The sequence below is a fragment of the Microcoleus sp. MON1_C5 genome (genome assembly GCF_036701875.1).
Classification (GTDB): Bacteria; Cyanobacteriota; Cyanobacteriia; order Cyanobacteriales; family Microcoleaceae; genus Microcoleus.
Genome location: NZ_JAUBRN010000030.1, coordinates 1 through 57,671, shown reverse-complemented (window position 1 = coordinate 57,671; position 57,671 = coordinate 1). Strand labels below are relative to the sequence as shown.

The 57,671-nt window shown below is 46.4% G+C and carries 50 protein-coding genes, 1 tRNA gene and 1 pseudogene (1 of these 52 running past the window's edge); 26 read left to right on the top strand and 26 right to left on the bottom strand.

What is annotated here, in order from left to right; genetic code table 11:
• A protein-coding gene (locus tag QUA71_RS16230) for a flavin-dependent dehydrogenase (RefSeq protein WP_333286456.1) crosses the window boundary here: on the bottom strand, nucleotides 1-709 show its beginning. 1,433 nt of this gene lie to the left of the window's left edge; only the first 709 of its 2,142 coding nucleotides appear in the window; the start codon lies at nucleotides 707-709; its stop codon lies off the left edge, out of view.
• Nucleotides 710-902: 193 nt separating this feature from the next.
• On the opposite strand from QUA71_RS16230, the gene QUA71_RS16225 reads away from it, so the two are divergent.
• Nucleotides 903-1,136 carry a hypothetical protein gene (locus QUA71_RS16225; RefSeq protein ID WP_190662685.1) on the top strand — a complete coding sequence of 78 codons (234 nt, stop codon included), beginning with the start codon at nucleotides 903-905 and terminating at the stop codon, nucleotides 1,134-1,136.
• A 187-nt stretch (nucleotides 1,137-1,323) separates the two neighbouring features.
• Here QUA71_RS16225 and QUA71_RS16220 read toward each other — a convergent pair whose 3' ends face one another.
• Complete coding sequence (locus tag QUA71_RS16220) at nucleotides 1,324-1,905, bottom strand: hypothetical protein (RefSeq protein ID WP_333286454.1); 582 nt, start codon at nucleotides 1,903-1,905, stop codon at nucleotides 1,324-1,326.
• 141 nt (nucleotides 1,906-2,046) lie between these two features.
• Nucleotides 2,047-3,126 (bottom strand): M23 family metallopeptidase, encoded by a 1,080-nt coding sequence (locus QUA71_RS16215; RefSeq protein WP_333286452.1) that lies wholly within the window; start codon nucleotides 3,124-3,126, stop codon nucleotides 2,047-2,049.
• 160 nt (nucleotides 3,127-3,286) lie between these two features.
• Between QUA71_RS16215 and QUA71_RS16210 the strand changes: the two genes are divergently transcribed.
• Nucleotides 3,287-3,988: a phosphatase PAP2 family protein gene (locus tag QUA71_RS16210; protein ID WP_333286450.1), complete on the top strand. Its 702-nt coding sequence runs from the start codon at nucleotides 3,287-3,289 to the stop codon at nucleotides 3,986-3,988.
• Between the two features lie 11 nt (nucleotides 3,989-3,999).
• Here the strand turns inward: QUA71_RS16210 and QUA71_RS16205 are convergent, their stop codons facing one another.
• Nucleotides 4,000-4,884, bottom strand: a complete 885-nt coding sequence (locus tag QUA71_RS16205) for an aspartoacylase (protein WP_333286448.1) — start codon at nucleotides 4,882-4,884, stop codon at nucleotides 4,000-4,002.
• A 193-nt stretch (nucleotides 4,885-5,077) separates the two neighbouring features.
• Here QUA71_RS16205 and QUA71_RS16200 point away from each other — a divergent pair, with 193 nt between their 5' ends.
• Both QUA71_RS16200 and QUA71_RS16195 read left to right on the top strand, forming a co-directional pair.
• On the top strand, nucleotides 5,078-5,233 hold the full coding sequence (locus QUA71_RS16200) for a hypothetical protein (RefSeq protein WP_333286445.1): 156 nt from the start codon (nucleotides 5,078-5,080) through the stop codon (nucleotides 5,231-5,233).
• 37 nt (nucleotides 5,234-5,270) lie between these two features.
• On the top strand, nucleotides 5,271-5,591 hold the full coding sequence (locus QUA71_RS16195; RefSeq protein ID WP_333286443.1) for a DUF433 domain-containing protein: 321 nt from the start codon (nucleotides 5,271-5,273) through the stop codon (nucleotides 5,589-5,591).
• Between the two features lie 120 nt (nucleotides 5,592-5,711).
• Here QUA71_RS16195 and QUA71_RS16190 read toward each other — a convergent pair whose 3' ends face one another.
• Complete coding sequence (locus QUA71_RS16190; protein ID WP_333286441.1) at nucleotides 5,712-5,870, bottom strand: hypothetical protein; 159 nt, start codon at nucleotides 5,868-5,870, stop codon at nucleotides 5,712-5,714.
• A 145-nt stretch (nucleotides 5,871-6,015) separates the two neighbouring features.
• Entirely contained in the window at nucleotides 6,016-6,285 is a 270-nt protein-coding gene (locus tag QUA71_RS16185; RefSeq protein ID WP_242723481.1) for a type II toxin-antitoxin system VapB family antitoxin, read from the bottom strand.
• A 193-nt stretch (nucleotides 6,286-6,478) separates the two neighbouring features.
• On the opposite strand from QUA71_RS16185, the gene QUA71_RS16180 reads away from it, so the two are divergent.
• The 4 genes from QUA71_RS16180 to QUA71_RS16165 all read left to right on the top strand — a co-directional run bounded on the left by QUA71_RS16180 (nucleotide 6,479) and on the right by QUA71_RS16165 (nucleotide 11,483).
• Nucleotides 6,479-10,183 carry a leucine-rich repeat domain-containing protein gene (locus QUA71_RS16180; RefSeq protein WP_333286439.1) on the top strand — a complete coding sequence of 1,235 codons (3,705 nt, stop codon included), beginning with the start codon at nucleotides 6,479-6,481 and terminating at the stop codon, nucleotides 10,181-10,183.
• A 66-nt stretch (nucleotides 10,184-10,249) separates the two neighbouring features.
• Nucleotides 10,250-10,762 (top strand): dihydrofolate reductase family protein, encoded by a 513-nt coding sequence (locus QUA71_RS16175; protein WP_333286437.1) that lies wholly within the window; start codon nucleotides 10,250-10,252, stop codon nucleotides 10,760-10,762.
• 84 nt (nucleotides 10,763-10,846) lie between these two features.
• Nucleotides 10,847-11,182, top strand: coding sequence for a XisI protein (locus QUA71_RS16170; protein WP_333286435.1), 336 nt, complete (start codon nucleotides 10,847-10,849; stop codon nucleotides 11,180-11,182).
• Nucleotides 11,183-11,189: 7 nt separating this feature from the next.
• Nucleotides 11,190-11,483 (top strand): hypothetical protein, encoded by a 294-nt coding sequence (locus tag QUA71_RS16165; protein ID WP_333286433.1) that lies wholly within the window; start codon nucleotides 11,190-11,192, stop codon nucleotides 11,481-11,483.
• Nucleotides 11,484-11,566: 83 nt separating this feature from the next.
• Here the strand turns inward: QUA71_RS16165 and ileS are convergent, their stop codons facing one another.
• The 7 genes from ileS to QUA71_RS16130 form a co-directional block, all read right to left on the bottom strand.
• On the bottom strand, nucleotides 11,567-15,163 hold the full coding sequence (gene ileS, locus QUA71_RS16160; protein ID WP_333286432.1) for an isoleucine--tRNA ligase: 3,597 nt from the start codon (nucleotides 15,161-15,163) through the stop codon (nucleotides 11,567-11,569).
• 264 nt (nucleotides 15,164-15,427) lie between these two features.
• Nucleotides 15,428-15,991, bottom strand: coding sequence for a Uma2 family endonuclease (locus QUA71_RS16155; RefSeq protein WP_333286430.1), 564 nt, complete (start codon nucleotides 15,989-15,991; stop codon nucleotides 15,428-15,430).
• Between the two features lie 396 nt (nucleotides 15,992-16,387).
• Entirely contained in the window at nucleotides 16,388-16,798 is a 411-nt protein-coding gene (locus QUA71_RS16150) for an Npun_F0494 family protein (RefSeq protein WP_333286428.1), read from the bottom strand.
• A 174-nt stretch (nucleotides 16,799-16,972) separates the two neighbouring features.
• Nucleotides 16,973-17,233, bottom strand: a complete 261-nt coding sequence (locus tag QUA71_RS16145) for a DUF5615 family PIN-like protein (protein ID WP_333286470.1) — start codon at nucleotides 17,231-17,233, stop codon at nucleotides 16,973-16,975.
• Between the two features lie 64 nt (nucleotides 17,234-17,297).
• Nucleotides 17,298-17,615 (bottom strand): DUF433 domain-containing protein, encoded by a 318-nt coding sequence (locus tag QUA71_RS16140; RefSeq protein WP_194011686.1) that lies wholly within the window; start codon nucleotides 17,613-17,615, stop codon nucleotides 17,298-17,300.
• A gap of 151 nt (nucleotides 17,616-17,766) precedes the next feature.
• Nucleotides 17,767-17,901, bottom strand: a complete 135-nt coding sequence (locus tag QUA71_RS16135) for a hypothetical protein (RefSeq protein WP_333286426.1) — start codon at nucleotides 17,899-17,901, stop codon at nucleotides 17,767-17,769.
• Between the two features lie 148 nt (nucleotides 17,902-18,049).
• Nucleotides 18,050-18,265 (bottom strand): hypothetical protein, encoded by a 216-nt coding sequence (locus tag QUA71_RS16130; protein ID WP_333286424.1) that lies wholly within the window; start codon nucleotides 18,263-18,265, stop codon nucleotides 18,050-18,052.
• 113 nt (nucleotides 18,266-18,378) lie between these two features.
• Between QUA71_RS16130 and QUA71_RS16125 the strand changes: the two genes are divergently transcribed.
• The 3 genes from QUA71_RS16125 (at nucleotide 18,379) to QUA71_RS16115 (ending at nucleotide 22,515) form a co-directional block, all read left to right on the top strand.
• Nucleotides 18,379-18,798 carry a hypothetical protein gene (locus QUA71_RS16125; protein WP_333286422.1) on the top strand — a complete coding sequence of 140 codons (420 nt, stop codon included), beginning with the start codon at nucleotides 18,379-18,381 and terminating at the stop codon, nucleotides 18,796-18,798.
• 187 nt (nucleotides 18,799-18,985) lie between these two features.
• Nucleotides 18,986-19,426, top strand: coding sequence for a peroxiredoxin (locus QUA71_RS16120; protein ID WP_006632849.1), 441 nt, complete (start codon nucleotides 18,986-18,988; stop codon nucleotides 19,424-19,426).
• Nucleotides 19,427-19,860: 434 nt separating this feature from the next.
• Nucleotides 19,861-22,515, top strand: a complete 2,655-nt coding sequence (locus QUA71_RS16115; protein WP_333286419.1) for a C39 family peptidase — start codon at nucleotides 19,861-19,863, stop codon at nucleotides 22,513-22,515.
• 96 nt (nucleotides 22,516-22,611) lie between these two features.
• On the opposite strand, the gene QUA71_RS16110 is transcribed toward QUA71_RS16115, so the two are convergent.
• Nucleotides 22,612-23,499 (bottom strand): PEP-CTERM sorting domain-containing protein, encoded by an 888-nt coding sequence (locus tag QUA71_RS16110; RefSeq protein ID WP_333286417.1) that lies wholly within the window; start codon nucleotides 23,497-23,499, stop codon nucleotides 22,612-22,614.
• 897 nt (nucleotides 23,500-24,396) lie between these two features.
• Nucleotides 24,397-24,612 carry a hypothetical protein gene (locus QUA71_RS16105; RefSeq protein WP_190662664.1) on the bottom strand — a complete coding sequence of 72 codons (216 nt, stop codon included), beginning with the start codon at nucleotides 24,610-24,612 and terminating at the stop codon, nucleotides 24,397-24,399.
• Between the two features lie 610 nt (nucleotides 24,613-25,222).
• On the opposite strand from QUA71_RS16105, the pseudogene QUA71_RS16100 reads away from it, so the two are divergent.
• From QUA71_RS16100 to QUA71_RS16055, 10 genes and pseudogenes are all read left to right on the top strand, one after another.
• Nucleotides 25,223-26,761 (top strand): annotated as a pseudogene (locus tag QUA71_RS16100) (ferredoxin--nitrite reductase); the annotation flags it as partial.
• 18 nt (nucleotides 26,762-26,779) lie between these two features.
• Nucleotides 26,780-27,109 carry a 2Fe-2S iron-sulfur cluster binding domain-containing protein gene (locus tag QUA71_RS16095; RefSeq protein ID WP_333286468.1) on the top strand — a complete coding sequence of 110 codons (330 nt, stop codon included), beginning with the start codon at nucleotides 26,780-26,782 and terminating at the stop codon, nucleotides 27,107-27,109.
• A gap of 91 nt (nucleotides 27,110-27,200) precedes the next feature.
• A complete protein-coding gene (locus QUA71_RS16090) occupies nucleotides 27,201-28,535 on the top strand; it encodes a CmpA/NrtA family ABC transporter substrate-binding protein (RefSeq protein ID WP_333286415.1) in 1,335 nt (444 codons plus the stop codon).
• Between the two features lie 180 nt (nucleotides 28,536-28,715).
• On the top strand, nucleotides 28,716-29,585 hold the full coding sequence (ntrB, locus tag QUA71_RS16085; protein WP_333214635.1) for a nitrate ABC transporter permease: 870 nt from the start codon (nucleotides 28,716-28,718) through the stop codon (nucleotides 29,583-29,585).
• 209 nt (nucleotides 29,586-29,794) lie between these two features.
• On the top strand, nucleotides 29,795-31,819 hold the full coding sequence (locus tag QUA71_RS16080; RefSeq protein ID WP_333286413.1) for a nitrate ABC transporter ATP-binding protein: 2,025 nt from the start codon (nucleotides 29,795-29,797) through the stop codon (nucleotides 31,817-31,819).
• Nucleotides 31,820-31,923: 104 nt separating this feature from the next.
• On the top strand, nucleotides 31,924-33,669 hold the full coding sequence (locus QUA71_RS16075; protein WP_333286411.1) for a nitrate ABC transporter ATP-binding protein: 1,746 nt from the start codon (nucleotides 31,924-31,926) through the stop codon (nucleotides 33,667-33,669).
• Nucleotides 33,670-34,042: 373 nt separating this feature from the next.
• Nucleotides 34,043-36,238 carry a nitrate reductase gene (locus QUA71_RS16070; protein WP_333286409.1) on the top strand — a complete coding sequence of 732 codons (2,196 nt, stop codon included), beginning with the start codon at nucleotides 34,043-34,045 and terminating at the stop codon, nucleotides 36,236-36,238.
• A 161-nt stretch (nucleotides 36,239-36,399) separates the two neighbouring features.
• Nucleotides 36,400-36,846 carry a hypothetical protein gene (locus QUA71_RS16065; RefSeq protein WP_333286406.1) on the top strand — a complete coding sequence of 149 codons (447 nt, stop codon included), beginning with the start codon at nucleotides 36,400-36,402 and terminating at the stop codon, nucleotides 36,844-36,846.
• Nucleotides 36,847-36,862: 16 nt separating this feature from the next.
• Nucleotides 36,863-37,174: an RNA recognition motif domain-containing protein gene (locus QUA71_RS16060; RefSeq protein ID WP_332948676.1), complete on the top strand. Its 312-nt coding sequence runs from the start codon at nucleotides 36,863-36,865 to the stop codon at nucleotides 37,172-37,174.
• 360 nt (nucleotides 37,175-37,534) lie between these two features.
• On the top strand, nucleotides 37,535-37,993 hold the full coding sequence (locus tag QUA71_RS16055) for a phosphate-starvation-inducible PsiE family protein (RefSeq protein ID WP_333286404.1): 459 nt from the start codon (nucleotides 37,535-37,537) through the stop codon (nucleotides 37,991-37,993).
• Nucleotides 37,994-38,163: 170 nt separating this feature from the next.
• Here QUA71_RS16055 and rimM read toward each other — a convergent pair whose 3' ends face one another.
• The 3 genes from rimM to QUA71_RS16040 all read right to left on the bottom strand — a co-directional run bounded on the left by rimM (nucleotide 38,164) and on the right by QUA71_RS16040 (nucleotide 41,060).
• Nucleotides 38,164-38,805 (bottom strand): ribosome maturation factor RimM, encoded by a 642-nt coding sequence (rimM, locus tag QUA71_RS16050; RefSeq protein WP_333214620.1) that lies wholly within the window; start codon nucleotides 38,803-38,805, stop codon nucleotides 38,164-38,166.
• A gap of 171 nt (nucleotides 38,806-38,976) precedes the next feature.
• Entirely contained in the window at nucleotides 38,977-39,609 is a 633-nt protein-coding gene (locus QUA71_RS16045) for a response regulator (RefSeq protein WP_006632834.1), read from the bottom strand.
• A 176-nt stretch (nucleotides 39,610-39,785) separates the two neighbouring features.
• Nucleotides 39,786-41,060 (bottom strand): molybdopterin-binding protein, encoded by a 1,275-nt coding sequence (locus QUA71_RS16040; protein ID WP_333286402.1) that lies wholly within the window; start codon nucleotides 41,058-41,060, stop codon nucleotides 39,786-39,788.
• A gap of 116 nt (nucleotides 41,061-41,176) precedes the next feature.
• Here QUA71_RS16040 and QUA71_RS16035 point away from each other — a divergent pair, with 116 nt between their 5' ends.
• The 3 genes from QUA71_RS16035 (at nucleotide 41,177) to cobO (ending at nucleotide 43,220) form a co-directional block, all read left to right on the top strand.
• Complete coding sequence (locus QUA71_RS16035; RefSeq protein WP_333286400.1) at nucleotides 41,177-41,794, top strand: hypothetical protein; 618 nt, start codon at nucleotides 41,177-41,179, stop codon at nucleotides 41,792-41,794.
• A gap of 165 nt (nucleotides 41,795-41,959) precedes the next feature.
• Entirely contained in the window at nucleotides 41,960-42,538 is a 579-nt protein-coding gene (locus QUA71_RS16030; protein ID WP_333286398.1) for a Uma2 family endonuclease, read from the top strand.
• A 58-nt stretch (nucleotides 42,539-42,596) separates the two neighbouring features.
• Entirely contained in the window at nucleotides 42,597-43,220 is a 624-nt protein-coding gene (gene cobO / locus QUA71_RS16025) for a cob(I)yrinic acid a,c-diamide adenosyltransferase (protein ID WP_333286396.1), read from the top strand.
• 49 nt (nucleotides 43,221-43,269) lie between these two features.
• Here the strand turns inward: cobO and QUA71_RS16020 are convergent, their stop codons facing one another.
• From QUA71_RS16020 to ribBA, 7 genes are all read right to left on the bottom strand, one after another.
• Nucleotides 43,270-45,807, bottom strand: coding sequence for a CHASE4 domain-containing protein (locus QUA71_RS16020; RefSeq protein WP_333286394.1), 2,538 nt, complete (start codon nucleotides 45,805-45,807; stop codon nucleotides 43,270-43,272).
• A gap of 189 nt (nucleotides 45,808-45,996) precedes the next feature.
• Nucleotides 45,997-46,494 (bottom strand): hypothetical protein, encoded by a 498-nt coding sequence (locus QUA71_RS16015; protein ID WP_333286392.1) that lies wholly within the window; start codon nucleotides 46,492-46,494, stop codon nucleotides 45,997-45,999.
• A gap of 464 nt (nucleotides 46,495-46,958) precedes the next feature.
• Nucleotides 46,959-47,963 (bottom strand): RNA polymerase sigma factor, RpoD/SigA family, encoded by a 1,005-nt coding sequence (locus QUA71_RS16010; protein ID WP_190662649.1) that lies wholly within the window; start codon nucleotides 47,961-47,963, stop codon nucleotides 46,959-46,961.
• Nucleotides 47,964-48,838: 875 nt separating this feature from the next.
• On the bottom strand, nucleotides 48,839-50,572 hold the full coding sequence (locus QUA71_RS16005; RefSeq protein ID WP_190662648.1) for an ATP-binding protein: 1,734 nt from the start codon (nucleotides 50,570-50,572) through the stop codon (nucleotides 48,839-48,841).
• Between the two features lie 98 nt (nucleotides 50,573-50,670).
• A complete protein-coding gene (locus QUA71_RS16000) occupies nucleotides 50,671-52,110 on the bottom strand; it encodes a pentapeptide repeat-containing protein (protein ID WP_333214602.1) in 1,440 nt (479 codons plus the stop codon).
• A 48-nt stretch (nucleotides 52,111-52,158) separates the two neighbouring features.
• A complete protein-coding gene (locus QUA71_RS15995) occupies nucleotides 52,159-52,614 on the bottom strand; it encodes an HAD domain-containing protein (RefSeq protein ID WP_333286389.1) in 456 nt (151 codons plus the stop codon).
• 267 nt (nucleotides 52,615-52,881) lie between these two features.
• The gene (gene ribBA / locus QUA71_RS15990; RefSeq protein WP_333286387.1) at nucleotides 52,882-54,597 is read right to left on the bottom strand and encodes a bifunctional 3,4-dihydroxy-2-butanone-4-phosphate synthase/GTP cyclohydrolase II; all 1,716 of its coding nucleotides are present in this window, start codon (nucleotides 54,595-54,597) and stop codon (nucleotides 52,882-52,884) included.
• A gap of 165 nt (nucleotides 54,598-54,762) precedes the next feature.
• Here ribBA and QUA71_RS15985 point away from each other — a divergent pair, with 165 nt between their 5' ends.
• Both QUA71_RS15985 and QUA71_RS15980 read left to right on the top strand, forming a co-directional pair.
• Nucleotides 54,763-55,611, top strand: a complete 849-nt coding sequence (locus QUA71_RS15985; RefSeq protein WP_333286385.1) for a site-specific DNA-methyltransferase — start codon at nucleotides 54,763-54,765, stop codon at nucleotides 55,609-55,611.
• Between the two features lie 146 nt (nucleotides 55,612-55,757).
• Complete coding sequence (locus QUA71_RS15980; protein ID WP_333286383.1) at nucleotides 55,758-57,131, top strand: DUF4339 domain-containing protein; 1,374 nt, start codon at nucleotides 55,758-55,760, stop codon at nucleotides 57,129-57,131.
• A 183-nt stretch (nucleotides 57,132-57,314) separates the two neighbouring features.
• Here the strand turns inward: QUA71_RS15980 and QUA71_RS15975 are convergent.
• Nucleotides 57,315-57,415, bottom strand: a tRNA-Phe gene (locus QUA71_RS15975).
• Between the last annotated feature and the right edge of the window lie 256 nt (nucleotides 57,416-57,671).

Below are 57,671 nucleotides of genomic sequence, written 5' to 3'. Positions count from 1 at the left end.
ATCTCGCCATGACTGCGGCGTGAATCACTCCCAAGGCCCCGCCAATATAAATTAAGTCATAAAAAGTATCGCCAGAATCAGACACCAAAATCGTGTCTTCTGCCTTCTTCCCTCTTCCTTCTTCCTTCTTCCCTGTTCCCTCTTCCTTCAAAAACACTACTTGTTTTGGCTTTTGAGGATTGCGAGTGCCTTCGCGCCAACGTTGCTCCCACCAGTAGACGCGCTTGAGGTCGTATTCGCCTTGAGGCATTTTTTGGAAGTATTTAACCGTCAGGGGGTAATAGGGGGCAAGAGCGTCAAAAATTGAGTGTTTGGAGAGGTCTATGACAGGGGGTTCCGGGTAGCGATCGGGAAACTTGTTTTTCACAGCAAGATTCAGATTTTCCAGGAACTTTTTTTCTCCCGCAGGCGCCTCTTCTAGACGAAAGACTTTTAAATAAGTGGTGCGTTGCAGTGACCAGACAAAGGTGGAAAGTTCTGTCGATCGCCAATTTTGGTTTCCTGAATTGGTGTCAGCCAAGGCGGGTTTTGGATTGGCCTTTTGAGTTCCAGACTTGAGAACCTCGGCTGTTGTGGCTGGTGAAAGCAGGCGAAAGCCGTCAGCAGTAATAATTTTTTCTCCGATTCCGGGATCGAATTCGTGCTGCAACCAAGTGCAGACGGCTGCTGTATCCGGTGTCGGGACTTCTAGATAAAGAATTTCTTGCATGATTAGGCTCTCAATTCTGAATAAATTAATAAAGATGGGGGAGTTGACAAGGGAGCAAAGTAGGCTATACTCCCGAATACTTATTGAGTTTTAAATAAGTTTACAATGTTCTCAGATTTTTAGGTTTTCGATCGCTCTTGCTCTCGGTTGGCCCGCAACGGCTGAATATCTACTCCCTTTGGTATGCACTCCTATGAATTATCCCATTCCTACGAATCCTCAAGAAATGATTGCTTTGCGACAGCAGCCACTGAATGAAGAATTGGTGGCGTCGGCGATCGCGGGTGTGATCCAAATAGCTCGATCGCGATCTCAGTCTTTGGATGAATTAAAGGCTGAGGTACTCGCGGACGACAATCTGCTCGATTTTGCTCAGAGGCTATGGCTGAGCGACATTGTGGCTCAAGCTTGGAACAATTTGCCCTAAATTTTCCACATCCAAACCACCCTCCCGAACGCTCGCGCTCGACGGGGAAGGAGGAGTGATCGAGCCGGCGACAACAAGCTGATGAAAGCTAGATTGTCCCGGATAATTTGTGATCTTGTAAAAATTCTGGTTAAGTCATTGTTAAATTTATCTCTATTGAGCAAATTTCATAAATTGGCTCCCAGTTTCATAGGTTAGCTGCATCGATCAAATATTTTAAGATGCCAATTATTTTACTAATATTATCAATAAAATAATCATTTAAATCAACTTCCATAAGTTGATTACTAAGCCGTAAAAATTTCCAATTAGTCCCTGTTGTGACTACTCCATATATTTCGGAAATATTATTGTTTCTTCTTTCATTAAAGATTTGAGCGGCAATCATTTCTGCCATACATTGTGGAAGCCCAGCTTGGATATTATCATTTTTAGCTTCTACTAAGGCGACAACGGGGGCTTTGATTAGGAGTTGTTCGGGAGAACGACTAATCATAAAATCACAGAAACCCATTAATCCTTTTTCTAAATCTACATTAAACTCTTTTCCTGAAAAAAAGCTAATTTGATACTTAAACTGCTTTCTAAGTTCTACTAAAATAGGTGTGACAATTAATTCTGAGCGAGCTTTTTCGGTATTAATTGCTAAAGCTAAAGAAATGTTTTCTTGCAGAGTTTGGCTGAGAAGAGCGCTATACTCGGCGTCGGGTAAATCGGCAAAAATACCAACTTTGTCAGCAATGGTTATGCCAAAGTTGGTTTCTATCATTTCTAGGTTTGTGAATTGGCTGTATGACATTTTTATTATGAGGCAAGGAAAACTTGACCATCAAAAATGAAAAAATATTTTTGTTATTTTAACATATTTGATGCTCATTTTTAAAGGAATTTGGTATGAGTAACTTGGCGACTAACGCAACTCTACTTCTCGCTTGACTTCGGTCAAAACTCGATCGCCCCGAGTCAACCGATATTCGGCCCGCCAAACTCCGGGAGTCAGAGGAGAATTTGTACTGTTTCTTTTGCCGACATAACCCAACCAAGTGCGGCTGGGGGCTTTAATTTCATTGGTCTGATCGGCGATGGTTGTGCCGTTGGGGGCAAATAATTTGTATTGTTCGCGATCGCCCTTGAGCACTCCGTAACTTTGCACCCAAAACAACAAAGCTGGACTGTTTGCAGGGAGTTGAGTCTCTGAAAATTGTCCTTCCCAAACAGCGTTGATATCGGGTGGCTTATTGGCAAAACCGGCCCTAATTAAACCTGTGGAAATATAGTCTAGAGGCTTGTCCCAAATAGGATTGCGGGCGATGTTGCAGCCTACCTTCGCGTCGGGCCCGACAAACGGATCTACGGGTTTGCCTTGATAGCGAAAAGTTACGTGTACGTGGGGGAAAGATGCCATCCCAGAGTTTCCCACCATGCCCAAAACTGTGCCTTTTTGTACCTGCGTACCCGGTTTGACGGCAACGCTGCCTTTGCGGAGGTGGCAGTATTGGGCTTCCCAACCACCGCCGTGGTCGATTACCATGCCGTTGCCACATTCTGTGCCTGCGATGTTGGCTTTCTCTGTCTCGTTTTGTAAACGCCGATCGACTACACCATCTCGTGCTCGCAAAACTTTGCCTGCAGCGGAGGCAATAACTGGCACTCCTTTTGCCATTGCTTTGGCGTCGGGAATGGCAAAATCTGTGCCGTCGTGGCCGTCGTAGGTTTGGCGTCCGCAGCCAAAATCGACGGCGGTGGGGCCGGGTTCTCGATCGAAATACAGCAATACAAAACAGTCTTTTCCTAGGGTACAGTCGATCGGCTGGCCGAATTGCGGGTTGTTCGGCTTTTGGGCGACTGCGGTCGAGACGAGACGCTGGGCGATCGTGTGGGCTTCGGCGATCGGCGCACTTACTCCGCTGTTAATAGCACAGCTAGAAAGACTTGTCAACCCCAAGGTCAACAAAATTGCAGAAATGTATTTGGTGGAGAGTATAGTCATTCGCCGATGGGATGTAAAAGCTGAGGTGGGTAGTGAAAAATCAATTAATGGTTCAGAATATAGTTGCTCAAGAATCTAGACGATTGGTAAGGCGTTTTCGTTTCCGATACTTGTGGTATTATTTTGAGTTGGAAATTTTAAAATTTTAATTACTTAGAAAATGCGTTCTAAAATTCGATCGCTCATTTCGATAATTCGGCTGGCCGGGCTTGCTGTTGCTGCTTTGGGGATGTGGGGATTTTCCACCCTTGCCGAAGACGTGTTGGGAAAACAAAGTTACGCTTTCGATACCTCTATTTTACTATATCTCAGGAGCCTTCACACTCCGCTGCGCGATCGAGTAATGCTGGGCTTTACCTTTGTGGGCGAGCCGAAGTTGCTGCTAGCGATTTGTCTGAGCTTGGGTATTGTTTTGCTAGCGCGCAATCACCGATCGGAAGCCGCAACTATTGCGATCACCGGTGGGGGGGCGCTCGGTTTAAATTTACTATTAAAAAAACTTTTTGCTCGCGATCGACCTCAACTTTGGGAGCGCGTTGTTGACGTTCGCTTTTACAGTTTTCCTAGCGGGCACGCGATGATTTCCATGGTTATTTACGGTTTGCTAGGATATTTCTTGGGTGCGCGCTTTCCCAAGCAACGCTGGTGGATTTACAGCTTGACAGTTGTATTAATTGCTGCTATTGGTTTGAGTCGGCTTTATCTAGGAGTTCACTGGCCTACCGATGTTATTGCTGGTTATACGGCTGGTGTGGTGTGGCTGATTACCTGTATTCTCAGTTTGGAAATATGGAAGGAATTTCGTTCTTTTACTACGGCTTCTAAAGAGGAGTTTTTGTCCCCTGAAACTTCTCAAGACTAAGTTTTAAATTTCTACTCAAGACTGACTATTTGCTTTTGGGTAAAAGACATGGCAATTCCTTTTTCGTAGTAAGCGGCCTCGTTAATGAAAATTGGATAAACGGTTGATTTACCTTCATACAATACCGAGTCACCATCAAAGGTCAAAAACATCGGATCGCGGGGATTTAGGGCTTCATAATCTCGGGATTGCAGATGAGGATGAATCATTGCCTGAATTTCTCTGTTCTCGTTTCTGGGATAGTCGATCGCCCCAATGGTGTGATAAATAGTCAGGGGATGTTTTGCAGCAGGCATTGTGCCTTGATTGTAGGCTTCTACGCAGTCTAAAATTCGGCACACAACTTGCTCAGTTTGCTGAAATAAAGACGCATCCAAGACGCCTTGCGGCACTGCACCAACTTCCAGCGTACCGCCTAATTCGGAAAGCGATCGCAGCAAAGGACTATCATGATTCTTGGTTGTAGAAGCGAGTACCTTGAGCTGGGGATACACAGAGGTTAAATAAGCTGCTAGTTGCAGGTTAAATGGATGATGGCTGGCGAGAATAAATGTTAGCCCCATGTTGGATGTGGTGCTGTGCAAATCGATAATTAAGTTGGGCAGATGAGTGTTTTTTGAGCTAAAAAGGCGGTAGATTTCTTTCGCCCGCTGCGCTTCATAGCTGGAGAGATGGGGATTTTCTAAATCTTGCTTTCTAAAGCAGCGGTTGAGGTCGATATCGATGTAGCGTGTCCCGATTTCGCAAGCTTTGGGATTGGCTAGCAGGGCGATTGTTTCAAAAGTCGATCGCCCAATTAACTCTGGCGCGCGATCGAATTTCTTCACGAGGTAAATTCCTGTGAGTTCGTTTCCGTGGGTTCCTCCCACTATGGCAACACGTTTAATTTGGTTCATAGACAAATAACTTCCTATCCCCAGTTTATCACCCTTTGTCATCTGTTGAGAAAAAACATCAGATTGAGGTTTATTATTTGTTTATATTTAGATTAGCTAAAGTTTAAGTAAGTAGGTATCACACGCAGACCTTGGAAACCCAGTTTATCTGGTTCTGTCACAATAAAATGAAGACTACCGAAAGACAAAGGATATGACGCGAGAGGAGTCGTTGCAGTTAATCGACAAAGCCGCAGATGAAGGCCAGACAGAATTGGATTTGGCGGGGTTGGAGGAATTGCCGCCACAGATTGGCAAGTGCGCTCCGCTTGAGAGGTTGGTGTTGGGGAATTTTGCTATGATAGTTTGAGCGATCGCACTATTGTATATTCCGTAAATTACCAGCTATGAACATTCAGTTGGTTGACTCCTTAATTCAAGTCATTGAGTCGCTGACACCTGAAGAGAATTTGCTATTCCAAGAAAAACTCTCAGCTAGGGCGATTCAGAGTACGCCTGGAGTCTGTGGAGGAAATGCCCGGATTCGCAACACCCGCATTCCTGTTTGGACACTGGTTTCGCTTCACCAACAGGGGGCTGATGAGGCTGAGTTACTTCGGAATTATCCAGGTTTGTCGGATCGCGATTTAGAGAATGCTTGGCGTTATTACGATCGCCACCGCGCAGAAATCGATCGCATTATAGTTTCTCATCATACAGATGATTAAATGGATTAAGTTTAAGAAAACCAGTTTTCGATTGCCAAGTCTTGAAAGTTTGCATAATCAGCAACATTTCGTGTCACCAGAATCAGATTATTGACTTTAGCGATCGCTGCAATTTGCCCATCAGCATAAGACGGTGTAAGCCCGAGGGGGATGAGTCTTGCTCGTTAAGAAAGCGAACCACTCAGCCGCTTCTTGGGTGTAGGGCAAAATCGGTAATTTTACTTTCACTTCTTCCTGAAGATAAGCTTCGATCGCACTGCGACGCTTAGAATCTGGCATTCGATAACAGCCCAGCAGAACTTCATGCCAAACGATCGAGGCGCCACAGTCGATTTTGCCTCAATTAGTTTAGTCATTACATTCGCATTCGGAACAGGACGAACAGGTTCGGAGATAATGTTGGTATCGAGTAAATAACGCAGCGTCATTCAAAGATGACCTCGCGTCCTGCAAAAGTTCGATCGCGAACTTCTCCCCAAATTTCATCAGGATTTAAACCGAGTTCGTGCAGTTGATATTTTTCACGAAATGCACTGAGAGATTCTCCAAAGCTAAGTTCGAGATTCTGTGGCTGTTTGCGGCGTTGAATGTATTCGCGCAAGGCGATTTCAACTAGAGTCTCGAACTCAATTTCTCCCTCAAGTTCGATCGCCTCTTGCAGCAGTGCCGTATCCACATTCAGGCTCGTTACCATTGGCTTTCCTCTTTGAACGGTTATTTTATTATAGTTGTGATGTCTCGCTCAGAAACCGGGTTTTTTCCCAGAAGACGCATGACAGTGTAGAAACAAAAAAAAACCGGTTTCTTTGATTGTGACGCGCGGTCAACTCCCCACCAAGCGAAAATTCCTGTCACAATAAAATGAATCCTACCGAGAGACAAAGGGCATGACGCGAGAGGAAGCAGTGCGGCGAATTGACCAAGCAGCCGAGGAAAAATTGACCGAACTGGATTTGGCGGGGCTGGACTTGGAGGAATTACCGGGGGAGATTGGCAAGTGTACGCAGCTTGAGACGTTGGTTTTGGGGAAAAAGACGGAAGATTGGGAATCGTTTGATGGTAAACACCGTCCGAAACTAATCACCAATCAATTAAGAACACTGCCGGAGGAATTGCGATCGCTGGAGAATTTGCGCTCGATTGACCTCAGCGGCAATCCATTCGGAACGATGCCAGAATTGCTGCTGGAAATGAAGCAATTAGAGAGTTTAAATTTAACCAGGATTGGTTTAACAGACATCCCAGATGCGATCGGTCAACTGTCGAATCTGACACAGCTTGACCTCAGAGACAATCAGATTACATCTATCCCAGAAGCGATCGGGCAACTGTCGAATCTGACACAGCTTGACCTCAGAGACAATCAGATTACATCCCTCCCAGAAGTCATCGGCAAACTGTCGAATCTGACACAGCTTGACCTCAGTTCCAATCAGATTATATCCCTCCCAGAAGTCATCGGCAAACTGTCGAATCTGACACATCTTAACCTCAGTAACAATCAGATTACATCCCTCCCAGAAGTCATCAACAAGCTGTCGAATCTGACACAGCTTGACCTCAGTTACAATCAGATTACATCCATCCCAGAAGTCATCGGCAAACTGTCGAATCTGACACAGCTTGACCTCAGTTACAATCAGATTACATCCATCCCAGAAGTCATCGGCAAACTGTCGAATCTGACACAGCTTGACCTCAGTTCCAATCAGATTACATCCATCCCAGAAGTCATCGGTAAACTGTCGAATCTGACAGAGCTTTACCTCACTTCCAATCAGATTACATCCCTCCCAGAAGTCATCGGCAAACTGTCGAATCTGACAGAGCTTAACCTCAGTAAAAATCAGATTACATCCATCCCAGAAGTCATCGGCAAACTGTCAAATCTGACACATCTTAACCTCAGTAAAAATCAGATTACATCCATCCCAGAAGTCATCGGCAAACTGTCGAACCTGACACAGCTTCACCTCTGGAACAATCAGATTACATCCATCCCAGAAGTCATCGGCAAACTGTCGAATTTGACACAGCTTCACCTCTGGAACAATCAGATTACATCCATCCCAGAAGTCATCGGCAAACTGTCGAATTTGACACAGCTTCACCTCTGGAACAATCAGATTACATCCATCCCAGAAGTCATCGGCAAACTGTCGAATTTGACAGGGCTTTACCTCAGTAGCAATCAGATTACATCCATCCCAGAAGTCATCGGCAAACTGTCGAATCTGACACAGCTTAACCTCAGTAACAATCAGATTACATCCATCCCAGAAGTCATCGGCAAACTGTCGAATTTGACAGGGCTTTACCTCAGTAACAATCAGATTACATCCATCCCAGAAGTCATCGGCAAACTGTCCAATCTGACACAGCTTGACCTCAGTGACACTCAGATTACATCCATCCCAGAAGTCATCGGCAAACTGTCCAATCTGACAAGGCTTGACCTCAGAAACAATCAGATTGAAAAGATTCCTGAATGTTTGGAAACACTGCCAAAACTTGAAACACTCGACCTCCGCTGCAATCCCCTACCAATTTTTCCAGAAATTCTAGGGCCGACTCAACAGTATAAAGACCCCGGTACTCCCGCCGCCATCTTCAACTACCTGCGTCAACTCCGCAGCGGCGAAGTTCTTCCCCTCAACGAAGCCAAAGTCCTCCTCGTCGGGCAAGGCAGCGTCGGCAAAACCTGCCTGATTAACCGCCTCATCCACAACAAATACAACGCCAACGAGCCCCAAACCGACGGACTCAACATCACAGACTGGAAAATTACAGTCAACACCAAACCAGTCAAACTCAACGTCTGGGACTTCGGCGGACAAGAAATCTACCACGCCACCCACCAATTTTTCCTTACCAAACGCAGCCTCTACCTCCTCGTGTGCAACTGCCGCACCAGCGAAGACGAAAACCGCCTCGAATACTGGCTGAAACTGATCGAAAGCTTCGGCGACGCATCCCCGGTCATTCTCGTCGGCAACAAGTGCGACGAACAACCCCTGGATCTCAACCGCAAAGCCTTGCGCGACAAATATCCCAACATCAAAGCGATTCTCGAAACTTCCTGCCAAAGCGGCATCGGCATCGACGAACTCCGCAGCGCCATCCACACGGAAATCTCCCAACTCAAAGAAGTCTACGATCTTTTGTCGCTAAGCTGGTTCCAAGTCAAGCAGCGCCTGGAAAACCTCGACAAAGACATCATCAGCATCAGTGAATACGCCACCATCTGCGCCAAAGAAAACATCTGGGAAGAAACCGACCAAACCCAACTGATCGGACTGCTGCACAACCTGGGCATTGTCCTCAACTTCCGCGAACACCCGATCCTGCAATCCACCAACATCCTCAATCCCCACTGGGTGACAGAAGGCATCTATGCCCTCCTCAGTGACGAGGAACTCAAAGTCAAAACCAAAGGCATTCTCACCTACGCCGACCTCAGCCGCATCCTCGACTCAAATAAATATCCCCGCCGCCGCTACGACTGCCTCACCGGGTTGATGGGCGAATTTGAACTCTGCTTCCCCGTCAGCCATTGTCCCGCGCCGACTTTCCTCATCCCCGGCATCTTGCCGAAAGAACAACCGGAAAACACCAAACTCGAAGGCGACACCCTGGAATTTCAATATCACTACCGCATCCTCCCCGACAGCATCCTCTCGCGCTTCATCGTCCTCATGCACGAGAAAATCCACAAATGCACCCACTGGCGCACGGGGGTTATGCTGGAGTACAGGGAAGGCGCTGAGGTGTACAACATCGCCCGGATCAAATCTGACCCGGAGGATAAGAAAATCTTTATTGCCGTTAGCGGGCGAGAATCGACGCGGCGTTCTTTCCTCAGCATGATTCGCGATACGTTTACCAAAATCCACAAATCTTTTGTCAATCTGGAAATCAGTCAATGGGTGCCGGTTCCGGGTTATCCCGATGCTGATCCGCTGGATTACGAGGAATTGCTAGGGCTGGAGGAGATGGGCGAGACTAAGGTTCGGATCGGCAAACTTAAAAAGAGTTGGGATTTGCGGCCGTTGCTGGATGGGTATGAGTCGATCGAACTTCGGCGCAGAAACCAAATGGGCGATGAAAAATACGGAAGAGAATATGACGACCTTGTAGATATCGCTAAACGACTCGCTAGCAAACCTACTAATATTACAGCCGAAGCAAAAGTTATGAGTGAAAACTCTTCCAAAACCAACAACTTCAATGGCCCGATGTCCGGTGTTATAGGCAGCGACAACGCGAAAGTTAGCAATAATGAATTCAAGCAAATAAATAATGCCAATACTGCGGAAATTCTCCAATTAATCTCATCAATGCGTGAAACCGCGACGCAGTTTCCCGAAGACATCCGCGATGGGATAATTATTGATATTGAAGATGTCGAAGCCGAGATTAAGAAACCGGAAAACCAATGGAATAAAGCCAGATTAAAGAAAAGCCTGACTGCGATGATTGCGGCGGGTACTGCGATCGCAATTCCGATTGCAGGCATGACTGATTTTGCTAATACGGCGATCGATGTCGCTCAAAAGCTGGGTATCGAACTCAAGCTACCGTCAGGACACTAAATCATTTAAAATTAAGGTAATTGGGGCGATCGTCGCCCCAATTATTCCAAAAACCTGGGTTTTGCCATGCGTAAAGTTGTACTATTCATTGCATCTAGTTTGGACGGTTATATTGCCCGATCGAATGGCGATATTGACTGGCTGTTTACAGACCAAAATTACGGTTATAGTAAATTCTTAGATAGCATCGATACGGTTCTCATGGGTCGGAAAACATACGAACAAGTTTTAACTTTTGGCGAGTATCCGTACCAGGAAAAAAAGAGTTATGTTTTTACGAAAAATCTAGATTTTCAAGGCACTTCTGATGTCGAAGTGGTAACAGATTTAGAGACTTTTGTCAATGATTTGCGCTTGCTAGACGGCAAGAATATTTGGTTGGTGGGAGGTTCTCTGCTGATTCGCGATTTCCTCAATCAAAACTTTGTCAATGAAGTGATTCTCTCGGTTCATCCGCTTATTTTAGGCGAGGGAATTCCTTTATTTGTTAATCCCATAAATACTACAGCTTTGCAGTTAACTGGATGTCAGACATACAGTTCTGGTATGGTTCAGCTATCTTACGATGTCGCCACTTGAGGGCGGACCCAATTGCTAAGTCGCTTCCAAAAATAGAGCCAGTTGGTTATCAAAAAAGGTAAGATAGGACTTAGTAAGTTGGTCATGGAAAAATTAAGCAAATATCGGCAAATTGTGCAGCAAATGTTACTGGAGTACGGCAAGCGCAAACCTGCTCACGGAGACATTGAAGTCGAGACAATTCTTGATACAGAACGAGATCACTACCAAATCTTTTATGTTGGCTGGGACAAGCAGACTAGGGTGCATCACTGTAGCATTCACATAGATATCAAGGGCGGGAAAATTTGGCTTCAATGGAATGCCACTGAAGATGATATTGCTGAAGATTTAGTAATAGCCGGAGTTCCAAAAGACGATATTGTTTGGGGATTTCAGCCGCCGTTTATGCGGAAGTATACGGGTTATGCAGTGGAATAGATAGCGAATGATGAAAGGTGTTTGCTACTTTTTGCTATTAATATCTTTTTTCTGGGCGCTTCCTGCTAAGGCATCTGTATGCCGCAATTATCAAGGGCGCGAGATTTGCATTGTCGATATCAAACGCAGTGCGAAAAACTATTGGGAATACAGGGTAATTCTGAGTGTTGATGGAGTGAAACAGCCTCTGGAAGTCTACAATTGCCGCGATCGCACTACAGTTAAGAAAGATGGAACAGTGTTGGCGTTTGGACAAAACAACCCTGGTGAAATCGTCTGCCGTTTTTTTAATCAGAAATAAGTAAATGAAGTTATTGTAAGGTGCGCTTCGGGCTGAATGTGGCTACCACAAACTCAATAATTTTTCCCGAAGCGCAGCCTACGTTAGAATTTGTGGTCTACTGCTGAAACGCAGCGTTCGCAAATTAGCGGATGTTCGATCGACTCGCTGACGTGAGTCGAGTAATTCCAGCAGCGATCGCACTTTTCCCCGTCTGCTTTCACTACACCAATCGCCAACTCAGGAGATTGATAACTGTACGGCAATTCTTGCAGGATTGCATTCGATTCTACCAGTTCCACTTCCGAAGTAATGAACAAATACCGCAGTTCATCTACACCCTTGCCGGCCATTGTAGAATCGTGCGTTACAGCTATGGAAGCAGGAATTTCAGGTTTGGGTTCGATCGCAACTAATTCTGCTTCCGGGATTTGGGGTGTTTCTACAAGCGCCGTTTCTACTGGGGCTGTTTGTACGATCGCCGCCTGTGTTTCTTCTACAAGCACAAGCGCTGTCTCTAGTGGCGGTGCGAGTACGATCGCCTGTGTTTCTGCAAGCACAAGCCCGCTTGTCCGCCCCACCACATCTGCTGTCATAAAATCAATCTTTTGAGCCAGTTGTTGACGGTTGGCGGCAAACAGCAAGTGACGGAAAGCAAACCAGATTGTAAATAAGAGGCCGATGACTTCCAATAAGCCTCCCAACATCGGAATCTGATTAATCGTATCCAAAATCGCCAGCGTTACTCTGCCCGTTATCAACACAGAGGCTAACAGCCCAAGTGTTACCAGCGCTTTTTGGTATTCTGTGAAAAACTTGCCCGCGTATTCAGGCAAATTAGCCACAAACTCGGTGGCTCGATCTAAGATTGGCTGAGAATCTGAAGCCGGCAGTTCCGGGATCGAATACTCTACTATCTGAGAAGATCGATCGCCCTTTTCTGCGATCGTTTTCCTCTCAACATAAATTGTGTTTTCTGTCAACACTTTGGCAACTTTTGCCGCTTGTTCTTCCTGTCGATCTTGTGCTGCTTTTGCTTTCTCCTGGGCTGCTAACTCTATGACTGAATTTTGCGATCGCACATAATCCACCAATTCTTCGCTGCTGGGATTCAAAGCTTGCAATTGCTCTCTTTTCTCAACATCGGGAACGTACAGCAAAACCTTAGCTTCCAAAGAAGAACCGATCGCCTTTTCCATCCGGGCTTTTTCCAAAACCTTGTTAACTTCGCCGCGTACTTGTCGCAAATACTGCCAGCGATTAGCCAATTCTGGATTGTGCCATGAAGCATCAAGTTGCACCCAGCCGGCTTCAAACACCGACTTGTAAGGAGTCGGATAGGGAAGGTACTGCCAAATATCCTCGGCCATGTGACACAAAACAGGTGCGATCGCCCTTGCTAAATTTTCCACAGCAATTGCAATCACCGTCTGACAACTGCGGCGGCGAAGGGTATCTGTCGCGCTGATGTAAAGTCTGTCTTTGGCAATATCCAAGTAAAAATTCGACAAATCAACCGTGCAGAAATTCTGCACTGTTTGGAAAAATCGGGAAAATTGGAAGCTTTCAAAAGCATCTTGAACTTCCGCAAAAACTTCGCCCATTCTATGCAGCATATAGCGGTCTAGTTCCGGCAATTCCTCGTAAGCAACGGCATCTTTTGCCGGGTCGAAGTCGTGCAAATTGCCCAGCAAAAACTTAGCTGTATTGCGAATTTTGCGGTAAACATCCGATTGCTGTTTGAGAATGTTTTTGCCCAAAGGCACGTCGGCCGAGTAGTCTACCGAAGACACCCACAACCGCAAAACATCGGCTCCATATTCCTTAATTACGGCTGCCGGATCGACGACATTGCCTTCAGATTTGCTCATCTTGCGGCCTTTTTCATCCAGCACAAAACCGTGAGTCAAAACTGTTTTGTAAGGAGCAACGCCGTTTGTTGCTACACTGGTCAGCAAGCTCGATTGAAACCAGCCGCGGTGTTGGTCTGAACCTTCCAAATAGATATCAGCAGGATAGTTTAATTCCGATCGACCTTGGGCAACTGCGGCCCAGGAAGAACCCGAGTCAAACCACACATCCATCGTGTCGGTTCCCTTGCGGTAAGTGCGGCCGTTATTGCGGTAAGATTCCGGCAGCAATTCATCGATCGACAATTCCCACCAAGCATCGGAACCCTTCTCGGCAAAAAGGGCTTGCACGTGGGCGATCGTGTCTTCATTTAACAGCGGTTCGTTGGTTTCTTCGTCGTAGAATACGGGAATGGGAACGCCCCAAGTCCGCTGGCGAGAAATACACCAATCAGATCGATCGCCCACCATTGCAGTAATCCGATTTTCCCCTTGGGCGGGAATCCAATTCACCTCGGCGATCGCTTTTAAGGCTTCATCTCGAAATCCTTCAACGGAGGCAAACCACTGTTCCGTCGCCCGAAAAATGGTCGGCTTTTTCGTGCGCCAATCGTAAGGATAAGAGTGAGCGTAACTTTCTTCTTTAATCAAACAATTTGCTTCGGCAAGGGCATCAATGACTGCGGCATTGCCGTTTCCGAGGACATTTAAACCTACAAACTGTCCTGCTTCTGCGGTGAAATTTCCGTTCTCGTCTACGGGTGTTAAAACTGGCAAACCGCAGCGTTTTCCGACGATAAAGTCTTCTTGTCCGTGCCCCGGTGCGGTGTGCACCAATCCCGTCCCGGAATCAGCAGTAATGTAGTCACCGCCGGCAACAATTGGACTTTCGCGATCGAACAGCGGGTGTTTGTAGCTGCAACCTTCTAATTCTTTGCCTTTGAAGGTGGCAAGTATTTTTAATTGAGTGTTAAAAGTTGCCGACAGCCGATCGACCGCATCGACAGCTACTAACATAAATTGTTGTGCGATGTGGGAATTTGCCGGCGGTTCCACCACCGCATAAGTCAATTCGGGATTGACTGCGATCGCCAAGTTTGCCGGAATTGTCCAGGGGGTAGTCGTCCAAATCGCCGCCCAGAGGCTCGGCATATAGCGTTTGAGCTTCTGTTGCAAGGATTTTGACAATTTTTTCACATGGAAGCCGACGTAGATGCTGCGCGACGTGTGGCCTTCGGGATATTCCAATTCCGCTTCGGCGAGGGCTGTTTTCGAGCTGGGGCTCCAGTGAACAGGTTTGAAGCCGCGGTAGATGTAGCCTTTGAGCACCATTTGACCGAAAACGCCGATTTGAGCGGCTTCGTATTCGGGTTTCATGGTTAAATACGGGTGTTTCCAGTCGCCCCAAACGCCGTAGCGCTGGAAGGATTCGCGCTGCTGTTCCATTGTTTGCTGCGCGAAGGTGGCGGCTTTGCGGCGGAGTTCGATCGGGGTAAGATTGAGCCGATCGTCCGATTTCATGTTTTGCAATACTTTAAGTTCGATCGGCAATCCGTGACAATCCCAACCGGGAACGTAGCGGACTTTTTTGCCGCGCAGCATTTGGTAGCGGTTGATAAAGTCTTTGAGGATTTTGTTGAGGGCGTGGCCGATGTGGAGTTGTCCGTTGGCGTAGGGGGGCCCGTCATGCAGGATGAACAAGTCGCCTGGGTTATTTTCCGAAAGGCGATCGTAGATTTCTTGATCGGCCCAAAATTGTTGCAATTCTGGTTCCCGTTTGACGGCGTTGGCGCGCATATCAAACTTGGTTTTGGGCAGATTTACGGTGTCTTTGTAAGATTTAGCTTCCATTTTTGAGAAACGTTTTATGTAGTTAGTTGTTAGTAGTTAGCGGTTATTTGAAAGATGATATCAAGTCCGGTTAAATAATCATAATTAAGTTTGTAGTGACCACTTTAGTCATCTCTCGTCATTGAAGAGCTGACAACCAGATATTTTAGTATAAGCGATCGACCGCACATTTGATCGGAGCAAATCCGTAGGGCGATCTCTCTTCTCCCTCCTCCGCGCCCTCTGCGCCCTCTGCGGTTAAATCATTCATAAACCGAGGTGGCGCTACTCAGTCAGCCAACTGAACATTTCACCGACGGTGAGATTAAAGGATTCGGCAAAGGTTGGAACGGGGATGCGATCGCCCGGTTCTTCAAAAACTGCTATGGTGCGATCGGCAAAATAGACAAATACCACTTCTTCTTCCGGGTCAATCAGCCAGCCCATCTGAGTCCCGTGGGCGACACTGTGGAGAATGTTGCGGACGACTTTAGTTTGACTTTGGTCGGGCGAAAGAATTTCGATTGTCCAGTCGGGGGCGATGGCGAAAGTGTTGGCTACTTCGCCGTTTTCGTCGCGGGGAATGCGTTCCCAGGTAAAGACTGCAAGATCGGGTACTGTCGATCGACTACCAAAGGTACAGCGCAATTCTGGATAAGCGCGGGCGATGCGTTGGGGTTTGAGTACCCGGTTGATGTCAGCACCCAAATCGCTTTGAATTGTGCTGTGTTTTCCTTGGGGTATAGGTTTCTGGATAATTTGACCGTCGATGAATTCGCTAGCGGGTTTGGTCTCCGACAGTTGGAGAAATTCATTGAGACTCAAAGGTTTAGAAGCGGTTTGAACCATTATTTTTATTTGATTTAAGTTTAATTTGTATTAGTTAAGCGATCGCGAATTTAATTTATACTCACATCTTGCATCATTTTTAAGAACAGGCTTTCCGGCCTGTTCCACAAAAAAGCATAAATTTGCTTGTGGGATTCTCCGCGAAAGAAAACACACCCCAGTCCTTCTAAGAAACTCAAGTGCGATCGCGGTCTCACTCGTTTGACGGCGAGTCCGACAGGGATTGAAATCCCTGTCTCATAGCGCAAGTCCTCTGCAAGAGGACTGAGGAGGTTGATTAACGTGCAATGCGAAACTCAACATTGAGTTAATTTGAGACTTGCAGTCGGTTTTAACCGACTTTCGCTATGAGACAGGGAATTCATTCCCTGTCGGACTGTAGCAAGCGAGAAAAGGTCATAGAAATAGTCCCAACCCGCGGCTGACGGCATTTCCCATGCGATCGCACAATGACGCGGCCGGCACTCCCTGTCCTTCCTGTTCCCATTTTTCCACGAGTTGCCGGCCCAGCGGCGTGAGGCGAAAACTGTCGGTAATCCCTTGTCCGTCTACTTCCCGCCGCAACACGCCGACTTGGATCAGCCACAGTAGGGAGTTTTCGGCTACGAGTTCGGATACGGGCGATCGGGTGTAGCCACTTTCGACACCGGAATTTGAGGCGATCGCACTTAGGAAAACACTGTTATCGCGGATGGTCTGGAAGAAGTGTAATTGAAAAGGGGAACAGCGAACGGCGCGATCGGCTCTTTTGACGGTGCGGCTGGGATAACTAATAGATTTAAACGCTTCGGAGGGGATAAAAGTCATTGCGAGAACTTTTGAGTAGCTACTACTTTTATCATCACCTATTTAGAGTCAGGAGAGTAGAGTTCGGAAAAATATAGCCAAATATGACATGATCTCAACAGATTCCAAACTGCGGTAGGATACGATTAATACTCAGGCTGCAAGTGCCGATCGCCCAGCGACGATCGCCTGTTTTTACAAATACTCCAAATGATTGTTCATTTCTTCAGCATTCACTACCTCCCAAATTAATACTAATCCTTGCAAAATTTCCCCAATCAATTTACTGGTTTGTAAACAGTAAACAATACCCGCGTGAGACAAACCTGCATGATGCAGTCTTAAAAAATCCGTATCTTGGGTAAAAATTACTCGCTCTTGAGACAGGGAAAATGCTAATTGTTGTTCGTCGGATTGCCCGATCATTCCTTGTTCTGGAGTTGTGGTGACATCAATTCAACGTCTTCGCAATCCATTCGCAATGGCAAGAGTTATATTTTCGTCGAGATGGAATTTTATCTTAGCCATGTTGACGATTTTTTAATTTTTGTTGCAATAGCGATGGGGTTTGAGCTTTCAATTGGCGAGCAAATTCTGCATCTGCTTCGATTGCGGAGCGAATTTCATCTCGACGATCGTGATAATAGGCTAAAGCTGCATAGATATCAGATAAAGTAATACTCGGATAGTGATACAGAATTTCGTCGGGTGACATTCCCATTTGTTCGTGCCAAACAACTATATCCTGAACTCGGATGCGATGTCCGGCGATACGGGGTTTTCCCCCACAGATTCCTGGGGTGATTTCGATATGTTCTTTAATGACTGCGATCGACATGGTAGGGAATTAATATAGGAGCTCTCTTATATTTTAGGACAGGTTAGACGAGTTTGGCTGTAAAAGCCATTTTAGGCGATCGCTTTTCTGAGTTGCAAAGGCTATACTCCAAATGTTGAAATAGCCAACCAGGGAGCATATTAATGCGGACTTAACTAATCATCCCCTCAATTTCTGGATATGTAAACCCAAATTGCCTGAAAATCCGCAACACATAAGCTGGTGACATTTCCCCAGCACCCATATCAATCGGAACAATCCTTTTTATGCCTTCAATTTCACGCATATACAAACAATGATCCCCTTTCCCCTCTCGGTAAAACTGACATCCGTTTTGTTCTTAAATCTTAATTAATGCTTTAGGGTTTAAAGATGGAAGGTTTTTAGGCATAAACTTTCCTTAATTCATAAGTTTCTGAGGCTTCTGCATCTTCTCAAGTCAGAAACTCGTGTAATTCATTGATAGAAAGAGGGCTGAGATAAACATCAGGATCGGATTCATATACTTCGGAAAATGACTCAATAGCTTGTTTGAGTTTATCAATAGATTGTTCGGGAGTATTGCCTTGTCCCACCAATCCATTTTCTAAACACAATGAAACCCAATAATCCGCACTTTGTCTGATAATTACACTGTAGAAATCAATCATATTTGATCTGGTAAATTAATTTTACTCGCATCGATCAATCAGGAAAACACACCGATAATCTAACACGCAATCACCGGCAGGTCAAGGTGATTACCTGAAGGATAAAAAAGAAAATGCGTAAATACATTATTTTCAGCGCAGACAAAGGCGAACTGGAAAAATACCGTTCACTCACGGAAACAAAAGTAGGAGAAAGCTTTTACCGAGTAGCTAATGCCGGATCGGTTAAGTCATTGATTTGGACAATAGCCGAGCATTATGACTCTAGTGGTAAGCCATCCCCAGCACCGGGCTATCGTTTAACCGAAAGCGTGGTTGTCCCAAGTGCGATCGATCCAATGTTTCCCAGTGCATCAACTCATTTCAGAGACAGTGGCTGGGAAGTTGTGAAAGTTCACGAATACACTCCTGAAATTCCTGCCCCCTATGGTGCAGAGTTTGACTCAATTTGTATTTGCTATTGCGCTTACAAACCAATAGAAAATACTCCACTCAAGCAATATGAGCGATCGCCCGTAACCATTGATTCATAAAGGAGGCGATCGCACAGCTTACGATCGCTGGCTAGAGTCCCACAAACAACCTACTGAAGTTTAATTAAATATCATGAACAGGCTTTCCGGCCTGTTCCACAAAGAATAAATTTTCTTGTGGGCCGTTGCTCCTAGCCCGCCCAAAATCAATTAAACTACAATTATAAATCTCAAGAAAAACAAAACTATGACATTACCAGTTGGGTGCGCTGCCCCTCAGTTTACCGCCAAAGACACAAACGGCAACACCGTCTCCCTCTCCGACTTCACCGGTAAAACCGTCATCTTGTATTTCTACCCTAAAGATGACACCCCCGGTTGCACAAGACAAGCCCAAAGCTTCAAAGCAGCTTATGAAGAATACAAGGGCAAAGATCTTGTAATTCTCGGTGTCAGCCGAGACAACGAAGAATCGCACCAAAAGTTCACAGAGAAATACGGTTTGCCTTTCCAGCTATTAGCAGATGTTGATGGTACGATTACCAAAGCTTATGATGTCGAGAAAGGCGATTATGCCAAGCGCGTTACTTTCGTCATCGACGGTACCGGCAAAATCATTCAAGTTTATGAGGGCGAAACCATGAAAGTTGACTCTCACGCTCAAGATATTCTTGTCACCATAGTTTAGTCGAATTTTAGCCGATCGCACTAACCTTCCTGGATGCACCAAACGGCTAAAAACCCGGTTTTTTCCTAGATGCCTCGTTGCTATAAGCAATATTCTCGTAGGAACCGGGTTTTTTTCGTAAGTCCTCACTCAGCAAGTGAGGGGTCAAGGATACAGGGGGAAGCAACCTACTCGAACTAAATCCCTTCCCTCAAAACTTGCACCACAAATCTGCTCAACCAGGGATATATTCGCTTAATGTGCTTATGGTACGTCTAAAGTTAGATTTGTGGCGCAACTCCCGCCAATAATTAAAAACTTATACTGGAAAAGGCATTAACCGCCCGTAGGCTGAATCTAGGGGCGATTTTGTCCTGGTTCGGGTCATTGTGTTTGATAAAATCAGAAGTTATCCTTGCTTTAGCTGAATAACTAAGTAGGTAGAGGGATATATAATGACAACCAACAACATTATTTTGAGTTACTTAGGCCCGCGAGAAATTGAGGCCAATAGAGCCACTGTCTTAGTTGGCAGTTTTGACAAAAATCTAGTGGCAGCGATTTCAGCAGCAGAAGGCTCAAATGCGCTGAATATGGGGATCAATCTCTCTAGAGGCTTTTGGCACATCAGTTTAGAAAAAGGATTCGATAGCGCAGGAACTCGCACACTGCAGGTGAGGGCAACTGATAAGACCGGCAAAGTTATCGGCCAACAAACAATTAACATCAAAGTTAATCCTGCTTCTCAATCACCCGCTCAATTCTTCACGTTAATTACTCTCAGAGATACCGCATTCAAAGTCGGAACACTGCCCGCAAGCAATCTCAACAACCTGCAAAAAGCGGAAATACCAGCAGGTAAAACTTATCAAATTAGGGACTACGAGTTAGAAGACGGTCACCTGAATGTTCAACTAAATAATCCAATTCCTCCGGTGGGAACCTCTGGCTTTTTCTACGAAAAACACGTAGTTATAACCAAAGGCGCAAAAATTCTCATATTCGATCGCGCCGAGTTGCCGGCCCCGCCACCTGGAATGCAGTTACTGTGGGTGATCAAAAAGACCTGGTTAAAGCTCAACCCCACAGATTCTGCAACTTTAGGATCAACTCAGAAATTACAATTTAACGCGGGAGAAACTTTCAATATTCTCGGCTACGCTTGCGTGGAAAACCATTTCCGAGTCGCTTTTGCTCGGGCAGTTCCTAACTTGGGAACTTCAGGATTTCTGTACTGGCAGCACGTCCAAATTTTGCGAGACGGCAGGGGAATTGAGTATGATAGAAATGCAGTTACGATGACAATCATCAAAACGACTGTGTTTAAAAAGCGGCCGATAAATGCCGCTAGCCTGCCACCCCAAGAAAAAATTACCTTGTCGGCGGGAATGATTTACGGAATTGCCGGATTCTCGATCGAAGAAAGCCACATAAAAGTCTCGCTGACCGAGAATTTGCCGGAATTTGGCAATACAGGTTTCATTTATCCCGATTTTGTGCAATTCAGCCGCGGTGGCAAATCTTTCAATCCCGCTGTGAATTTAACTTATCAAGGGCCGTCAGAAGTTTTAGTAAATCAGCCGATCGTCCTTCGGGGTACTTTTGACCGGCAACAAGCAGCAAAAATTGACGTGATAGCTGAGGATACATTTCCCCTAAGCGTCACGCTAAACCAAGAAGCCAGCACTTGGCAAGTTAATTTGTCTAAAGGATTTAGCGTAGCTGGAGCTCGGTGGCTCAGGTTGCGAGCAACTGACAGCAAAGGCAACGTTACTGGCAGCCAAATAATTTACATTACCGTAAGTTCCGATCCGCTAACTGTCGGACGAGGTTTGACCTTAAAGATAGTTTCTGACACTTTGTTTAAGGTAGCTCCGGTTGATTCTTCTCGACTCAACAATCAGCAAAAAGTTCTTGTCAAAGCAGGCCAGACTTTGACGGTTAGCAGATACGGATTTATTGACGGGCATCTCAAGGTGGTTGTGGATTCAGAAATTTCGCCGATCGGCACTTTTGGCTATTTTTACGAACCCGACGTTCAGTTAGCCAAAGGTACTCAAATCCTAAAATTTGACCTGGCCGACGTACCGAATAGCAACGTCAGCGCTCAACTCTTGGTAATTCAAACAACTCAGATTAAAGCTCAACCAGAAGATTCATCTAAACTGCCTGCGAATCAAGTTGCTCAAATAACTTTAGGCAGCACCTATGCCATTACTGGTTATGCCTGCATTTTGGGGCATTTCCGAGTAACTCTCGCCGAATCAATTCCCGGTTTCGGCAATATCGGATTTATTTATTGGCAGGATGTTAAAATTAAAAAAGACGGCAAAGAAGTTGCCTTTGACCCCAGTGCTTTGACGATGACAATCCTGCAAGCAACTGTGTTTAAAAAACGGCCGGTAGATTCTGCTAGCCTGAGCAGTACCGAGAGAACTACGCTGCCTTTAGGTCGAGTTTACGGCGTGAACAGCTACGGGGCGGAAGCATCTCACCTGAAAGTTTCCCTGACTGAAGAACTGCCGAATTTTGGCAATACAGGTTATGTTTTTCCTAGTTTTGTTCAGTTCAAGCGGGGAGATAAAATTTTCGATCCGGTTCCGAACAATGTGGAATTGAACGTGCCGTATTTTTCGCAGCGGGACAATCCGCGTTTTGACTGGTCTACTTGCAACGTAACTGCGATCGCCATGGTGCTTTATTATTACGGCCTTCGTTCGGAGGGGGGCGGACAATTGGAGGATGAGTTGTTGCAGTGGTGTTTCGATTATGCCGGCCAGGGTTCTCAAACCGATCACAACGTGCTTTCGGCGCTGATTGATGCCTACGGGTTTAAGACGAGTTTTAGTACAACTCGCACATGGGCCGAGGTGCGATCGGAATTGCTAAATCGGCGGCCAATAGTTTTAGCAGGAGATTTTACTGCGGCCGGTCACATTCTTACTGTAATTGGCTACAATTCTCAGGGTTATATCGTGCAAGATCCGTGGGGAGATGCACTCACTGGTTACAGCGATACTGAGGGGAGAAAGTTGATGTATCCCTACAATTACGTCAATCAAGTTGCTGGACCAGATGGGAATGTTTGGGCCCATTTTATCTCTCCATAATCTACTCTACTGTTTGCAATTTGTGAGGCACTACGCCTATTCGTAAGGTGTGCATAACAGCTATTCGTAAGGTACTTTATGCACACCCTACCTAAATTAGGAAATCTTGCGCTTAATTTTGCGTTTTGCTGCGCCAATACCTAAAAAGCTCAATCCTAGTAAAGTACCAAACCAAGTAGAAGGTTCGGGTACAGCCTCAAACGATCCTTGAATAGCGATCGCATCGTTAGCGCACTCGGCAAAAAAGTTAGCAATATAATTCCCCGAAGGCATTGAGGATTTATTAAAACTGAATCCAATTGTTTGAGAACCCACGGCATTAAACTGAGCGAAATTAAGACCGAGGACGCTCAAAGTCGCTGGCGTTAAAAAATTGACTTCTGCTACTTTTGTACCCGTAGCTATTGAGTTGAGAATAGTCGAGTTTCCTGTTTGTTGAAAATAGGGATCTGTGGCAGCTAAATCGCCCATTGATGGGGTTCCGCCTTGAGATGCCACTACCGTATTGAATTGATTTAAATTGCTAAAACCAGAGTTAGTTTGGGTGACGTTTTTCGCTGTAACATTTCTGTAAACGCCTGTTGTCGCCACGCCGGAGTCATTTCCGGCAGCAAAGCGGATACCAAACAAGCTGCCGTTTGCGTTAGCTGTATTGAAGTTTTGACCGGAAAAATTGAAGAAGAAATCGCCGTAGTTGATGTTGCCTCTTTGAGCTAGTGGGTCGGCATATCCTGCTAAACTTAGATTGGAGTTGATGGCGATGAAAGCTGTATCTGATGTTTCTTTGATGGCGATGCCGTAAAATTCAAATTCCCCGCCGCCGATTTGGGGCCCTGTCACGCCGTCGTTGAAAGAATCGATCGCATAATTCCAGCCGTTAGATAGCGTTGCTGCTGTAGCTTTTTGTTGCTGTATTGCGAAAAGGGCACAGAAAATAGCCACTGAGTAAGTCCAGTGGATGCTGTTTTTAGCAATGGATTTCATAAAATGCTCCCTGGGAATGAGTGTTAAAGCATCCTGTCTGTTCGCTCGACTGTTTTTAATTTTCAGTCAATCATATATTTCGGTGGAAAATATTAAAATATTGCTAAAAATTTGGTCGGGCGATCGCATTATATCAACTATATTGGTTAAAAAACTAACCAATCGCAGTAACTAAATACATGATTTAGGCAGGCACAGTATAAAGTATGGCTGCATAAGTCTTGTATAGGTAAAAATACACTGACTACCGGGTTTAGGCAGTTGAGTCCACCCATAAACTGTCTGCGAGTCAATGTCCAGGGTTGACGGGCCCTTACAAGATATTATTATTTTTCCGGTCGATTTGCTCAATTGATTTTTTATTAATTACCAATTAATTTTGGCAATTGGGTGCGTGATGTTATAGCTGCCGCTCCCTGATTCTGTTAATATTTCGATTGTTTGATTAATAATTTTCATAACTTGCCTGTCATCTCCATCCCTGTTCAATAGATCTCTACAATAATTATTGTGGAACAGGCATCCTGCCTATTCAAGACAGGCTTTTATGGAGATGTCTAGTAATTATAATTACGTTGCTGGGGATGACTTCATTTCTCACACTTCTTAAATGTCGATCGCGCCCAAAAATTTTACTAATTTTACCCTAAGCGTTCCACCCAACAGGCTCTCACTCGATCGTCAAAACTGTGAATCAGCACTTTTTCTGTAAGTGCCGCACAAAGCGAGAATTGGATAATCAAAAAAAATTATACCGCAAGAGCGATCGCAAGTTTTTAGAACACCCAAGAAACTTCCGGCGCTACATCCGCTGCAGGCATCGTGGGTTCCTTCTAAATGGGCCGGTGGTTTCTGCACTTGCAGCGGTGCATAAATCAATCAAATTTTTAAATGCTGTTAATATATCGCCGACAGTTCGTTGACTATCTTGACTCTTCCCTTAATCACAGAACGCAGCAGGCGGTTGATCGAATGTCTGTATTCCTCGTCGAGAGAGTCATCCAAAACAGCGGCCATCAAGCCGTAGCGATCGGCTAAAGTCAAACAACCCGTCTCCGCAACAGAGGCAACCATTTCGGAAATCGCGCCGGGGATAAGTTGAACTACAAACATGAGATGTTCCCTGAATTCGACACTTATATCATCTCTCGTTCTCCGAAAATTAATAGTGACGCTGGCCTAGCACACAAGGTGATGTTTTGAGGCAAACTGTGTGACAGCGACCGTTGTAATTGTGTGACGATCTCGTTTTAAGTCTGCGATCCCAGTCACAAAATTAATTTTAGATATTCCAATTTCCCCCTCTCTCCTCCTAAATCTAAAGATTTAGAGAGATTTTTCGGTTTTGTGGGCGTCTTTACCCATTTCCCATGTATAAAACGCATGAGCTCTATGCGAAATATTCATAAAACTCAATATTTTGTAAAAATAGCTACGAATATTTACAATCGTGGGCTTTACATTAGCTCATAACAAAGGTGCATCGAAACGCAGCGATCGACCCAATCATCGGTAGCAACTATAACCATAAATAGTTTGGCGACGTTCGAGCCAGCGCCCAGTCAAACTCAAGTTTACAGAAGACCAACCATGCTTAAAAGAAATTCGATCTAGTAACTAAATATACAGTTTTAAATTCATACAGTCACTAAGGTTAGCAGGAAACACACACTTTATGCTCCAAGTCAATACCTCCCCACAAGCCAGCAGCGAGGGTAAACCGATGACCCAAACAATAGAACCCAAAGCCCAAGCGAGCCTGAACAAGTTTGAAAAACTCAAAGCCGAAAAAGATGGCTTAGCATTAAAAGGCGAACTCGACCACTTCGCCGCAATCGGCTGGGAAGCAATGGACGAAACAGATCGCGAGCACCGCCTCAAATGGCTCGGCATTTTCTTTCGGCCAGTAACTCCCGGCAAATTCATGATGCGGCTGCGCTTGCCCAACGGCATCATTACTAGCAATCAAACCAGAACGCTAGCAGAAATCGTCCAACGCTACGGCGACGACGGCAGCGCCGACATCACCACCAGACAAAACCTGCAATTGCGCGGAATTCGCATCGAAGATGTACCCGACATCTTCCGCCGCCTCAAAGAAGCGGGCATGACCAGCATCCAGTCTGGCATGGACAACGTACGCAACATCACGGGTTCCCCAGTCGCGGGCCTGGACGCCGACGAACTGATTGATACGCGGGAACTGGCGAACGAAGTCCAAGACATGATTACGAACAGCGGCGAAGGCAACCCCGCGTTTTCAAATTTGCCGAGAAAGTTTAATATTGCGATCGCAGGCTGCCGCGACAACTCAGTCCACGCAGAAATCAACGACATCGCCTTCGTACCCGCTTACAAAGATGGCAACATCGGCTTTAACGTTTTAGTCGGCGGTTTCTTCTCCGCCAAACGCTGCGAAGCTGCAATTCCTCTCAACGCATGGGCAAGTCCCAGCGACGTTGTAGATTTGTGCAAAGCAATTTTAACTGTGTTTCGCGATCGAGGCCCGAGAGCAAACCGCCAAAAATCGCGGCTGATGTGGCTGATTGACGAACTCGGAATCGAACAATTCCGAGCCGAAGTCGAACAAGAATTAGGTCGCACTTTGCCCGCCGCCGCGCCCAAAGATGAAATCACCTGGGACAAACGCGACCACATCGGCATCTACCCCCAAAAACAATCAGGGCTCAACTATGTAGGGCTGCACGTTCCAGTCGGACGGCTGCAGGCATCGGATTTGTTCGATTTGGCCAGAATCGCCGAGGTTTACGGCAGCGGGGAGCTGAGGCTCACTGTGGAAGAAAACGTGATTATTCCCAACGTTCCCGACTCGCGGATTGAATCGCTGGTCAAAGAACCGCTGTTGCAGCGTTTTTCCATCGATCCCGCACCCCTGATGCGAGCCTTGGTTTCCTGCACCGGCGCCAAGTTTTGCAACTTCGCCCTCATCGAAACCAAAAGTCGCGCTGTGGCAATGATTGAGGAACTTGATGTCGAACTTTCACTTCCCAAACCTGTGAGAATTCACTGGACAGGTTGCCCCAATTCCTGCGGTCAACCCCAAGTAGCAGACATCGGTTTGATGGGAACAAAAGTTCGCAAGAACGGGAAAACCCTCGAAGGTGTAGACATTTACATGGGAGGCACAGTTGGCAAAGAGGCTCATTTGGGTGCTTGCGTCCAAAAAGGCATCCCTTGCGAAGACCTCAAACCGCTGCTGCATCAACTGTTAGTCGAGCAGTTTGGGGCAGTTCCCAAAGAGATTACAGGGGATGTAGCTGTGCTGCACCGGCAACTGGAATTGACGGTTGAGGAGGGCGAAAAGGCAGCCCAGGCACCCAAACCTCAGACATCTACTGTCATTTTCGCTCGCTCGGGCAAAGAAGTTGCTTGCAGCGAAGATGAGTACATTCTCGATGTTGCCGAACGGGCCGGGGTCGAACTTGACAGCGATTGCCGAAAGGGAGTTTGTGGCACTTGTAAGCAGAAACTCCTAGAAGGTAATATTGCCGCCTACGACAGCCACCCCGAAGCGGCCGCCGGCTTAGAACCAGGGTTCATTTTAACTTGCAGCGCGCGGGCGATCGGCAGAGTGACGATCGACGCCTAAACTCACAATGTGAGATGCGATGCCGAGGTCGCGAATTAATCTCACATCTCACATTTCCACCATCTCAAAGTACAACAACAATTCAAGACAAATGAGCAACCTTTCGAGAAGAAAATTCATCATCACCGCCGGAGCAACAGCAGCCGGCACCCTCCTAGCCCACGGTTGCAGTTCCAGTTCCACCACATCTAACGGAAGTGCCACCCCCGCAGCCGGCGGCCCATCACCCAGCGCCGCCCCAGCAGTCAACATCAACCCTGCCGACGCCCCAGAAGTTACCGCAGCCAAACTCGGATTCATCGCCCTCACCGACTCAGCACCCTTAATCATCGCCCAAGAAAAAGGGTTATTTGCCAAGTACGGCATGAAAGACGTACAAGTTACTAAACAAGCATCTTGGCCAGTTACTCGCGACAACTTAGAACTCGGTTCCGACAAAGGCGGCATTGACGGAGCCCACATTTTATCCCCGATGCCTTACCACATGACATTAGGCACTATTACCAAAGGCAATCAGCCAGTGCCGATGAACATTGTGGCGCGGTTAAATACTAACGGTCAAGCAATTTCCCTCAGTAAAAAATACCTAGATTTAAAAGTAGGTACAGACAGCGCACCCCTGAAAGCAGCTTTTGGCAATCAAAACGTTCCTGTTGCTATAACTTTTCCCGGCGGTACCCACGACTTGTGGATGCGCTACTGGCTAGCAGCCGGCGGTATTAATCCAGATACAGATGTTTCCGTGATTCCCATACCGCCGCCCCAAATGGTAGCGAACATGAAATCTGGCAGCATGGAAGCCTTTTGCGTAGGCGAACCTTGGAATGCTCAGCTCGTTACTCAAAAGGTAGGATACACCGCCTTATTAACCGGAGAACTTTGGAAAGACCACCCAGAAAAAGCTTTAGCTTTAAGAGGAGATTGGGTTGAGAAAAACCCCAAAGCTGCTAAAGCAATTACAATGGCCGTACTGGAAGCCCAGCAGTGGTGCGACAAGGCAGAAAATCACGATGAGATGTGCCAAATCATCTCTCAAGATAAGTGGTTAAAAGTTCCAGTAGCAGATATTATCGGTCGCTCTAAAGGTCAAGTTGACTACGGTACCGGCCGCATTGAAGCTGCCAGCCCAGTAGCTATGAAATTCTGGGCTGATAATGCTTCTTATCCCTACAAGAGTCACGATGCTTGGTTCTTAACTGAAAATATTCGCTGGGGTTATATCCCGGCAACTACCGACATCAAAGCCACGGTTGATAAAGTTAACCGCGAAGATATTTGGAAAGCAGCAGCGACAGCACTTGGCGTTCCTGCAGCCCAAATTCCTGCTACCAGTTCTCGCGGTGTCGAAACCTTCTTTGACGGCGTGAAGTTTGACCCAGAAAAACCCGAAGAATATCTGAAGGGTCTGGCCATCAAAAAAGCATAATTAGTTTGTTGACTGTTGACTGTTGACTGTTGAGTGTTGACTGTTAACAGTTGACAAATACCTAAAATTGACGGGGTTGGATCGAGTGAAACGCAGGGTTCGTTCCAGGGGCAAAACCAGTTGAACTCTGTTCTAAGTCTCTACAAATAATCGATTATTCACAAAACTGCAAAAACAAAAATGGCAACAAATCTCGCTGTTACTAAAAGCAAAAATCCAGTAAATTTCGTTCTGGATCACGTTCAAAAAAACCGCCGAAAAATCATCCGCCCGCTGGTAGCAATTACAGTTCTGCTCATAATCTGGCAAATCCTCTGCCACAGTCCCGAGTCCAGCTTGCCGGGACCAATCAAAGCTGTCCAAGAAACCTGGGAGCTGATTATCAATCCTTTCTTCGACAACGGCGGTACAGACAAAGGCTTGTTCTGGCAAATTTTGGCTAGCTTGCAGCGGGTGGCGATCGGCTTTACTTTGGCCGCAGTTCTCGGCATCAGTTTGGGAATCCTCATCGGCACCAACTCCTTAATGTTCGATGCTTTAGACCCGCTGTTTCAAGTATTCAGAACTATCCCGCCCCTGGCTTGGCTGCCGATCGCCTTGGCTGTATTTCAACAGTTCAATCCCTTTGAAGGCATGGGGATGAAAGCTAACGAAGTTTCAGCTCTTTTCGTAATCTTAATTACAGCAATATGGCCGATTCTAATTAACACCACAGTAGGCGTTCAACAAATACCCCAAGACTACAGAAACGTCGCCCGCGTATTGCGCCTCCCCAACCAAAAATACTTCTGGAAAATCCTGCTCCCTTCTTCAGTTCCTTACATCTTCACTGGCTTGAGAATTGGCATCGGTTTGTCTTGGCTGGCGATCGTAGCTGCCGAAATGTTAGTCGGCGGCGTCGGCATCGGCTTCTTCATCTGGGACTCTTACAACAGTTCTCGACTCAGTGCAGTGATTCTAGCAGTGCTTTATGTAGGAATCGTCGGTTTGATTTTAGACAGAATGGTGGGTTTCATCGCTTCCAAAGTTGTTCCTGAAGAACAGAAATAGGATTTGGGCATAGGGCATCGGGCATCGGGCATCGGGCATCGGGCATGGGGAATGGGGAATGGGGGATGGTTGCCCACTACAAACTGCTAGAAATTAGTTATAAATTAATGGCCAATGCCCAATGCCCAATGCCCAATGCCCAATGCCCAATGCCCAATGCCCAATTAATAATCAGCATCATACAAATTACAAACTAACCTAAAATTGCCATGTCAGTATTTGTTGAAGTAGACCACGTTGACCGCGTATTTAACTTGCCGAATGGAGAGCAATACATCGCTCTTAAAAATATCGAACTGAAAATTAAAAAAGGAGAATTCATCACCTTAATTGGGCACTCGGGCTGCGGCAAATCTACGCTGCTAAATATCATCGCCGGCCTCGACAAAGCAAGTCAGGGCGGGATTACTTTAGAAGGACGCGAAGTCCGCGATCCAGGCCCCGACAGAATGGTGGTGTTTCAAAATTACTCGCTGCTACCTTGGCTGACGGTGCGCGAAAATATTGCCCTAGCAGTAGAGGAAATTTACAGCGGTAATTCTAAAGAAGATCGCGAGTTGGTGATCGAACACCACATTAAATTGGTCGGACTCGGACACGCCGCGGACAAACGCCCGGGCGAAATTTCTGGGGGGATGAAACAAAGAGTTGCGATCGCCCGCGCCCTCGCGATTCGCCCGAAATTGCTGCTGCTAGACGAACCCTTCGGCGCCCTCGATGCCTTAACTCGCGGCGGTTTGCAAGACCAGTTGATGAAAATTTGCGAGGAAAGCAAAGTCACCAGCGTGATGGTAACTCACGACGTGGACGAAGCTTTATTGCTGAGCGATCGCATTGTGATGCTCACCAACGGCCCGGAAGCGCAAATCGGGCAAATCCTCGAAGTGAACATTCCCCGCCCCCGCAAGCGCATGGAAGTTGTCAACCATCCGAGTTACTACGCGCTGCGTAACGAAATGGTTTACTTCCTCAACCAGCAAAAGCGGGTCAAACAGCGCCGGGCCAAACAACAACCGCCTGTGATCGCCCGCAACGGCCTGGAAAAAATCAACCTCGACATCGGCTTTATTCCCCTCACCGACTGCGCCCCCTTAGTAGTAGCTAAAGAAAAAGGATTTTTCAAAGCCCACGGCTTGGAAGAAGTCACCCTCAGCCGCGAACCGGGCTGGAAAGCGATCGCCCAAGGAGTCGCCGAAGGACGGCTAGACGCGGCACAAATGGTCGCAGGAATGCCGATCGCCATGCTGTTGGGCATGGACGGTCAAGCCCCTGTACCCGTCTGTAGCGCCCTCACGCTGTCGCGCAACGGCAATTCAATTGTTTTCAGCAAAGACCTTTACAAACAAGGCATTCGGACATTAGAGGATTTCAAAGCTGCGATCGCCAAGAGTCCCGATAAAGTTCACACCTTGGGCATGGTACACTCCGCCTCCATGCACAATCTGCTGTTCCGCTACTGGCTGGCCGCCGGCGGCATCGACCCCGACCTCGACGTGGGCTTGACCGTGATTCCGCCCCCGCAGATGGTATCGAATTTAAAAGCAGGCAACATTGACGGCTACTGTTCAGGCGACCCCTGGAACTCCCACGCAGTCAACAGCGGTACGGGTTTTGTCATGGCCCGTTCCCTCGATATTTTGCCCGGACACATCGAAAAAGTTCTCGGTGTTACCGAAGATTGGGCTCAGAAATATCCTCAAACCCACCTCGCCCTCGTCAAAGCACTTTTGGAAGCCTGCGACTACTGCGACGACCGCCGCAACCGCGAAGAAGTCCTAGCATTGATTAGCCAAGAACAATACATCGGCGCCGATCCGAAAGACATCCGTCCGGGGTTCCTCGATCCGTACAACTCCGGTACGGGGGCAGAACCCGAAATGCTCTACAATTTCAACCAGTTCTACGTTGACAAAACCAATTTTCCAGACCGCCTAGAAATGGTGTGGGTGATGGCGCAGATGGCTCGCTGGGGGCTGATCCCGTTCCCGAAAAACTGGGTGGAAGTGGTCGATCGAGTTTTGCGGCCCGATGTTTTCGGTCAAGCAGTGCGCGAATTGGGCTTGCCGGATATCGCCAGAGATCGCCGGACGATCGAGCTATTTGACGGCACTGTGTTTAATCTAGACGACCCGATCCAATATCTTCAGAATGTCAAAATTAAGCGCGCCGTCCGCATTGAAGAAATCTTAATTGAACAAATAGGCAGTCAGTGTTCCATCAAACTGCCAGCATAACCAGCAAATAGGAAGAGGGAATGAGGAGCAAGAAATCAGGAAACAAGACTCCACATTTTCCCCTTCCTCAATCCCTAATTTCAAATTCTCAATCGAAAGTTGTCATGTCTAATTCCCCGACCCAAAATCCAAATCCTGAAATGCAAACTCTAAACACCCCCCAAACAACGACAATTCAAACGCCCAAGCAAGACTTTCTTACTATTAAAGACGTATCGAAAGTCTACGAAACTCCTAAAGGCCCTTACGTCGTTCTCGACGGTGTAAACCTGACTATTAATGAAGGCGAATTTATTTGTTTGATCGGTCACTCGGGCTGCGGCAAATCAACTTTGCTGAATATGATTGCGGGATTCAACGGGCCGACAAACGGAGAAGTAGCCCTGGAAGGTTCGCAGATTACTGAACCAGGCCCCGATCGCATGGTGGTGTTTCAAAACTACTCGCTGCTACCGTGGCTGACTGCTACTGAAAACATTCACCTCGGCGTTGAAAATGTTTACCCGGAAAAGTCGGCAGACGAACACAATACGATCGTCAAGGAACACTTGGAATTAGTGGGGCTGACCGAAGCTTGTAACAAAAGACCGGGCCAATTGTCCGGGGGGATGAAACAGCGGGTGGCGATCGCCCGAGCTCTGGCAACTCGCCCCAAACTGTTGATTTTGGACGAACCTTTCGGAGCTCTAGACCCGATTACCCGGGAAGAGTTGCAGGAAGAATTGCTGAAAATTTGGCGGAAGGAAAAAATTACCGTCATTATGATTACTCACGATATTGATGAGGCTTTGTTTTTGGCCGATCGCATCGTGATGATGACCAACGGGCCAGCAGCTTCCATCGGCGAAGATATGCACGTTCCGTTCAGCCGTCCCCGCAACCGGGCGCGGATTATGGAAGACCCGAAATACTACGAACTTCGCAACTTTGCTTTGGAGTTCTTGTTTTCTCGCTACGCGCACCACGAAGAAGGTGAAGCAACGGACTCCGAGACAGAAGCCGTCGCGCTACCGATGCCATTACCTGCTAGCAAAAAGCCTGCGGTTGCTAACACGCCGATCGCACCTGCACCTTTTGTGTCTCACGCTGCCGAACCCCTAGAAGCTTCGCCGATCAAACGCGGCATCCTGGCAGCCTCGTGGTTCGTAGCAATGCTTACTTTAGCTGCCGTCAATATGTCTGTTGTTTCCAGCCAGCTAAAGCAAGCGAAACTAGAAGAAACTGCACCGCAGGCGGCGACTGCGGCGGCGGTGGTGAGTTCTCCCCCCAGCCCGCAAATCGCAGCAAGTTCGATCGCCACACCGAATGCTAGCCCTGCACCCATCGCTGCTGCTGCAAGTCCTGCGCCCATCGCTGCTGCAAGTCCTGCACCCATCGCTGCTGCTGCAAGTCCTGCACCCATCGCTGCTGCTGCAAGTCCTGCACCGGATGCCAGCTCTGCAGCCATCGCTGCTGCAAGTCCTGCACCGAATGCCAGCCCTGCAGCCATCGCTGCTGCCGCTAACAGCGCCGTCGCGCCCAATGCAGCAACCAGTGCCACATCAGAGATTTCTGACCAAGCCGAACTCGATGCGATCGGACAGAAGTTGTATGCACAAATCGACCAAAAGTGGAGAACAATTCCAACGTTTACCGAAAGTTTGACTTATCGGGTCAAAGTAAAACAAAACGGCGATATCCTACAATTCGATCCCACAAATAAAGCAGCTAAAGATTTCGTCAAAGAAACTCCTCTGCCTGTTTTGCAAACTCCTGCCGATGCCGCAGCAGGCGCTGAAAAAACTGCTGAGTTCCAAGTAACTTTTAGCCCCACCAACGGTGGCGTATTTGAAGTAAAATCAGGGAAGTAGGCGGCATAATACTCCCGCACTAAATCTCACATTGCTATCAACAACTAGGTCAAAAGTAGTAGCGGTCGCTGTTTTAACTAGGCAAAAATTCCTCTTAGCCCCCCTTCTTGGGGCTGACAAGAGTTAGGTTAGAATTTCCTCTGTTTGAGGAAGATTTAGTAGCAGCCAGAAGCTGACTACAAGCGAGAGCAAGCGCGATTTTTAGTAAGATAGCGGGTAATTTTAAATCAGGGTATTGTCCGTTTCTGGGAAGTATAAATGGGGAAATTTAGTAAGGATTGACACGTTATTTGCAGGAGCTCTCTGTTCCGGCTATAATAACAAATTACGAATTACCTATTAGCTTTCAAAAATTAGCATCTAAAATCACCAGATGGAAACTATAAAAACTCTTTGCCCTTACTGCGGTGTAGGTTGCGGTCTAGAAGTTGTTCCCGACAAAAAACAAAGTTGGAAAGTGCGGGGCGATCGCAATCACCCATCGAGCCAAGGCATGGTTTGTATTAAGGGAGCAACCGTAGCAGAGTCCATTCGGAGCGATCGGCTACTGTATCCGATGATGCGAGATACTCTCGACCAACCGTTCCGCCGCGCTAGTTGGGACGAAGCTCTCGATGCAATTGTTAATCGCATCCAAACAATTCACAGCACCAGCGGCCCCGATGCTTTGTGCGTTTACGGTTCGGGTCAATTCGCAACAGAAGATTATTATGTTGCCCAGAAACTAATGAAAGGTTGTCTGGGTACTAATAATTTTGATGCTAATTCTCGCTTGTGTATGTCTTCAGCAGTCTCTGGATACGTTCAAAGCTTTGGCTCGGACGGGCCGCCTTGCTGTTACGACGATTTAGAATTAACAGATTGCGCTTTTATTATCGGCAGCAATACAGCAGAATGCCATCCGATCGTATTTAATCGATTAGCAAAATACCACAAAAAGCATCCAAATGTCAAGATGATTGTGGTAGATCCGAGGCGGACTCCGACTGCTGAAGCGGCGGATTTGCACTTAGCAATTAAACCAGGTACAGATATAGATTTGCTTAACGGAATTGCATATTTGCTGTTACGCAGGCAAGCAATAGATTCTGAGTTTATTGAAGAATGCACGGCGAATTTTTCAGCTTTTGCTGAGGTTATTAGCAGCTACACGCCGGAGTTTGTAGCCTCGCGCTGCGACATTACTGTCAGCGAGTTAGAAACGGCGGCCAACTACTGGGAACAGTCGCAGCGGGTTTTGTCGCTGTGGTCGATGGGGATGAATCAGTCGTCGGAAGGCACGGCAAAGGTGCGATCGCTGATTAATTTGCACTTGATGACCGGTCAAATCGGCAAACCGGGAAGCGGCCCTTTTTCCCTCACCGGCCAGCCCAACGCGATGGGAGGCCGGGAAGCGGGAGGACTGTCTCATTTGCTCCCAGGCTACAGATTTGTGAAAAATGCTGAACACAGAACCCAAGTCGAGGAGTTTTGGGGACTCGCACCGGGAAGCATTTCCCCGAATCCGGGCCGCACAGCTTGGGATATGATTACCGGTTTGGAAACTGGCGAAGTCGAGTTGCTGTGGATTGCAGCCACTAATCCGGTGGTGAGTATGCCGGATTTGGAACGCACTAAAGCCGCTTTGCTGCGCTCGCCCTTTACTATTTATCAAGAAGCTTACTATCCCACGGAAACCTCCGCCTACGCTCACATCCTGCTGCCGGCAACGCAGTGGAGCGAAAAAACCGGAGTAATGACGAATTCCGAACGCCGCGTTACCTTTTGTCCCGGTTTCGACACTCCCTCCGGGGAAGCCCGCGACGACTGGAGCATTTTCGCCGAGGTGGGACGGCGGTTGGGTTTTGCCGAACACTTTGCTTTCGAGAACAGTGCGGAGGTTTTTACAGAGTACGCGCAGTTGACGCGCGGCCAGCCTTGCGACATGACCGGTCTGAGCCACGAATACATCCGCCAAGAAGGGCCGCAGCAGTGGCCTTGCCGGGAAAACGAGCCTGTGCATCCAGCGAACGAAGCGAAACGGCTGTATACTGACAGGCGTTTTCACACTCCTGATGCGCGGGCGAGATTTTCGGCCTATCACTCCCGGGGACTGGCAGAACCTCCCGATCCGAACTATCCGTTTGTGTTAACGACAGGAAGAGTTTACGGACACTGGCACACGATGACGCGGACGGGTAGAACAGAAAAAATTAATCAATTGCACCCGGACCCGTTTTTGGAAATTCACCCCCGCGATGCTGCCAAATTGCAGATTAAGGAGGGGGATTTGCTGGAAGTTCGATCGCGCCGCGGCAAGGCGCAGTTTCCGGCAAAACTCACAAAGGCGATCGCCCCGGGTACGCTATTTGTACCCATGCACTGGGGTTCTCTGTGGGCTGAAGGTGCTGAAGCCAATGCTATGACTCATGCTGCAAGCTGTCCAGATTCCAAACAGCCTGAGTTAAAAGCTTGTGCGGTGCAGTTGGTGCTGGTTGGGGCAGAAACTGCGGCGGAAGTTGGATCAGAAGTTGCAGCAGAAGTTGAGGAATTTAATTGGGCAAAATCCACCCTCGCCGTCACTTCTTGAGCTGTCGTCCAACTACGGGATGTTAAAACTCACCGAAGAACGAGCGCGAAGCCCCGGGCGATCGACATGGGGATGAACCGGGTTGATGTTCGGCGAGACGTTCGACAAGCGCTTAGTCAATCGCTCTGAGCCGAACGATTTGAGATTTACTCCACAGATAGATGTGGGATTTTGAACAAGAGTCTAAAATTGGGATCTCTCCAAGACAGGAGTCGGAGGCTTGTATCCGTTTTTGGGGTAACAACCTCTTTCGATCGAGCAATTTTGAGTCCAGACGCGCCCTACACATAAATCTTAAATCCCAAATCCCAGATGTAAAACCTAAAATCGTTATGCCATTACGCAGCCTAAGAACTGGGTTTCCCCGGCAGAGCCCGGGAACAAGAAAAATTAAATTTATTTATTCTGAGTTGTTCCTTCTTGATTGGGGGTTTTTGCTTCCGCAGAATGCCTTCTGGCGAATAGCTTCTGCTTTCTTTTTAATTAATCGAGTCAGACAATTGCCGTTTGCACCTCAAGGTGCTATGATGGTTTTACAAGGCTTTATTTTCGGCAGTACAGTTCGTTCGATCGGCGTTCCTCCGGATTTAAATCTCTACACACTCTGATTCTGGAGAATGTTCAATGTCAATCTATGTCGGCAATTTATCCTACGAAGTAACGCAGGAGCACCTCAACCAAACTTTTGGAGAGTACGGAACAGTAAAGCGCGTTCAGTTGCCTGCTGACCGGGAAACAGGTCGGATGCGGGGCTTCGCTTTTGTAGAAATGTCTACTGAAGCCGAAGAAGCCGCAGCCATTGAGGCTCTTGACGGTGCTGAGTGGATGGGTCGCGACCTCAAGGTCAATAAGGCAAAACCCCGCGAAGAACGTGGTTCTTCTAACAGCGGTAACTGGGGTAACAACGATCGCGGTGGCAATTCTCGTCGCTACTAAACCACCCGAGCTAAATTTTTAGCTATCTTGTATATTGCGTCGGAGCAAGCTGGGAATCAACGATCATTCTCTGTTGAGAAGGGATAGTTAGTTCAGTGATTGCACCGCGCCTTAAAAGCCTCAAAATATTGCTAGACAATAGTTTGAGGCTTTTTTCTGGCAAAAATTATTAATCAGGAGTTCGATCGCGTGCGATCGATTCCTAGGTGACACGAAAAATTATAAAATATAACAGGTAGATAAAGAACCCTTGTCCAGCACCAGGGTGGCACAGCGAAACCAGGCAATCCCAGAGTTAAACCCTTGCAAAGTGTACCGAACAATGACAGAATCATCAAGAAAGATGACTAAATCACCGGTATGCTAAAAAAAATATTTAGGCAAATTTCTAAGTTAGGGAATGAAGAAAATTTTCTGCATTTTACGGAAAGTGTAGAGGTAATAATATCGAAAATTTTATCACTGGCGATGATTTTGGTAATTATCGTCAGCGTTTGCGATTTGCTGGTGTTTTTAGCAAAAGAATTGGTAAACCACAGTGATAATTTGTTAAAAGACACGTTGTTTGTCATATTTGGGTTATTTTTAAATGTTTTAATTGCTCTGGAAATCTTGGAAAATATTACAGCTTATCTGAAAAAGCACGTAATTCAAGTAGAGCTAGTTATTGTAACTTCTTTGATAGCAGTATCTCGAAAAATCATCATTCTTGACCTGGAAAAGAAAACAGCAGCCGACTTGATTGGTTTGGCGATTGCAATTTTCGCGCTTTCTATCAGCTACTTGATAGTGCGGTACACAAATAAAGAAAAAGATTAATATGGGGAATTGAGAAGTGGGAATTTTAAATAACTAATATAGCAATCCTCGCATCATTCGTGAATTGCTTACTGCCTCCCCTTACCAAGGGGAGGGTTGGGGTGAGGTAAAAAATTTACGACTTATTTAGAATTGCTCTATCATATCCGGTCGATTGACCAGAAATGATATTATTCCAATAAACCAGGAGGAGGCATAATTTCAATTCTGCCTTGTTCTAAGTCCACAACTGGCACAATTTCTTCCACAAAAGGAATCAAAATTTTTGTGGATTTAGGCTCTTTAACGCGAATATTCCGTGGTTTGCGGGTATTTCTGGGGTCAGCGTTGGCTTTGGGAGTTTCCGGCTGTTTTGGCTTTTCTAATTCTGCGGCGACAGTTTCCGGCGGCGTTAGATTCGTTTCTACTTCTAAAAGGTCGTTACCTGCAGGAATAATATCACTTACCTTGCCTAGGATTTCCCCGGTTAACTGGTTAAAAACTTCCATACCGATCAAATCTTGGACGTAAAACTCATCAGATTCGAGGTAAGGTCGATCGGTCTTTTCAACAAACAACTTACAGCCCCGCAGCGCCTCAGCACTATCGCGGTCTTCCACACCCTCTAGCTCTACAGCATACAGCCCTTTGCCGGGAATGTAGCGACCGCCCAAAAACTCGATCGGTTCCGGTTCACTTTTGTTAGGGCGCAAAATCCACCGCTTCCCCGGTTCGATAAACCTTTCCGGGAAATCCGAATCGGGATAGACTCGCACTTCCCCGTCCAAACCTTGAGCTGCTACAATTTTACCGATTTCTATCCACTCAGACATAGATTATATCACTCAAATTGCTAGTAATTGATAATGGGAATTTGGTGTTGGGAATTGGGAATCCGCAATGGGGAATTGGGAAGAAAGCAACTGAAAAATGTTGAATTATTTTTATTCCTTCTTGCCTCTTCCCTCTTCCTTCTTCCCTCTTCCTTCTTCCTTCTTCCTTCTTTAGACCAATCCAGTTCTCAGCGCTACAACTGCTGCTTGCACGCGGTCATCCACTGCCAACTTATTCATAATACCGCGAACGTGAGTTTTAATCGTATTTGGACTCAAGTAAAGCGCCGCTGCTATCTCGGGATTGCTGTTACCTTCCACCATTAATTTTAACACCTCCAATTCCCGCTGCGACAACTGACCAAAAGTAGTTGTAGAGGCAGGTATCGGGGGTTTGAGGTGCTCGATGACAGTGCGCGCAATTTGAGGGTCAAGGTATGTAGCCCCCTCTGCTGCCGCTGCAATTGCTGCTAACAGCCTATCTACGGAAGCACCTTTAATACAATAAGCATCAGCACCACTAGAAAGGGCAGCAATAATTTCAGTTTCTGCCGTGTGAGAAGTTAACATTACTACTCTAACTTCTGGCAGTTGTGCTTTAATTTGCTGCGTCGCTGCTATGCCGTCGAGCCGCGGCAAACCGATATCCATCACAATAATATCAGGTTTGAGTTTCAGTGCGGCTGCTACGCCTAAATACCCGTCTTCTGCTTGTCCTACTATTTCTATTTCTGGGGAATCGGCTAAAACTTGCTCTAATCCCAGTTGCATCATCGGGTCATCTTCAACAATTAAAATTCTCATAATACGAAGGAAGTTCGGCAACGGATTGTGTAACGGATTGTGTAACGGATGTCAGGAAGAAGGAAGAAGGAAGAAGGAAGAAGGAAGAAGGAAGAAGGAAGATTACTTAGTTGTTAATATTTTACATGAACTTATACCGAACTAATAACAAATAACTAATAACACAGAACAACTAACTAATGACTAACTTTTAAAACCTCCACGAATTCACCTGGTAAAATCCCGGTTTCCACTGGTGGCAAAACTGCTAAACCACTTGTATTGGCAAGGTTAATTAAATTCGCTGAATTTTGGCTGCCGCTAGCAGGTTCAAATTCCCACACTCCCGCAACTAAATGTAGTTTACCCCAAACATAAGTTTCGCGCCGGCCAGGCGATCGCAATTCAGCATTACACCTCGCTTTGACAAACTCCGGCCCCCAAGCATCCGCGGCAAGCCCAGAAATTTTTCTCAAAGCAGGCACAACAAACCGCCAACAGCAGACTAAAGCCGAAACCGGATTTCCCGGCAAACCAAAATAGAGACAATCCGAACTAAAACTCGGAGAATCATCATTTTTTTCACCTCGTTTAAACTCCGCAACCGTTAAAGGTTTCCCCGGCTTAATCGCCACAGAACTAATGTGAACTTTTCCTCCCAAATTCGCCAAAATTTTCTCGACATAATCGTAGTCTCCTACCGAGACGCCCCCCGTAGAAAGCACCACATCCGCCGTCGCAACAGCCCGGGATATCGCCTTGTTTAACGCATCTTCATTATCAGGAACAATCCCCAATCGAATCGGTTCAAATCCCATTTGGGCCAACAAAACTGTCAAAGCATACTGATTCGAGTCTACCAGTTTCCCCGGTGCCAAAGGTTCGTCAGGCGATACCAATTCGTCACCCGTAGAAAAAATTGCCACCCGCAGCCGCCGATAAACTGGAACTTGAATGCACTGGGCAGTTGCTAACACCGCCATTTCTGGGGCGTTGATAACTGTACCGGGAGTTAGCAAAGGTGTTCCTGCTTGATAAAAAGCGCCTTTGTGCCTGACAAATGCTTGCGGTTTTTCAGGAGTAACTAAGATAAAAATGCGATCGCCCTCACGCCTTGTTTCTTCCTGCATTACCACCGTATCAGCACCCGCTGGCATCATAGCACCCGTAAAAATTCGCGCCGCTTGCCCCGATTGGACGGTATTTTGAGGCTGATATCCGGCTGGAATCTCTTCAACTACTTCGAGTACCACTGGTTTTTCGGCGCTACAGTTTTCCACATCAGCAAACCGCACCGCGTACCCATCCATTGCTGAATTATCCCAATAAGGAAAATCAAGGGAACCAGTTACGGGGGCAGCCAAAATGCGCCCCGATGCTGCCAGCAAGTCTACAGTTTCTACATCCCGCTGAGTGTCGAGGGGTTGCGCCAAATTTAGAACGATCGATTCTGCTTCTTTCACTGACAGCATGACTGTCTCCTTGTTTTGATAACACTCCTGATTAAGTTTAGCAAAATCTCCAGAGATATTGGTGATATAATTTTTTGTATTTGGGCAGTAAACCTAATTTTTGGTGTTAATTGCTTATGACTATTTCTCGCTTTGTTGTTCGACTAAATGGTTTATCCTTATTTCTGGTGGTGCTGCTGATACTTTTAACTCAACTTGCCGGCTTAAAAGTCAGCGATTTATTCTTTCACCCTTATTTTTCTCCCAATCCCAATGTCGCCTTGTTAACTCGGATATTCCAGATTTTATGTTCTGTACCAGTCATTGTTTGTACTTTCACCTATGGACTAGCTCAAAGTATTCAACCGCGCAATTACGAAAATCGATTTATTCTCTTCTCCGCTCTTTTAACAGGTGGATTTCTGCTGAATCACAGTTACAGAATTCATATATATATGATAGCATTAGGCATTCCCAAGCTAGGAGTAAGCCTTTTGTACGCCGTTGTTTTGTGCTCCTACGGATGGTTTTTTCGGCGAGAACTACAGTTGACTCCCTACCCAATATTGTTAGCTGGTTTGGGCTTGTTGTTTTTTGCGATCGGCGTCGATTCCCTGCATTTAAAAAACAAAATATTTTCCAGCTTACTAGAGGGAGTACCTAAATTGTTTAGCGAAATCAACATTGCGTTTTATTATTGGTATGTCTGTAAGTGTTTCCTCCTAAAAGCTTTATATAAAAATTTTGAGAGTTAGTTATAAGTAGATGATATAATGATATCACCAGTGCCTCCCAAAAACTACCACTGAAATCCTCCTTCCTCCATCAATAATATTTACAGCATTTGCATCGCTCGGCATTTATCCGCATTCATATACATTATGTAGCTTAAAAATCCCAATCCATCTTGATAAAAAACCATGATAGCAGTTACCATCAACTTCAACTCCATAGTTAAACTAACCGACGACCAATTTTATCAACTGTGCCGCGAAAACCCCGATGTCAAATTTGAACGCAACGCCAAAGGAGAAATAATCATCATGCCACCTACCGGAGGAGAAACAGGAAATTACAATTTTGAAATAGCTACTGATTTGGGAATTTGGAACCGACAAACCAAACTGGGAATTTGTTTCGATTCTTCAACTTGCTTCAAATTGCCCAGCGGTGCAAATCGTTCTCCCGATGTCTCTTGGATAAAAAAGGAAAGATGGGACGCACTTACTCCCGAACAAAAACAAAAATTCCCTCCCATCGCCCCAGATTTTGTCTTGGAATTAATGTCGCCCACCGATAGTTTAAAAGATACCCAAGACAAAATGCAAGAATACATGAATAACCAAGTAAAACTAGGTTGGTTAATCAACCGCAAAACCCGCCGAGTCGAAATCTATCGCCCAGGACAAGAAGTAGAAATACTGGAATCTCCCCCAGAACTTTCAGGAGAAGATGTTTTGCCCGGTTTCGTGCTAAACTTGCAGCTAGTCTGGCAATAACTAAAAAGTCTGCATCCATCAGCGTCTATTGGCGTTCATCTGCGGTTAAAAAAATCTAATGGAAACTAAAGAAACAACTTCCCTAACAGCCGAACAGCACAAACAGAAAATGCAGCGCCGCCAAGAAGTACAGGCGCAGCGAATCGCTAACTCCTCAAAAGAAAAAGGTTTAATTATAGTCAATACTGGTAACGGGAAAGGCAAAACTACAGCCGCTTTGGGAATGGTTGTGCGATCGCTCGGTCACGGATACCGCGTCGCTATAGTACAATTTATCAAGGGAGCTTGGGAACCCGCAGAAAAAGCCGTTTTTCAACTCTGGGAAAAACAGCTAGAATTTCACGCAATGGGGGAAGGCTTTACCTGGGACACGCAAAACCGCGATCGAGATATCGAAACAGCTCAAAAAGCCTGGGAAAAATCCCTAACTTTCATCTGCAATCCCGAATTTAAATTAGTTCTTCTAGATGAAGTCAATATAGCATTAAAACTGGGTTATTTGCAAGTCGAGCAAGTGCTTTCCGGGTTAGAACAAAAACCAGAAGAAACCCACCTTATTTTAACAGGCAGAGGCGCCCCGCCAGCGCTAATCGAACGGGCAGACTTGGTGACAGAAATGACTTTAGTTAAGCATCCATTCCGAGAACAAGGGATTAAAGCTCAACCAGGCATTGAGTATTAATGTTGTTTGTAGTCAAGACTTTTGCGCCCCTCTAAAATTTAAAAAAGAGCTATGCTGGCAACATCAGAGTAAAAGTTGACCCCTTGCCAAACTCGCTACTCACAGTAATTTCTCCCCCCAGCATCTGAGAGTATTTCTGCGCTATTGCCAAGCCCAAACCCGTACCTCCGTACTTGCGGGTAGTCGAAGCATCAGCTTGCGTAAAAGGTTGAAATAACTTTTCTAGCTGTTCAGGAGTAATCCCAATCCCCGTATCAGTACACTTAATAATTAACTGTTCCCAATTCCCACTATTCTCGTTATTTTTTATTCTTTCAACGCTGAGTGTAACCGTTCCTTTATGAGTAAACTTAGCTGCATTACTGAGCAAATTAAACAAAATTTGAGTAAACTTAGTTTGATCGGAATACAATTCGCCAATATTATTAGGACACTCCACATTCAGGCGATTAGTGTTTCGCAAAAATAGCGGTTCAACAGTTCTGGCTACATCTAGAACTGCCTCCGACACGTCAAAAGTTTCTAATTCAAGTTCCGCGTGACCGGCTTCAATCTTCGACAAGTCCAGAATATCATTAATTAAAGAAAGTAAAAGCTGGCCTGAATGGTGAATTCTCTCCAAATCCGATACAAAATTTTCTTCGCCCAAATCTAAAGCCTCTTCTTGCAGAATCTCGCTGTAACCGATAATCGCATTCAGAGGAGTTCGCAGTTCGTGGCTCATGTTAGCCAAAAACTGACTTTTAGCCAAACTAGCTGCTTCTGCGGCTTCCTTTGCCTTGTAGAGTTCTGCCTCGGCTTGCAAGCGGTCGGTCACGTCGTGAGCAAGCACTAATTCAGCATTTCTGCTATCAAATACCAGAGCATAAGAAGTAATTTCAACATCAATAATTGTTCCGTCTTTTTTCTGGTGCTGCCATACACCTGCAAACTCAATACCGGCATCTACTTGGGAGATATTTTCTAGCAATCTCGGCAGCTCTTGGGGGGGACGAATGTCCGCAACGGTCATGTTGAGAAATTCGTCGCGAGTGTAGCCGTAGTGTTGGACAGCAGCCTGATTGACGGCTATAAATTCTAGAGTTTCTAAATCGTAAACCCACATCGGATGGGGGTTATTTTTAAACAAAAGTCTGTAGCGTTCTTCCGAGGCTCGCAGTTCGGCTTCGGCTTGTTTGCGCTCGGTAATGTCCCGGACAACCGTGCAAATAATCTCGCGGCCGCCGTAGGAAATCACGCTCCCGCTCACTTCCACGTCCACGCAGGAACCGTCTCGGCGGCGGTAGAGAACTTCGCCAATTCTGAATTGTTTGTTCGTCAGCAGCAACTCGATATTGTTGTCAATTATGTCTTTAGAGTAAGCGATGATATCGTAAATAGTTAGTTGCGAAATCGCATCCAGACTGTAATCGAGCAAGTCTCTAAACGCTGTATTGGCTTCCAAAAGGCGTTTGGTTTGAGCGTCCCATAGGAAAATACAATCTGTAGCTTGCTCGACTACCGCTCGATAGCGGGCTTTTTCCTCAAGTTGTTCGCTTTCGGCTTGGGCGATCGCACTCAACATTCCGTTGATAGTATGGGCAAGGTCGGACAACTCATCTTCCCCCGTCACCGGCAGTCGCACCGAGAGGTCTTGGCTGCTGCTGATGCGGTTCACTGCTTTCGCCAAACCGCTCAACCGAGACAGCACCAGACGCTCTAGCAGTAGCAGAGTGCAGCCGACAAACCCAACTCCGGCTAACGCTACAGACACCAGCAGGTACAGCAAACTAATTTGACCTTGCCGGTATATTTCTCTGGGGATATCCACCCGCAATAGCAGCGCAGGTTTGTTGTAAATATCGCGAATCAGAGCGTAACCCGCGATCGACTCTTCGCTTAAAGGACGCACAAAAATCGGTTTTTTTTCCGACAGTTTCTCCCGCGCTTTCTCGAAGTCTGCAGGCAACTGAGCCTCATTAACGCTGTGTACAATGAGTGGCAAGCGAGTAATTTTAGAAACCTTCGCAATGCTCGCAGCATCCAAATTCCGCCCGAATACCAGCGTACCTCGGATCGGGCCGGTGCTTTTAGTCGTGAGAATTGGGCGGGAAGTAATCAGTATTGGCCCTGACGGTAGTAGCAGGATACCAGCGAGGCTGCTTTTGGCGTTGGGGTGCTGCAACAGCGGGTCGCTGAGAGAAATGCGGCGTTTTAATGCTTCTGGAACAGGCGTTAGTTTCAGCTTTTGGCTGTCGAAACCCGTACTGTAAACTATTTTGCCAGAAGTATTGACAAAAATGGCTATATTAACTCTTATATTAGCCAGCCCTTCTGGAATTAAATTGGAGGCAATGAATTTTGAGTTGCGGTTTTGGATGAAAGTGTAGGTGTCGTCCCAGGACGACCAGTCGGCAAAGCGCGAGTTGAAGTCATCTGCGGTTTGCCCGAACACGCTGAGCACTCCCTTGACAACCTGTGTGGCTTCTTGTTCCTCTGCTTTGATCAGGCTGCCCAAGAGGATGTTTGAGGAGATGGCATACAGAATGCCAGTCAGTCCAGCGATGGTAATGCCAATGATCGATAGTGTTTTCCGACGCAGTTTCATCTTGCCATGTGTGTGGTGTCCGTCCGAAATTCTCAACTCAGGAGCAATTTTACTGCTGTTTCCTGAACCCTGAGCGAAAGCAATTTAGTCCGGGGGGCCCCCGATGTATCAATGGGGTTGCTTTCTTCAATTCTAAAATCTAAAATCTAAAATCTAAAATCGATTGACTGGTGGCGCAGCGCGTGTTTCCTACTTTTCCCACACCTGCTGCTTGTGAGCTTCCTTGCAAATACCCAAGATGCGCCGATCGTTCTCGCTGATGGTGGAAATTGGGTAATATTGTTGCAGGTTTACGGAGTAGGGAGAGCGACTGCCGTCGTAACTGTCCACTACTGTTAAATTTAACTGAGTTCGCTCGCTTGTGCCGTAAAAACAGTAAAAAGCAGACCGAGGCAGGTAAAAAGCTCCGACTACCTTACTCTGTCGCATTTCCAATACTAAATATTCTTGTTTAATTTCATCTGGCTTGCTCGACTGGCCGTAGAGGTAAATGCCATCTGCTAAACCTGTGCTAGCTGTATCTGGCGCAGGATTTGGGGGAGATTGCGAGCTTAAAACGCCGGATTTGATGTGCGAGTCCTGCACCAGGCGTGCGGGGAATGCGATGCTGAAGTTACCGGGCGAGAGAGCAAGCACGATCGCGATCGCTTCTAAACTTCCTGTCAATATCAAATAAGTCAAAACCACTCCAAACCCCAAAATTTAAAATACCTGGTTCCAAGCGCCTCTTGTACCAGTTTCAAAAAGCTCGTAGAGAAACCGGGTATCTGGCTTAACGTTGGCTATTAACTTGAAGGAACGATCGCCCGCCCGGTTCCTGAACTTAAATGTAAGATTAGTTTTGACAAATTTTGCGTCCGCCCCGATCGGGCGATCGACCCGTCAAATAATACCCTTTTAGATTTTAAATTTTATAGTCCTGGACGCATATACTACGATTTTCTGTCCGAAGACAACCTAGTGAAGCAATCTCAAACCCTTGATTTAAGCTCGATAGTGCGTAAGTCCTGTTTTAGATTAAAGAATGGAATAATTGGGAATGACCTATTGCCTAATTGTGTGAATCACGGGCTTACAGTTACATTCTTTTTTCAAACTGGTATAGACGTAAAAAAAGTTGAGATTTTGGGAAATCTCAACTTTTTTAGTGACTAACTAGCCAAGTATTCTCGGACTTGAGATTGGCGGCGTCGCAGGTGGGCGAGGGCTTGATGTTCTAGCTGCCGCACCCGTTCCCGGCTGAGATTGAGGCGTTCTCCCACTTTCGCCAGAGACATTTCTGTGCCGTCTTCCAAACCGAAGCGCAGAATTATCACATCTCGCTGCTGGGGGGTCAGTTCTGATATCAAAGTATCGAGGTCTTGCCGCAGCAATTCCGAGGTAATGTAGTTGTCGGGAGATGCAGTTTCGTCTTCTAAGAGTTCTTGCAGTTCGGTATCTTGGTTGTCTCCTACCCGCAAGTCCAAAGAAACTGGATGTCTTGCCATCAGCAGGTATTCCCGAATTTGGGAAGGGTGCAGTTCCAAGGCCGCGGCAATTTCCCCGGGGGAGGGAGACCGGCCCAACTGCTGGGTAAGTTCCCGCTGTACTTTTTTGATTTTGTTGAGTTTTTCGGTGATGTGAATTGGCAATCGAATTGTGCGGGCGTGTTGGGCGATCGCGCGGGTAATTGCTTGCCGAATCCACCAGTAGGCATAGGTAGAAAATTTGTATCCCCGCATCGGGTCAAATTTTTCGACTCCTCGTTCTAAACCGAGGGTGCCTTCTTGGATTAAATCCAAGAATTCCATATTGCGTTTCTGGTATTTTTTGGCGATCGCGACTACTAGCCGCAAATTCGCTTCAATCATCTTTTGCTTGGCGCGCCGCCCTATGTGTAAGATCCGGCTAAGTTCGGGTTCGGTCAACTCCATTTCGGCAGCCCACTCTTGATCCGTCAGATCCCGCTGCCATTCTTTAGCAAGTGCTTGTTTTGCTTCGATTAATTTCATCATTTGCTGCACCTGCTTCCCGAAAACAATTTCTTCTTCTCGGGTTAGCAGAGGTACGCGACCGATCTCGTGCAGATAGGTACGAACCGTATCCGTTGAGGAGTATGGCCGGCTGCCCATGCGATCGGCTTTCACTGTTTTGTTTTTGGGGGTTATGGTGGACATGGGTGAGTATTGCACTCCTTGTAACAACAGATAAAAAGTTGGTGATACCCTGTCCCACTTTTGCAAGTGGGATAAAGACTGCGACAAAGGGGATGTTTCCCCTCCTGTTTATCGGTGACGATCGGTAGAAGCTTTTTGTTTGGGATTACTTTTATGCTGGATTTTTCAGTAATCCCCGTCGATTTCCGGTAGCTCGCTAGCTTTAACGGCTAGTTCAAGGCGAAGTGGAGCAAGAGTTTAGTTTTCTCAATATTATTCCCAATTTTGAGGATCGTAAAGGGTAAAAACCTCTGTCTTAAGGTCAAGATTCTACATTTTTCCTTAAGGTTTTGAATTCCCTGTTAGTTTTAACTGCCACTTAACTTCACAATACTCATGCAAACAGACTCATGCAATTCGAGGGCTTTGTTTTGCTCTCTGTTCCATCATCGCTTGAAATTTTCTCGCTGCCTAGATGCTGGGATGCGAGATAACCGAACTCGATCGCCGTATTAGAGGCGAGTAACTGTTTAAAATATTTATTGACATTTTTATTTAAATATGTTAACCAAATTCGGCTACGAGTAACGACAAGGTGTATAAAGGCTGGCTGTTGCCCTGTTTGACTTTCATTGTGCTGCGAGGCTCCATCATCTCCATGTTTAAGCTTAGGCAAATTTTGGGCAGTTAGGGATGAGGGGTGAGGGGGTGAAAGGGGAAAAGCTTCTGACTGAAAGCTGGGGTCTAATTTTTTTGACGTTCGATCGCACTTTTTCGTTTATAAGTGAGGCAAAAATTAGATATTTCTGTCATTACCAGCGATCGCCAATTGTTCGCAAAGACTAATTTACAGTAACATTTGCCTAAGTTCTGTAATGAATCTAGGAGTTGTCAATCTAAAACCCCAAATCCATTTTAGCAGATTCTGCCTCGGCAAATACTTGTTCATCCGGCATTTCTTGCCAGTCAATATCCCCAATTTCTCTGTAGAATTGCTCGTCATAGGGGCGAGTTTGCACGACTACGGGCATGGGTACGGCGTGTCCCAAAACTAATGCTTGCTGTTTGGAGTCGAGTTTTGCCAAAACTGAACGCAAACTCTGCCCTCCCGAAACGCCGGTAAAAATAGCCTCGATGTCTTTATCATCGTTTAGCAAAGCAGTAATGCGCGTTCCGACTTGCGACATGACTTCGGCATCGATGCCTGAGGGGCGCTGGTCTACAATCAGCAGGGTGACAAAGTATTTTCGCATTTCTCGGGCGATCGTACCGAAAATAGTCGATCGCACGATCGCCGGATCGAGAAAGCGGTGAGCTTCTTCAATGGTAATCACCAATGGCTGCGGGCGATCGCACGGATTTTTGCTCTGCAAAAACTTCTCAGCTTTCCGCACGTAAGATCCGTGAATGCGGCGAGTAATCACGTTTGCCGCCAACATATACGACAGCAAATCCGAGTGTGAACCGAACTCAATTACTACATTCTTCCCCCCATCCAAACACTGCAAAACTTCAGTTACATAATTTTTGGGACAGCGTTTGCGAATATACTTCAAATCGTTCAACCGCTCTAATTTCCGCTGCAAAGCCATAATCGAAGATTTATTCCCCCGCTTCTCTTCGCAAAACATTGAAATATCTTCATTGCTCATTTCCAGCAACTTATTAATCCAACTGCTGCCCAACTCGTTTCGCAAAATAATCGCATTTTCGATACTAGCTTCCGACAAATTCAACTCGCGCTGTACCAACGCGATGTCTTCCACTTCTATTTCATCGAAACTCAAAAATAACTCTTGAGCGTCGCGGACTCCCCGGCGTTTGGTCGATTCTGGATCGAGGGTATAAATCTGAATTTTATCGGGAAACAACTGCCGCAAACCTTTAACAGTGCTGAACTTTTTCCCTTCCGAAACTGCTTCCCACCCGTACTCCGAGTGCATATCAAAAATTAGATTGACAGCAGCTTGCTTGCGAATAATTCCCGACAATAGCAAGCGCGTCAGAAAAGATTTTCCCGTTCCCGACTTGCCAAAAACTCCGTTGCTGCGTTCTACAAATCGGTCTAAATCCAAGCACACAGCAACGTCCATGTCAATCGGTTTGCCGATCGCAAAATTGCGGCGGTACGGGTCATCTTCCCAGCCAAAAACTGCCCGAAAATCGGTTTCTTTGGCATCAAACACCTGGGAAAAGTGGCTGGGAATAGTTTTGACAGGCAGCAACTCAATATCCGCACCGGTTTGTGACTCAAAAGAAGCCAAATTTCCTAACGCCAGCTTATTCTCGCGGACTCCGCCGTTTTTCGTGGGGTCGAAAATTGCCTGCTGTTTTTCTCGTTCAGCAGTCAACATCAACATCGGCGACAGTTCGATGGTACCGTAGGTGCTGCTACCGGCTAGCACTGCGAGGAGAAAATCGTCGTCGGGATTGGGAGGATTCGATAAAATGCGGGCGCTAGAAGTTCCCAGAGACACGTCGGTGAGCATACAGAAAAAGTGCGATCGCACCCCCCGCACTACTAGAAATTTCCCCACCCTCATATCTTCCACCGAAACGTCGGCGTGCAGTCGCACTTCTAATCCCTTGCTCAGAGAACCTTGAATAACAGAGCCTAAAGGTCGATCCATTTTAGATTTTAGATTTTAGATTTTAGATTGTTAATAATCGAGCAATTTTCGACGGGCGATTTTTTATTTTAGATTTTCGATTGTTAACAGTCAACTAATTACCATTCCGATCCTAGTGGCAATTCAAAAAAACTCGGACTCAGATCTATATTCGCCAAATCGGTTTCGCTCAAATAAGCATCGGTCAAAAATACCGCTTTTAAACTTGCGCCTTTGAGGTTAGTACCTTTCAGGTTAGCACCTCTGAGATTAACTCGGAATAAATGAGCATCGCTCAAGTCTGCCTCAGTTAAATCTGCCCCCTCCAAATTTACTCTCATCAAATCTGCTTTTCGGAGGTCAGCTTCGGTTAAGTTAGCGCCGCTGAGGTCAGCTTTTGTCAAGTCTACACCTCTCAAGTCTGCCCCGCTCAAGTTAGCGAACAGCAAAGTAGCCCCCGTGAAATCTGTCTCCCTCAAATCGGCATCGCTTAAATTAGCGCCGCTGAGGTCAGCCCTTGTTAAGTCTACACGCCGGAGGTCAGCAGAACTCAAGTTTACTTGGTGTAAAATTGCGCCGCTTAAATCGGCTCCTCTCAAATCTGTTTGCTCCAAGTTTGCACCTTTGAGGTAAGCTTTTTTTAAGCTAGCTCTACTGAAGTCTACATTTTTGAGATTAACCGAACTTAAGTTAGAACCGCTCAAATTAGCTCCGCTTAAATCTGACCCGTTTAAGTCGGCTCCGGTTAAGTTTACCCCTTGCAGCGATACATTGGGAGCAATTAAATAAGCTCCGCCCAGAGCGGGGTCAATGCCTTCTGAAAACAATGTTTTGTTGCTGTAAACAGCTTTCTCCAAAATTGTGCCGCTCAAACTAGCTTCCCTCAAGTCCGCTGCGCTGAGGTTGGCTCCTGCTAAGTTGGCCCGATCGAGTTTTGCGCCAAATAAAATAGCTTTGTATAAGTTTGTCCGCCGCAAATCGGCTCCTTTTAAATCGGCTTCGGTCAAATCTACCATAGCCAGATTTAAGCCAGGGAGCGAAGCATTGGGAGTTAGTAAAAATGCTCCCATTGCACCCGGATCGATATCCTCGGGAAAGATAGTCCGGTTGTTGTATACCGCCTTGTCTAAAATGGCGCCGCTCAACTGAGAACCGCGCAAATCGGCCCCACTGAGGTTGGCTCTGGTTAAGTTGGCTTCGTGGAGATTTGCTCCAACTAAATTAGCTTTGATCAAACTTGCTTGTTTGAGGTTGGCGCCGGTGAATTCGGCTCCTACGAGATTAGCTTCTCGGAGGACAGCACCAGTCAAATCAGCTCTAGTGAGGTTAGCTAAATTAAGAAATGATTCAGCTAAATCCGCCCCACTGAGATTAGCGCCGCTGAGGTCGGCTTCAATCAGGTCTGCATACCTGAGCATAGCGCCGCTGAGGTTAGTTTCTCGGAGATCGGTGCCTCTGAGGTTGGCTCCCCGGAGTTCCGCACCGCCGAGGTTGGTGCCTTTAAGTGCTTGTCCCCTGAGGTCGAGTCGGTGCAGAAAGTCACCAACGTTCATTTCCATGTCAAATTCACCCTCTCTATTCCGATACTTTTTTCCTAACCTTTGAAATCAAGTTAGATATTCTGAAAGTACCTTTGCTGAGTTCTGGTCAAAACCATTGTAATCATCAATAGCCACAACTGGCGCATCTGGCGGATAGTGTTCTGGAATATCGTCAATGGCTACCCAAGGCGAGTTTTCTGCTTGATTTTGTCGAAGATACTCAAGAACTTCCTGGTGTCGTAAATATTTGTGTTGGTGAATATTTTTGGGGTTTAGAAAAGGGGTGAATCCGATAATACGGATAGCGATATCTGGTGAAAATAATGGTGTAATTACCTCGAAGGGGAATATTTCACGCCAGGATGATGAAATTACTACTCGCGCATTAGGATAGGAACGAAGGACATTTTCAAAGTGATTAAGGCAAGCTGAATTAAATTTCATTATATCTGTTGGCAAGCTCGCTGTTTCATGTCTTCTGTCAGGAATAAGTACACCATCAATGTCTAAAAAAATTAACATTAACTAAAAGTCATAGTGAATAATTTAATGAGTATTAATACTGCTTAATAATATAAATGTACATCTACGATTGTCTCTCAAGTGTTCGCGCTACATCGACTTGTTAGACTGAATCAACATTGTTATTCACTGTTTTTATTGGTGGCTGCTTTCTGACGAAAGGAAGATGCTGGGAGCAACAAGTATTATTCTGAAATTCACAGTTTTTCTTGGCTTCTGCCTTCCCCCCCGCTGGGGTAGGGGGGGGTTGGCTTCTACCTTCTGCCTTCAGGCAAGAGGAGCAAAACTGTAGATTTTTTGAGGTTCGAGCCGATCGCAAATTCCGGTTAATTCCGACAAAAGGAATGTCTCGCGATCGAGCTGAACTTGCAGGGTTTTGAGCGGATCTCCACCGGAGGAAACCATGAATTCTAATGTTTGCAAATTCGGCTCAGTGCTGATTTCGCCCAAAATTTGGCCGATCGCCCTGACATAAGGATGGTTTGGATCTTTGTACCAATCGGGGGCTGCGAGTCCGGCTTGATCAAAGCCGAGGTGAACGATGAGGGAGCCTTCTCCGAAAAGGGCTATTCCCACCGGCCGCGCTTCTTCTTGCAGCAGCAAGTGCTGGTTAGCCGCCAAATGCCGCAGTTTTTCGAGGTGTTCGTACCGATTTTGGATTGCAGAATCTTCCTCTTTTCCTTCTGCTTTCTGGCTTCTACCTTCTTCCTTCGTTTCGTTCCACTGAATCGCCACTGTTACTAAATAAGTTTGCAGCAGCATATGACCGAGTTTTTCGGCTTTTGTTGCCAGATAGATCGAGTTGTAATCTGTGGCTTCAATTAGTAAGGGGACGCGATCGGCTACTTCAATCCCGTAACCTTTCAAACCCGCAATTTTGCGGGGGTTGTTGGTAATCAACCGAATTTTTTTAACTCCCAAATCGTTGAGCATTTGTGCTCCGACGCCGTAGTTCCGCAAGTCGGCGGGAAATCCCAACCGTTCGTTGGCTTCTACAGTATCCAATCCCAAGTCTTGCAGCGAGTAAGCTTTTAGTTTATTTACCAATCCAATACCCCGACCTTCTTGGCGCAAGTAAACGATGACGCCAGAACCGACATTTTCGATCATTTTCAGTGCCGCTTGCAGTTGCATCCGGCAGTCGCAGCGCAGGGAACCCAAAGCATCGCCGGTCAGGCATTCGGAATGCACCCGCACCATCACGGGTTTGTCTTTAAATTCTGCCGGGTCGCCCTTGACAATAGCAACGTGTTCTGAGTTGTCTTGGGTGTCGCGGTAGGCGTAAATCATAAACTCGCCGAATTGAGTGGGCAATTTGGCGACGGTTTCGCGGCGGACGAATCGATCGTGCTTGAGCCGGTAGCTAATTAAGTCGGCAATACTGATTATTTTGAGGTTGTGGGTTTTGGCGTACTCGATTAATTCGGGCAACCTCGCCATCGAACCGTCCGGGTTTTGAATTTCGCAGATCACGCCGCTGGGATACAGGCCGGCGAGTCTGGCGAGGTCAACCGAAGCTTCGGTGTGACCGGCGCGTTTGAGGACGCCACCGTCGATCGCCCGCAGGGGGAAAATGTGACCGGGACGCCGCAAGTCTTGAGGTTTGGTGTCCGGGTGGATGGCGACTTGGATGGTGCGGGCCCGGTCTTCGGCGGAGATACCGGTACTGACACCGTTGACTGCATCAATGCTGACGGTGAAGGCAGTTTGGTTGTTGTCAGTGTTTTTGCTGACCATCAGGGGCAGTTCCAGGCGATCGAGCCTTTCACCACTCAAGGCCAGACAAATCAAACCCCGCGCGTTCACGGCCATAAAGTTGATGTTGTCGGGGGTGGCGAATTGGGCGGCACAAATCACGTCGCCTTCGTTTTCGCGATTTTCGTCATCGACTACTACCACCATGCGACCTGCTTTGAGGTCTGCGAGGGCGCTGTCGATCGAGTCAAATTGAAATAATTGTGTTGAGGAGTTGTTATTTGGCACTGAGGAGTTCAAGCTATAAAATGTTATGGAAATAGAATGTATTTGTGATTGTAACCTTTTGTTTCCGACAGGGCGATTCCCCAGTCCAGATGAGTTTGACAATATTTCTAAACTCACTTACTATAATTATTGCATCTTGTCAACAAAATCTCTCCCCAATATTTCATGAGCTTGACTGAGATCGCGAATATTTTAGGTAAACCGTACTTTCAAGCTCCTAATTGCGTAATTTATAACATGGATTGCTTGGAAGCATTGAAGCTGCTACCCGATCAATTTGTAGATTTAACCGTTACCAGCCCGCCTTATTACATCGGCAAAGAGTACGAAAAATCCTTGGTGTTAGATGAGTATTTAAACTGGTGCGAGCAGTGGATAGCAGAGGTTTACCGGGTAACGCTCGATCGAGGAGCGTTTTGGCTGAATTTAGGCTATTTGTCAATTCGCGATCGGGCAAAAGCAATTCCGATTTCCTACCTGCTTTGGGACAAAGTGCCTTTTTATCTGATTCAAGAAGTTGTCTGGAATTACGGCGCGGGAGTTGCGGGCAGCAAGTTCTTTTCACCCCGCAATGAAAAGTTTCTCTGGTATGTGAAAAATCAAAATAAGTATACATTTAATTTGGATGAAGTGCGCGACCCAAATGTGAAATATCCGAATCAGAAAAAGAACGGCAAGATTAAAGTAAACTTAAAAGGCAAAAATCCGACGGATGTTTGGCAGTTCCCAAAAGTTACGTCGGGGAAAAACCGAGCTTCAAAAGAACGCACGCCTCACCCCGCTCAATTTCCTGTTGCTGTTGTCGATCGCATCATCAAGTCTTCATCTAATTTAAACGAAATTGTTTTAGATACGTTTATGGGTTCAGGTACTACAGCAATTGTGGCTCTGGGTTTGCAGCGTCAAGTTATTGGATTTGAAATTAGGGCTGATTACTGTGAGATTGTCGCTAGTAGAATAGAGATTTTTTTGATGGACAAGGAACTCACAGAAGCACAGTTATCTTTATTCTAAAGTTGGTAATTGCAGCAATTTAATTTAAATTGTCCCAGAGCGGGCGATCGGTCTCAAGCGATCGGCGCTCAAGACGATCGGATCGCACTCCCCAGAACGATCGGCGCAATGGGACAATATTGATATCCCGTCAAATTATCCTAACCATGAATAATTGGCCGAAATTCCTCCCCGATCCTACATCGTGCGCCAGAGGGTTTGCCTTAAGCATTAGCTTTTGGCTGATTGTTTCTCTACTGTGGCCCAATGCTTACTATTATTCCTACGCATTTAGCAGGAGGTACTGGTACACCATCAGGAGCTCGGACTTTCAAGCCGTAATAACATTTGCTTGGTTGTGCCAAATCTTGTTATTTTCTTTCTATCACTGGGGAGTAACGAAGGTTGCCGAGTGGATGGAAATTCGCCGACACAATCAGCAACCGCCTACTGTATCGGCTTGGCAGCACTGGAGGGAAGGCGTTATTGCATTTCTCACGGTGCCCGCAGCAATCGTGATGGGAATTCCCGCGATCGCCATTTTTATGCTACCGGTCAACAGCTCTTCGGGCGCGCTCATTGCTTTAATTCTAGGAACTGCGATCGCATCTGCTTACCTGTATCACTTCCGCTTTGCAAAGCTGCTTAAAATTATTCTTAAATTCTTAGGGATTTTCTATGCAGACCTTCTAAAGATATTTGAACTTTTGTTAGTTCCAGTAGTAACTGGTACTCCGTTTTTTTTGCTAACTATTGCGACGGCACAAATCCTACCGAAACAGCTACTACCATTAACAACTTTTTTCTTAGTTGTGTGCGTACTGCTGAGCGCAATAGTGGGATATGCAGCTTTGCAGTATTGGTCAGCGCATTTAGTTAATTGGGCAGCGATGTGGTGGCCCGCCGAATCTCCTGGTCATAGCCGGATTCAAGCTCGCAAAGCCTGGAAACACAACACGACAGCAACCAGCCAATCTTTTGTTCGGCACACAACCAGTTGGCACTTAGCCGCTAACGACGCTACCAACCTAATTTGCCTAAACCTCATAGCGAGCGTACTCGGTGCGATCGGTTTTCTGCTGTTTGGAGAGTCTTCAGAATGGTCAGAAACACAAGAAGAGATTTTAGGATCTGCCGTAGCCCTAGTTTGGGTGGCGCTGTGGCATTTCTGGGGGTGGCCTCGCGAAGTAGAAATTGCCAGAGGTAAGCCGGAGGCTAAGAAAAGTCAGAGTTCAGCTAAGAAAAAGCGATCGCCCAATTCTAACTCACCGCCTCCGAATCCGGTAGAACAAGAGCTAAATCAGCTCAAAGCCACAACTGGAATTAATCGGATGAAGCCTGTGAGACGATCGACCCAGCCAACTCCTGAAGTTGCTCAATGGTACGTGTTTCGCAGCGGTGAAGCCAAGGGGCCCTATACCAAATTGCAATTATGGGAGATTCAGGAAATCACAGCCCGAACCAAAGTCCGGCGCGGGGAAGCCGAGTGGCAGCGCGCCGGTGAAATTCCAGAACTAGCGTCGTACCTCACTCAAAAATAAGGCGCTATCCCGAAAAAACTATTCTCGGCGGGGCTGAATCCTTCTCCACAGCTTCAAATATTCAGGTCGAACAGATTCACCAATCTCGTTAGCTAAACTTTCAGGCAAATCGAGTTCGATAAATGACTGCATTGCCCGCATTTTTCCTAAAAAAAAACCCTCAACTTTGTGAGGGCTTTGCGATGCCAGGAACGAGAGTTGAACTCGTAACACGTGGATTTTCAGTCCACTGCTCCCGATCGATTGCTTGAATAGTAACTGCGAAGTCACAACAGCAATCCGGCCAGAAATTGAAGCCACCTCGCTACTCCCTCAAAAGGAACTGCAAGATCGGCAATGGCAAGGAGATTAAATTGATAGACCAGTAATTTGGGATTTACGGCATCGCTTTTTTTTGTATTATTTTATAATCTTAAAGTTTTTTTTCTTCCTTTCTTGTAGGGAATGGTACTGTTGTCATGAATTTTTTCGTAATTGCTCAACTAGGGGAAAAAATGGAGCCATCAATAGAGAGAGCTTGTTGAATAGATTGATAAGCAG

Bases quoted from the DNA above. Each gene is read 5' to 3' on its own strand.
- QUA71_RS16175 (WP_333286437.1), top strand. From the start codon at position 10,250: ATGCGTAAAGTTGTACTATTCATTGCATCTAGTTTGGACGGTTATATT.
- QUA71_RS16060 (WP_332948676.1), top strand. From the start codon at position 36,863: ATGTCAATCTATGTCGGCAATTTATCCTACGAAGTAACGCAGGAGCAC.
- QUA71_RS16215 (WP_333286452.1), bottom strand. From the start codon at position 3,126: ATGACTATACTCTCCACCAAATACATTTCTGCAATTTTGTTGACCTTG.
- QUA71_RS16155 (WP_333286430.1), bottom strand. From the start codon at position 15,991: ATGGTTCAAACCGCTTCTAAACCTTTGAGTCTCAATGAATTTCTCCAA.
- rimM (WP_333214620.1), bottom strand. From the start codon at position 38,805: ATGTCTGAGTGGATAGAAATCGGTAAAATTGTAGCAGCTCAAGGTTTG.
- QUA71_RS16030 (WP_333286398.1), top strand. From the start codon at position 41,960: ATGATAGCAGTTACCATCAACTTCAACTCCATAGTTAAACTAACCGAC.
- QUA71_RS15995 (WP_333286389.1), bottom strand. From the start codon at position 52,614: ATGTTAATTTTTTTAGACATTGATGGTGTACTTATTCCTGACAGAAGA.
- QUA71_RS15980 (WP_333286383.1), top strand. From the start codon at position 55,758: ATGAATAATTGGCCGAAATTCCTCCCCGATCCTACATCGTGCGCCAGA.
- QUA71_RS16080 (WP_333286413.1), top strand. From the start codon at position 29,795: ATGTCAGTATTTGTTGAAGTAGACCACGTTGACCGCGTATTTAACTTG.
- QUA71_RS16090 (WP_333286415.1), top strand. From the start codon at position 27,201: ATGAGCAACCTTTCGAGAAGAAAATTCATCATCACCGCCGGAGCAACA.
- QUA71_RS16010 (WP_190662649.1), bottom strand. From the start codon at position 47,963: ATGTCCACCATAACCCCCAAAAACAAAACAGTGAAAGCCGATCGCATG.
- QUA71_RS16200 (WP_333286445.1), top strand. From the start codon at position 5,078: ATGACGCGAGAGGAGTCGTTGCAGTTAATCGACAAAGCCGCAGATGAA.
- QUA71_RS16075 (WP_333286411.1), top strand. From the start codon at position 31,924: ATGTCTAATTCCCCGACCCAAAATCCAAATCCTGAAATGCAAACTCTA.
- QUA71_RS16140 (WP_194011686.1), bottom strand. From the start codon at position 17,615: ATGTCGATCGCAGTCATTAAAGAACATATCGAAATCACCCCAGGAATC.
- QUA71_RS15985 (WP_333286385.1), top strand. From the start codon at position 54,763: ATGAGCTTGACTGAGATCGCGAATATTTTAGGTAAACCGTACTTTCAA.
- QUA71_RS16150 (WP_333286428.1), bottom strand. From the start codon at position 16,798: ATGACTTTTATCCCCTCCGAAGCGTTTAAATCTATTAGTTATCCCAGC.
- QUA71_RS16035 (WP_333286400.1), top strand. From the start codon at position 41,177: ATGACTATTTCTCGCTTTGTTGTTCGACTAAATGGTTTATCCTTATTT.
- QUA71_RS16070 (WP_333286409.1), top strand. From the start codon at position 34,043: ATGGAAACTATAAAAACTCTTTGCCCTTACTGCGGTGTAGGTTGCGGT.
- QUA71_RS16045 (WP_006632834.1), bottom strand. From the start codon at position 39,609: ATGAGAATTTTAATTGTTGAAGATGACCCGATGATGCAACTGGGATTA.
- QUA71_RS16105 (WP_190662664.1), bottom strand. From the start codon at position 24,612: ATGTTTGTAGTTCAACTTATCCCCGGCGCGATTTCCGAAATGGTTGCC.
- QUA71_RS16000 (WP_333214602.1), bottom strand. From the start codon at position 52,110: ATGGAAATGAACGTTGGTGACTTTCTGCACCGACTCGACCTCAGGGGA.
- QUA71_RS16110 (WP_333286417.1), bottom strand. From the start codon at position 23,499: ATGAAATCCATTGCTAAAAACAGCATCCACTGGACTTACTCAGTGGCT.
- QUA71_RS16185 (WP_242723481.1), bottom strand. From the start codon at position 6,285: ATGGTAACGAGCCTGAATGTGGATACGGCACTGCTGCAAGAGGCGATC.
- cobO (WP_333286396.1), top strand. From the start codon at position 42,597: ATGGAAACTAAAGAAACAACTTCCCTAACAGCCGAACAGCACAAACAG.
- QUA71_RS16020 (WP_333286394.1), bottom strand. From the start codon at position 45,807: ATGAAACTGCGTCGGAAAACACTATCGATCATTGGCATTACCATCGCT.
- ntrB (WP_333214635.1), top strand. From the start codon at position 28,716: ATGGCAACAAATCTCGCTGTTACTAAAAGCAAAAATCCAGTAAATTTC.
- QUA71_RS16040 (WP_333286402.1), bottom strand. From the start codon at position 41,060: ATGCTGTCAGTGAAAGAAGCAGAATCGATCGTTCTAAATTTGGCGCAA.
- QUA71_RS16220 (WP_333286454.1), bottom strand. From the start codon at position 1,905: ATGATAGAAACCAACTTTGGCATAACCATTGCTGACAAAGTTGGTATT.
- QUA71_RS16165 (WP_333286433.1), top strand. From the start codon at position 11,190: ATGATGAAAGGTGTTTGCTACTTTTTGCTATTAATATCTTTTTTCTGG.
- QUA71_RS16180 (WP_333286439.1), top strand. From the start codon at position 6,479: ATGACGCGAGAGGAAGCAGTGCGGCGAATTGACCAAGCAGCCGAGGAA.
- QUA71_RS16135 (WP_333286426.1), bottom strand. From the start codon at position 17,901: ATGCGTGAAATTGAAGGCATAAAAAGGATTGTTCCGATTGATATGGGT.
- QUA71_RS16055 (WP_333286404.1), top strand. From the start codon at position 37,535: ATGCTAAAAAAAATATTTAGGCAAATTTCTAAGTTAGGGAATGAAGAA.
- QUA71_RS16005 (WP_190662648.1), bottom strand. From the start codon at position 50,572: ATGGATCGACCTTTAGGCTCTGTTATTCAAGGTTCTCTGAGCAAGGGA.
- QUA71_RS16120 (WP_006632849.1), top strand. From the start codon at position 18,986: ATGACATTACCAGTTGGGTGCGCTGCCCCTCAGTTTACCGCCAAAGAC.
- QUA71_RS16205 (WP_333286448.1), bottom strand. From the start codon at position 4,884: ATGAACCAAATTAAACGTGTTGCCATAGTGGGAGGAACCCACGGAAAC.
- QUA71_RS16065 (WP_333286406.1), top strand. From the start codon at position 36,400: ATGTGGGATTTTGAACAAGAGTCTAAAATTGGGATCTCTCCAAGACAG.
- ileS (WP_333286432.1), bottom strand. From the start codon at position 15,163: ATGGAAGCTAAATCTTACAAAGACACCGTAAATCTGCCCAAAACCAAG.
- QUA71_RS16210 (WP_333286450.1), top strand. From the start codon at position 3,287: ATGCGTTCTAAAATTCGATCGCTCATTTCGATAATTCGGCTGGCCGGG.
- QUA71_RS16130 (WP_333286424.1), bottom strand. From the start codon at position 18,265: ATGATTGATTTCTACAGTGTAATTATCAGACAAAGTGCGGATTATTGG.
- QUA71_RS16190 (WP_333286441.1), bottom strand. From the start codon at position 5,870: ATGCCAGATTCTAAGCGTCGCAGTGCGATCGAAGCTTATCTTCAGGAA.
- QUA71_RS16195 (WP_333286443.1), top strand. From the start codon at position 5,271: ATGAACATTCAGTTGGTTGACTCCTTAATTCAAGTCATTGAGTCGCTG.
- QUA71_RS16115 (WP_333286419.1), top strand. From the start codon at position 19,861: ATGACAACCAACAACATTATTTTGAGTTACTTAGGCCCGCGAGAAATT.
- QUA71_RS16125 (WP_333286422.1), top strand. From the start codon at position 18,379: ATGCGTAAATACATTATTTTCAGCGCAGACAAAGGCGAACTGGAAAAA.
- QUA71_RS16225 (WP_190662685.1), top strand. From the start codon at position 903: ATGAATTATCCCATTCCTACGAATCCTCAAGAAATGATTGCTTTGCGA.
- QUA71_RS16170 (WP_333286435.1), top strand. From the start codon at position 10,847: ATGGAAAAATTAAGCAAATATCGGCAAATTGTGCAGCAAATGTTACTG.